45 protein-coding genes (1 of these 45 only partly in view) are annotated in these 42,661 nt (G+C 68.1%); 19 read left to right on the top strand and 26 right to left on the bottom strand.

Going from position 1 to position 42,661, the window contains the following annotated elements:
- The coding region (locus ON43_RS47380; RefSeq protein ID WP_245568679.1) for a hypothetical protein at nucleotides 1–204 on the top strand (204 nt) is incomplete at its 5' end.
- A 143-nt stretch (nucleotides 205–347) separates the two neighbouring features.
- Nucleotides 348–1,724, top strand: a complete 1,377-nt coding sequence (locus ON43_RS42665) for an NAD(P)/FAD-dependent oxidoreductase (RefSeq protein WP_051178827.1) — start codon at nucleotides 348–350, stop codon at nucleotides 1,722–1,724.
- A 218-nt stretch (nucleotides 1,725–1,942) separates the two neighbouring features.
- Here the strand turns inward: ON43_RS42665 and ON43_RS42660 are convergent, their stop codons facing one another.
- The 4 genes from ON43_RS42660 to ON43_RS20980 form a co-directional block, all read right to left on the bottom strand.
- On the bottom strand, nucleotides 1,943–2,404 hold the full coding sequence (locus ON43_RS42660) for a hypothetical protein (protein WP_051178825.1): 462 nt from the start codon (nucleotides 2,402–2,404) through the stop codon (nucleotides 1,943–1,945).
- A 111-nt stretch (nucleotides 2,405–2,515) separates the two neighbouring features.
- Nucleotides 2,516–3,469 (bottom strand): aldo/keto reductase, encoded by a 954-nt coding sequence (locus ON43_RS20990; RefSeq protein WP_167333448.1) that lies wholly within the window; start codon nucleotides 3,467–3,469, stop codon nucleotides 2,516–2,518.
- A gap of 92 nt (nucleotides 3,470–3,561) precedes the next feature.
- Nucleotides 3,562–5,010 carry a carboxylesterase/lipase family protein gene (locus tag ON43_RS20985; protein WP_040809953.1) on the bottom strand — a complete coding sequence of 483 codons (1,449 nt, stop codon included), beginning with the start codon at nucleotides 5,008–5,010 and terminating at the stop codon, nucleotides 3,562–3,564.
- 138 nt (nucleotides 5,011–5,148) lie between these two features.
- Nucleotides 5,149–5,955, bottom strand: coding sequence for an alpha/beta fold hydrolase (locus tag ON43_RS20980; protein ID WP_040809951.1), 807 nt, complete (start codon nucleotides 5,953–5,955; stop codon nucleotides 5,149–5,151).
- Between the two features lie 94 nt (nucleotides 5,956–6,049).
- Between ON43_RS20980 and ON43_RS20975 the strand changes: the two genes are divergently transcribed.
- Entirely contained in the window at nucleotides 6,050–6,472 is a 423-nt protein-coding gene (locus ON43_RS20975; protein WP_040809949.1) for a MarR family winged helix-turn-helix transcriptional regulator, read from the top strand.
- A 47-nt stretch (nucleotides 6,473–6,519) separates the two neighbouring features.
- Here the strand turns inward: ON43_RS20975 and ON43_RS20970 are convergent, their stop codons facing one another.
- On the bottom strand, nucleotides 6,520–7,578 hold the full coding sequence (locus ON43_RS20970; RefSeq protein ID WP_040809947.1) for a zinc-dependent dehydrogenase: 1,059 nt from the start codon (nucleotides 7,576–7,578) through the stop codon (nucleotides 6,520–6,522).
- Between the two features lie 208 nt (nucleotides 7,579–7,786).
- Here ON43_RS20970 and ON43_RS20965 point away from each other — a divergent pair, with 208 nt between their 5' ends.
- Nucleotides 7,787–9,742 (top strand): PTS mannitol transporter subunit IICBA, encoded by a 1,956-nt coding sequence (locus ON43_RS20965; protein WP_040809946.1) that lies wholly within the window; start codon nucleotides 7,787–7,789, stop codon nucleotides 9,740–9,742.
- 61 nt (nucleotides 9,743–9,803) lie between these two features.
- Entirely contained in the window at nucleotides 9,804–10,571 is a 768-nt protein-coding gene (locus tag ON43_RS20960; protein ID WP_040809944.1) for a DeoR/GlpR family DNA-binding transcription regulator, read from the top strand.
- 9 nt (nucleotides 10,572–10,580) lie between these two features.
- Here ON43_RS20960 and ON43_RS20955 read toward each other — a convergent pair whose 3' ends face one another.
- The 3 genes from ON43_RS20955 to ON43_RS20945 form a co-directional block, all read right to left on the bottom strand.
- Nucleotides 10,581–11,006: a response regulator transcription factor gene (locus ON43_RS20955; protein WP_083913576.1), complete on the bottom strand. Its 426-nt coding sequence runs from the start codon at nucleotides 11,004–11,006 to the stop codon at nucleotides 10,581–10,583.
- 250 nt (nucleotides 11,007–11,256) lie between these two features.
- Complete coding sequence (locus tag ON43_RS20950; RefSeq protein WP_040809942.1) at nucleotides 11,257–11,877, bottom strand: VOC family protein; 621 nt, start codon at nucleotides 11,875–11,877, stop codon at nucleotides 11,257–11,259.
- A 44-nt stretch (nucleotides 11,878–11,921) separates the two neighbouring features.
- A complete protein-coding gene (locus tag ON43_RS20945; RefSeq protein WP_040809940.1) occupies nucleotides 11,922–12,791 on the bottom strand; it encodes a helix-turn-helix transcriptional regulator in 870 nt (289 codons plus the stop codon).
- A gap of 73 nt (nucleotides 12,792–12,864) precedes the next feature.
- On the opposite strand from ON43_RS20945, the gene ON43_RS20940 reads away from it, so the two are divergent.
- On the top strand, nucleotides 12,865–13,461 hold the full coding sequence (locus ON43_RS20940; protein WP_040809938.1) for a class I SAM-dependent methyltransferase: 597 nt from the start codon (nucleotides 12,865–12,867) through the stop codon (nucleotides 13,459–13,461).
- A gap of 24 nt (nucleotides 13,462–13,485) precedes the next feature.
- Here ON43_RS20940 and ON43_RS20935 read toward each other — a convergent pair whose 3' ends face one another.
- The gene (locus tag ON43_RS20935; RefSeq protein ID WP_051178819.1) at nucleotides 13,486–13,686 is read right to left on the bottom strand and encodes a hypothetical protein; all 201 of its coding nucleotides are present in this window, start codon (nucleotides 13,684–13,686) and stop codon (nucleotides 13,486–13,488) included.
- 38 nt (nucleotides 13,687–13,724) lie between these two features.
- Nucleotides 13,725–14,087, bottom strand: coding sequence for a hypothetical protein (locus ON43_RS20930; RefSeq protein ID WP_040809936.1), 363 nt, complete (start codon nucleotides 14,085–14,087; stop codon nucleotides 13,725–13,727).
- A gap of 149 nt (nucleotides 14,088–14,236) precedes the next feature.
- On the opposite strand from ON43_RS20930, the gene ON43_RS20925 reads away from it, so the two are divergent.
- From ON43_RS20925 to ON43_RS20915, 3 genes are all read left to right on the top strand, one after another.
- The gene (locus ON43_RS20925) at nucleotides 14,237–15,766 is read left to right on the top strand and encodes an acyl-CoA synthetase (protein WP_040809934.1); all 1,530 of its coding nucleotides are present in this window, start codon (nucleotides 14,237–14,239) and stop codon (nucleotides 15,764–15,766) included.
- Nucleotides 15,767–15,800: 34 nt separating this feature from the next.
- The gene (locus ON43_RS20920; protein ID WP_040810009.1) at nucleotides 15,801–16,382 is read left to right on the top strand and encodes a TerD family protein; all 582 of its coding nucleotides are present in this window, start codon (nucleotides 15,801–15,803) and stop codon (nucleotides 16,380–16,382) included.
- A gap of 65 nt (nucleotides 16,383–16,447) precedes the next feature.
- Nucleotides 16,448–16,732 carry a hypothetical protein gene (locus tag ON43_RS20915; protein WP_040809932.1) on the top strand — a complete coding sequence of 95 codons (285 nt, stop codon included), beginning with the start codon at nucleotides 16,448–16,450 and terminating at the stop codon, nucleotides 16,730–16,732.
- Between the two features lie 111 nt (nucleotides 16,733–16,843).
- Here the strand turns inward: ON43_RS20915 and ON43_RS20910 are convergent, their stop codons facing one another.
- The 3 genes from ON43_RS20910 to ON43_RS20900 form a co-directional block, all read right to left on the bottom strand.
- Entirely contained in the window at nucleotides 16,844–17,269 is a 426-nt protein-coding gene (locus ON43_RS20910) for a low affinity iron permease family protein (RefSeq protein ID WP_083913575.1), read from the bottom strand.
- Nucleotides 17,270–17,284: 15 nt separating this feature from the next.
- Nucleotides 17,285–17,848, bottom strand: a complete 564-nt coding sequence (locus ON43_RS20905; protein ID WP_040809930.1) for a TerD family protein — start codon at nucleotides 17,846–17,848, stop codon at nucleotides 17,285–17,287.
- Nucleotides 17,849–17,920: 72 nt separating this feature from the next.
- Nucleotides 17,921–18,997: a YihY/virulence factor BrkB family protein gene (locus ON43_RS20900; RefSeq protein ID WP_083913574.1), complete on the bottom strand. Its 1,077-nt coding sequence runs from the start codon at nucleotides 18,995–18,997 to the stop codon at nucleotides 17,921–17,923.
- Nucleotides 18,998–19,101: 104 nt separating this feature from the next.
- Here ON43_RS20900 and ON43_RS20895 point away from each other — a divergent pair, with 104 nt between their 5' ends.
- A complete protein-coding gene (locus ON43_RS20895) occupies nucleotides 19,102–20,829 on the top strand; it encodes a DEAD/DEAH box helicase (protein ID WP_051178829.1) in 1,728 nt (575 codons plus the stop codon).
- A gap of 20 nt (nucleotides 20,830–20,849) precedes the next feature.
- Here ON43_RS20895 and ON43_RS20890 read toward each other — a convergent pair whose 3' ends face one another.
- Together ON43_RS20890 and ON43_RS20885 are read right to left on the bottom strand one after the other, a co-directional pair.
- Complete coding sequence (locus ON43_RS20890; RefSeq protein ID WP_040809927.1) at nucleotides 20,850–21,149, bottom strand: DUF1905 domain-containing protein; 300 nt, start codon at nucleotides 21,147–21,149, stop codon at nucleotides 20,850–20,852.
- A 31-nt stretch (nucleotides 21,150–21,180) separates the two neighbouring features.
- The gene (locus ON43_RS20885; protein ID WP_218003317.1) at nucleotides 21,181–22,011 is read right to left on the bottom strand and encodes an AraC family transcriptional regulator; all 831 of its coding nucleotides are present in this window, start codon (nucleotides 22,009–22,011) and stop codon (nucleotides 21,181–21,183) included.
- Nucleotides 22,012–22,066: 55 nt separating this feature from the next.
- On the opposite strand from ON43_RS20885, the gene ON43_RS20880 reads away from it, so the two are divergent.
- Nucleotides 22,067–22,630 (top strand): class I SAM-dependent methyltransferase, encoded by a 564-nt coding sequence (locus ON43_RS20880; protein WP_083913572.1) that lies wholly within the window; start codon nucleotides 22,067–22,069, stop codon nucleotides 22,628–22,630.
- Nucleotides 22,631–22,742: 112 nt separating this feature from the next.
- Here ON43_RS20880 and ON43_RS20875 read toward each other — a convergent pair whose 3' ends face one another.
- The 5 genes from ON43_RS20875 to ON43_RS20855 form a co-directional block, all read right to left on the bottom strand.
- The gene (locus ON43_RS20875; RefSeq protein WP_040809925.1) at nucleotides 22,743–23,291 is read right to left on the bottom strand and encodes an SWIM zinc finger family protein; all 549 of its coding nucleotides are present in this window, start codon (nucleotides 23,289–23,291) and stop codon (nucleotides 22,743–22,745) included.
- 1 nt (nucleotide 23,292) lies between these two features.
- The gene (locus ON43_RS20870) at nucleotides 23,293–25,026 is read right to left on the bottom strand and encodes a DEAD/DEAH box helicase (protein WP_040809923.1); all 1,734 of its coding nucleotides are present in this window, start codon (nucleotides 25,024–25,026) and stop codon (nucleotides 23,293–23,295) included.
- A 298-nt stretch (nucleotides 25,027–25,324) separates the two neighbouring features.
- Nucleotides 25,325–25,519, bottom strand: coding sequence for a DUF7455 domain-containing protein (locus tag ON43_RS46295; RefSeq protein ID WP_040809921.1), 195 nt, complete (start codon nucleotides 25,517–25,519; stop codon nucleotides 25,325–25,327).
- A gap of 485 nt (nucleotides 25,520–26,004) precedes the next feature.
- Nucleotides 26,005–27,828 (bottom strand): acyl-CoA dehydrogenase, encoded by a 1,824-nt coding sequence (locus ON43_RS20860; RefSeq protein WP_040809919.1) that lies wholly within the window; start codon nucleotides 27,826–27,828, stop codon nucleotides 26,005–26,007.
- A gap of 74 nt (nucleotides 27,829–27,902) precedes the next feature.
- A complete protein-coding gene (locus tag ON43_RS20855) occupies nucleotides 27,903–28,940 on the bottom strand; it encodes an AraC family transcriptional regulator (RefSeq protein ID WP_040809917.1) in 1,038 nt (345 codons plus the stop codon).
- A 136-nt stretch (nucleotides 28,941–29,076) separates the two neighbouring features.
- Between ON43_RS20855 and ON43_RS20850 the strand changes: the two genes are divergently transcribed.
- The gene (locus tag ON43_RS20850; RefSeq protein WP_051178812.1) at nucleotides 29,077–30,402 is read left to right on the top strand and encodes an aldehyde dehydrogenase family protein; all 1,326 of its coding nucleotides are present in this window, start codon (nucleotides 29,077–29,079) and stop codon (nucleotides 30,400–30,402) included.
- A 27-nt stretch (nucleotides 30,403–30,429) separates the two neighbouring features.
- Here the strand turns inward: ON43_RS20850 and ON43_RS20845 are convergent, their stop codons facing one another.
- Nucleotides 30,430–30,840 (bottom strand): Ig-like domain-containing protein, encoded by a 411-nt coding sequence (locus ON43_RS20845; protein WP_051178811.1) that lies wholly within the window; start codon nucleotides 30,838–30,840, stop codon nucleotides 30,430–30,432.
- Nucleotides 30,841–31,010: 170 nt separating this feature from the next.
- Between ON43_RS20845 and ON43_RS20840 the strand changes: the two genes are divergently transcribed.
- From ON43_RS20840 to ON43_RS20830, 3 genes are all read left to right on the top strand, one after another.
- Entirely contained in the window at nucleotides 31,011–31,367 is a 357-nt protein-coding gene (locus tag ON43_RS20840; RefSeq protein WP_040809997.1) for a DUF952 domain-containing protein, read from the top strand.
- A gap of 79 nt (nucleotides 31,368–31,446) precedes the next feature.
- On the top strand, nucleotides 31,447–31,929 hold the full coding sequence (locus ON43_RS20835) for a cation:proton antiporter regulatory subunit (RefSeq protein WP_040809996.1): 483 nt from the start codon (nucleotides 31,447–31,449) through the stop codon (nucleotides 31,927–31,929).
- 4 nt (nucleotides 31,930–31,933) lie between these two features.
- Nucleotides 31,934–33,121, top strand: a complete 1,188-nt coding sequence (locus tag ON43_RS20830) for a cation:proton antiporter (protein ID WP_040809913.1) — start codon at nucleotides 31,934–31,936, stop codon at nucleotides 33,119–33,121.
- Here ON43_RS20830 and ON43_RS20825 read toward each other — a convergent pair.
- Nucleotides 33,020–33,904, bottom strand: a complete 885-nt coding sequence (locus ON43_RS20825) for a rhomboid-like protein (RefSeq protein WP_040809911.1) — start codon at nucleotides 33,902–33,904, stop codon at nucleotides 33,020–33,022. The two genes, ON43_RS20830 and ON43_RS20825, sit on opposite strands and share 102 nt — an antisense overlap.
- 92 nt (nucleotides 33,905–33,996) lie before the next feature.
- Between ON43_RS20825 and ON43_RS20820 the strand changes: the two genes are divergently transcribed.
- The 3 genes from ON43_RS20820 to ON43_RS20805 all read left to right on the top strand — a co-directional run bounded on the left by ON43_RS20820 (nucleotide 33,997) and on the right by ON43_RS20805 (nucleotide 37,478).
- Entirely contained in the window at nucleotides 33,997–35,409 is a 1,413-nt protein-coding gene (locus ON43_RS20820) for an ethanolamine ammonia-lyase subunit EutB (protein WP_040809909.1), read from the top strand.
- Between the two features lie 259 nt (nucleotides 35,410–35,668).
- Nucleotides 35,669–36,736, top strand: a complete 1,068-nt coding sequence (locus ON43_RS47180) for an ethanolamine ammonia-lyase subunit EutC (RefSeq protein ID WP_373283467.1) — start codon at nucleotides 35,669–35,671, stop codon at nucleotides 36,734–36,736.
- A gap of 253 nt (nucleotides 36,737–36,989) precedes the next feature.
- Nucleotides 36,990–37,478 (top strand): YdcF family protein, encoded by a 489-nt coding sequence (locus tag ON43_RS20805; RefSeq protein ID WP_157514127.1) that lies wholly within the window; start codon nucleotides 36,990–36,992, stop codon nucleotides 37,476–37,478.
- Between the two features lie 47 nt (nucleotides 37,479–37,525).
- Here ON43_RS20805 and ON43_RS20800 read toward each other — a convergent pair whose 3' ends face one another.
- The 4 genes from ON43_RS20800 to ON43_RS20785 all read right to left on the bottom strand — a co-directional run bounded on the left by ON43_RS20800 (nucleotide 37,526) and on the right by ON43_RS20785 (nucleotide 42,353).
- The gene (locus ON43_RS20800) at nucleotides 37,526–39,109 is read right to left on the bottom strand and encodes a Na+/H+ antiporter (protein WP_040809905.1); all 1,584 of its coding nucleotides are present in this window, start codon (nucleotides 39,107–39,109) and stop codon (nucleotides 37,526–37,528) included.
- 101 nt (nucleotides 39,110–39,210) lie between these two features.
- A complete protein-coding gene (locus tag ON43_RS44360; RefSeq protein ID WP_063712586.1) occupies nucleotides 39,211–40,293 on the bottom strand; it encodes an MHYT domain-containing protein in 1,083 nt (360 codons plus the stop codon).
- Nucleotides 40,294–40,543: 250 nt separating this feature from the next.
- Nucleotides 40,544–41,833, bottom strand: coding sequence for an FAD-dependent oxidoreductase (locus ON43_RS20790; RefSeq protein WP_040809903.1), 1,290 nt, complete (start codon nucleotides 41,831–41,833; stop codon nucleotides 40,544–40,546).
- 34 nt (nucleotides 41,834–41,867) lie between these two features.
- Entirely contained in the window at nucleotides 41,868–42,353 is a 486-nt protein-coding gene (locus ON43_RS20785) for a MarR family winged helix-turn-helix transcriptional regulator (protein ID WP_083913570.1), read from the bottom strand.
- 125 nt (nucleotides 42,354–42,478) lie between these two features.
- Between ON43_RS20785 and ON43_RS20780 the strand changes: the two genes are divergently transcribed.
- Nucleotides 42,479–42,661: the beginning of an alpha/beta fold hydrolase gene (locus ON43_RS20780; RefSeq protein ID WP_040809901.1), read on the top strand. Its footprint extends 681 nt past the window's final position; only the first 183 of its 864 coding nucleotides appear in the window; its start codon is at nucleotides 42,479–42,481; the stop codon falls past the right edge of the window.

The raw sequence follows: 42,661 nt of genomic DNA, 5'->3' as shown, positions 1-42,661 counted from the left end.
CAGAACGCCGAGTTCTTCGCAGGCTTCGACGAAATCACACCCGAAGGCGGTCGGGCCCCGGTTGGGCTTGCGGCCGATTCCCATTGCGGGATAGCTGATTTCGGTTTGGCTGAAATGACTCAGGCCCGGATATCGCACCCCTCGGCGTGCGAAGGCGACGAGGTTGTCGAGATCGCCTTGCGGGGCCTGCCCGGTCGTGGATAGATGTAACTATTAGTTACACCTTTATGGGCCGAGGTGTTGTGCATCGCAAAAGTATGTGTAACGCTTCGTAACAGATTGCTGGTCGGCGCTGACCTGGAGTTGTGCTTCCCGGGCGCGCCCTGCACCCCCGAGGAGCTGGTGTCATGGCGGGGTCGGAATTCGATGTGGTGATCGTGGGCGGGCGTTGCGCGGGCGCGACGTTGGGCACGATGCTTGCCCAGCAGGGCGTGAAGGTCTGTGTCGTGGACAAGGCCGGGTTTCCCAGCGAGACGCTGTCGACGTGTGTGTTCCAGTCCAACGGTGTCGATGTGCTGCGCCGGATCGGGGTATTCGAGGAGATTCTCGCAGCCGGGGCGAGTGTCATCCGCGGGGCGACGGTGACCAGTACGCACCAGAAGTTCACCGTCGACCTCGACCCCGATTCCTACGGCACGCTGCTCGGGATGCGCCGGACCACGATGGACGCGATCCTGATCGGCCACGCCGCCCGGGCCGGCGCGGAGGTCCGCACGCAGTGCCCGGTCGAGGACGTGATCTTCGAAGACGGGCGAGCCCGCGGGGTGCGCACCCGCGCCGGGGAGATTCGGGCGCGGGTGGTGATCGGCGCGGACGGCCGATCCTCGACGGTGGCCCGGTCGGTCGGGGCGCAGGAGTACTGCACACGTCCCGGTGGCAGGGTGCCGACCTGGTCGTTCTATGAAGGGGTCGACCCCGGCCAGGGTCTGTTCTTCGGCGCCGTCGGCGGTACACGCGGTGGTTCGACGGCGTTTCTCGGGTTGCCTCTCGATGGCCAGTTCCTGGCCACGGTCGCGGTGCCGACCGCGGAGGCCGAGGGGTATCTGGGCGACCGCTATACCCGGTTCGATGCCCGGTTGCGGCTGTTTCCGGAGTTGGCGGCCGCGGTCGAGGGCGCTGCCAGGGTTGGGCCGATCCGGGTTTTGCAGAAGTGGCACAGCTACTTTCGTGAATCGGCGGGCTCGGGGTGGGCGTTGGTCGGGGACGCGGGCAACTTCAAGGACTATTCCCTTGGCCAGGGGCAGTCCGATGCTTTCCGGCAAGCCGAATATCTGGCCGGACGGCTCGTCGAGGGGCTGGCCCCCGGAGCAGATCTCGACAGCGAGCTAGCGGATTGGTGGCGGTGGCGCGACCGTGACGCGTGGCAGCTGTACTGGGCCAACTGTCTACTCGGTGAGCCGTACCTGCCCGACGCCCTCGCCGACGGCCTGTTCGGCCTGGCAGCCGCCGACGATGCCGTCGCCTTGGACTTCGCCCGCATTTTCAACAAGAGCGTGACCGCGCTGCGTGCCGCGGCCACGCCCGCACGACTGGCCAGGATCGCCCCGCGCGTGGTCGGCTCCCAGCTCACCACACCCGGCGGGGGCCTGCTCGGCAATGCCCGCGCCACAGCCGAACTGGCGGGGTTCACCGCGAAACTACTGGCCCGACACCCGCGCTCCCCGTGGAACCCACGACACACGCTGCGCGCCGAGGACAACCGCCGCGCAACGGCGTTGTCATGAACGCGATCCTCATGCCGGCCGTCGTGATCGGAACGCTGCTGGTGTTGCTGTTTCTCCTCGGTCCCGACCTCGATCTGGATCTGAGGGGCCGCGAAATTTCCGAAGCGTACGCACAACGCCGACGGCGAGACCGCCCAACACGCGCACACCGGTGCTGTCGGCGTCACCGCGGCTTTCGGTGAACGTCGACCTACCGCTGCCGGTCTTGTACAAGCGGGTCAGCCGACGGTGATGGTGCCCGAGCCGGGCAGGTGCGGCATGGTCGTCTCGATGGTGAATTCGATTCGGCCCGAGCCGGTTTTGGGGGTGAGCGGCACCCACAATGGCGCCGGGGTGCCGGGGCCGCCGCTGGCGAGGGGGACGTTGTTGCCGGTCGGGAAGCGGCCGGTGGCGCCGGTGTCGAGGTTGCGCCAGGTGAGCCAGGCGTCGGCGCCGCACCAGCCCGCGCTGCCGGTGGGCAGGAAGTTCATGGAGGCGCGGACCCAGATGGTGGGATCGTCGCCGTAGAAGCGGTTTTCGGGGTCGTAGAACGCGTCGATGGTGCCGAAGCACGGAAATGCGTTGTAGCCCAGCGTTTGTGCGGGGGAGAAGGTGGTTACCGGCGCGGCCGACGCCGCGGGGGTCACGAGCACGGCGCACAGGGCGGCGATCGGGGCGATGAGCGAGCGGGGTCCGATCATGTTGTCTCCTTGTCCGGTGAGGTCGGTGTGGCGGGACGAGATTCCATGATCGTGTCACGGCGTCCGGAACGTGGCGAGCAAACGCTCACCGGCGCAGGGCGCCGGTTCTGTTCAGGCCCAGGGGAGTTCGGCGCGGGTGCGCCAGAAGGACTCGGCGGGTTCGGCGAGGGCGGCGAGTTCGGTGAGGTCGTCGGGGGTGAGGTGGAGGTCGGCGGCGGCGAGGTTGGAGGCGAGTTGGGGCACGGTGGCGGCGCCGGAGAGGACGATGTCGGCCCAGGGTTGGGCGGCGGCCGCGGCCAGGGCCAGGGCGTCGCGGGTGACGCCGAGGCGGTCGGAGACCGCGCGCAGCGTGGCGGTGTCGGGCCCGGTGGCATTGCGGTCGGCGAGGCGGCCATTGGCCATGGCCTCCTTCACCACGACCAGCCAGCCCGCCGAATGCGCCTCGGCCAGGGCCGATCCCGCCGACGGGTCGAGCAGGTTCCAGATGGACTGGACCGCGCTGAACAGCGGTCGGCCGTCGACGGTGAGTTCCAGCGCCGCACGCACGGCCCGCGATTGCGCGGGCCCGCTGGTCGAGAGTCCGATGCGGACGCCTTCCGAGGCGAGGGCCGCGAGCCGTGCGTGCAGCTCGGGATCGGTCAGGGCCGGGCTGTCGGGAGTGACCGAGTGGATCAGGTAGACGTCCAGGTGCTCGCCCAATCGCGCTCGGGTTTCCCGGATCTGGCGGTCGAACACGGCGACGGCGTGTTCCTTGACCTCGTGCACGGGGATGCCCGAGGTCTGCCATTCCGCGGTGTAGGTGTAGCCCCATTTGCTGCCGACCGTCACCTCGGCGGCGGCCTCGGGCCGGGCCGTGAGCCATTCGCCCACGAACTCCTCCGCGCGGCCGTAGGAGCGGGCGGTGTCGAAGTACCGCACTCCGGCCGCCCATGCGGCGTCGAGCAGGGCGTGGGTCCGGGCGCGCAGGGCCGCCACCGTCCGGTCGGCGGGCAGGTCGAGGTCGCGGCCGAGCGTGATGTAGCCGGGCCGCCCGACCGCGGCCGTACCCAGGCCGAAGCGGGACATCGTCGAATCGCTGGCAGGTCCGGGAACACGGGAGGCGGCGGGCATGACAACGAGCTTTTCACGACGACCGGTTCCGGTGCGCGGCGCGTTCGTTATCGGAAGGGCACGGGGTCACCGCTCACGCCGGACTTGGTGTCGAAGCGCATGATCGTCCGGTCCGGCAGGGTGCTCGGTGTCCAGTCGGGCAGGTGGGGATCGCCGGTGCGGATGAAATTGATCCACGCCGAGTGCATGGTGTCGGCGAGGTCGCCGAATTCCACGCCCGCCAGGAACGGGGAGTTCGACCAGTTCCCGGGGTTGTCGAAGGTGAAGGGCAGGTCGAGGCAGTGGGGTGTGCCGAGCCTGCCGTCGTGGGCGGGAGTGCGGTAGTCGAATTGGTATGCCCACACGGGGCGGCCGCGACCAGCTCGTACGTCGGCCAGATTCACAGCGGGGACGCGGAACAGATCGTCCCCGATGAGTTGGATCAGCAAGTCCGCGGGCCGGGCGTCCGGGCGGGCCGCCGCGTAGGCGGTGTAGGCGTCCTCGGCCCGCTCGCCGAAGGTCTCGGTGAAACGGGTCAGGGCCTGCTCTTCGGTGATGGCCGCGTACATCGGGTGGAAGGCGAATCCGAAGGTCGCCTCGTCGGCCGTCCATCCGATCAGGATGTCCTTGTCGGTGACGTCGGCCAGCGCCTCGGCGGGGTGCCTGCGCACGGTGGCGTCGTCGAGCACCGGTAGATACGGCGTGGGCCAGTGTCCGAAACGCATGAAGGGACCGGCCATTTCGGGCAGGGAGGCGATCAGGCGTTCCGGCGGGAGCTCGCGCAGCTCGTCGATGCTGTCGACCCCGGCGGCCCGCAGTTGCTGTTCGGTGCGGGCGAGGGCGCCGGCGCGGTCGGGCAGTTCCAGGCCGAATGGCGGGCTCTGCAGGATCATTCGGCGAAACAGCGGGGCGGCCTCGGGATGGCAGGCGAGCGCGGCGGTGGAGAACGCGCCGCCGGACTGGCCCGCGACCGTCACCTGGCCGGGATCGCCGCCGAACGCGGCGATATTCTCGTGCACCCACCGCAGGGCCATCAACTGGTCGGTGAACCAGTAGTTGCCGGTTTCCGCACCGGTGTACAGATACCCGAGCGCACCGAGCCGGTAGTTGATGGTGACGACCACGAAATCGCCGTCACGGGCGAAGGTGTCGCCCGCGTAGTAGGGCAGTGACCCGGATCCGCTCAGGAATCCGCCGCCGTGGATCCAGACCAGGACCGGTCGTTTCCCCTCCAGCCCGGGGGTCCAGACATTGAGGGTGAGGCAGTCCTCGGAGAACGGCGGCTCGCCGTGTCGGCCGAGGACCGGGTCCGGGGCCGGGGCATACGGTTGCGGCGCGCTGGGGCCGAAATGCTCGGCGTCCCTGACGGTCCCGGCCCAGCCGGGGTGGGGCCGGGCCGGTTGCCAGCGCAGTTCCCCGACGGGCGGGGCGGCATAGGGGATCCCGCGGAACACCGCGAGCCCCTGCTCCCGGATGCCGCGCACCGCGTTGCCTCCCGGTTCGGCGATCGGCCTCATCGCTTGTGCCCCTTCATGAGTCGGTATCCCTTCCTCGATCGTGCTCATGCCCGGCGGTATCCCTCGAGCGTCGCGCCCCCATGACCCTGGAGAATCCGTACGCCGAATAGGGGAGCGTTGGCCAGTGCAGCGCCACCACTAATTGGGCAGGTCGAGGCCGGGGATTGCGGTGAGTAGTTGGTTGGGGGTTTCCAGTTGGGGGAGGTGGCCGGTGTGGGGGAGGAGGGTGAAGGTTGCGCCGGGGATGGCTGCGGCGTAGGCCTTTCCGTAGTCGGGGGCGACCATGCGATCGCTCTCGCCCCAGATGACGTGGATGGGTAGATCGATGGTGGATAGGCGGGTGGCCAGGGTCGGGTCGGTCATTGCCGGGCCGGTATAGCCGATCAGCGCGGCCACATCCGGGCTGGGGCCGGGGCCGCCGTCGGGTGGGGTGGGGGCCTTGTTCGGGTCGTGCCAGGAGAGGGCGCGGATTTCGGCGGTCGACTTGCCGCGGACGTCGGCCATCGGGTGGCCCTCGACTTCGATGCCGATGCCGTCGATGATTACCGCGCCGCTCACTCGGGGGCTGGACTGGAGGGCGATTTCGGCGGCGAGCCAGCCGCCGAAGGAGTTGCCGATCACGGTGACGTTGGTGAGGTCTAGTCGATCCAGTAGTGCGACATACGTTTTGGCGAGGGTTGTGACGTCGGTTAGTCCGGATGCCTTTGGGGTGCCGCCGAATCCGGGATGGGTGGGGACCAGTACCTGCGAGTGTGTGCGCTCGGCGAGCAGGTCGGCGAACGGGGTCATGGTGTCGACACCGCCGCCGCCGTGGAGTAGCAGGAAGGTTCGGGCGCGGTCGTAGGCGGCGACGGTGATCTTGACGGGTTCGGTGGAATCTGTTGCAAAAGTGTGGATTTCAGTAATGGCGGGCCGGAGGGTGGCGGCCGGGGCGGAAGAGCTCATGGAAGCGTCCTCTGTGCGATCGAATCTATGTAAGGAACCTTATATCAGGAAGCTTATATAAACAAGCTTCCTTCGAACGGATAGGATGACTGTCATGAGCTATCGCCCGGCCGAGGTGGGCCTGTCCGTCAAGCGGCTGCAGCACCGCCACCACCGCGCAATGAACAAAGCCCTGGCGCCGCTGGGGCTCTCGATCGTGCAGTGGGATACGTTGCGCCACTTGCATCGCAACCCCGAAGCGTCGCTGCACGACCTGGCCGTGCTGACCTTTCAGACCGATCAATCCTTCGGCTCGCTGGCCACCCGCATGGCCGATCGCGGCCTCATCGAACGCGTCCAGGGCCCGGGTCGCGCCGTGCGTCATCGCCTCACCGAGGAGGGCGAACGCCTTCGCGTCGAGGGTCAGGCGATCGCCGATGCGATCCTGAAGCAGTCCTTCCACGGCCTCTCGCAATCCGAACTCGACGCGCTCGGAGCGCTGCTGGAGAAGGTGCTCGCCACCGAGCTGGGTTGGTGATTCGCCGAAAGCATTGTGGCTCAACGGAATCGGTATGGACGCGATGGTCAGGGTTCGATGGTGACCTTGATGGCCTCGCCGCGCTCCACGATGCCGAAGGCGTCCAGGGCCTCGGCCAGCGGCAGGCGGTGGGTGATGAGGTCCTTGACCGGTACCCGGCCGGTGGCGATGTAGTCGAGTGCGCGCCGATTGTGTTCGGGCGCTGAGCCGTTGGCGCCGTGGATGTGGAGCTGGCGGTAGTGCACCACGTTGGAGTCGCAGGTGATGGTGGGATCGGTTTTGGGCAGGCCGCCGAAGAAGGAGATGCGGCCGTTGCGGGCGGCCATGGCGATGGCCTGCTCCTGGGTGATGTTGGCGGCGGTCGCGGTGATGATGACGTCGGCGCCGCGACCGCCGGTCAGCTCCAGGACTCGCTGCACGACATCGACTTCGGCGGCATTGATCACCTCGTCGGGCTGGACGGCGTGGGCCGACAGCTTCAGTCGATCGGCATTGACGTCGATGAGATAGACCGGGCCGCAGCGGTGCACGCCGCGCGCGATGCGGGTGTGCATGCAGCCGATAGGGCCCGCGCCGAAGATCACGACGGTGTCGCCCGGCTCGATCCCCAGCAATTCCTGGGCATTGATCGCGCACGCGAACGGTTCGGCGGCCGAGGCCTCGTCGTAGCCGACATTGTCGGGAATCCGGTTGAGGCCGTTCACCTTCAGCACCTGGCTGGGCACGATCATGTACTCGGCGAAGCCGCCGTCGTACTGGTAGCCGACCGAGGTCTGATTGCGGCACACCGCCATCCAGCCCTTGCCGCACTCGTGGCATTCCCCGCACGGCACCGCGGCGATCACCTGCGCGCGGTCGCCGACGCGCCAGTCGGCGCCGTAGCGTTCGTTCACCGCGGCGCCGACTTCCACGATCTCCCCGGCGATCTCGTGCCCGAGGGTGCGCGGCGGGGTGAGGTTCTGATGCCCGTTGTGGCGGATCTTCACATCGGTGCCGCAGGTCGAACAGTTGCGCACCCGCAGTTTGATCTCGTCCGGTGCGCAGTCCGGTTCGGCGATCTCCTCGAGCCGGATGTCCTCGGGTGCGTAGTAGCGCAACGCCTTCATGATCTTCCTTCCGCATTCCTGGCCGTGCCTCTTCTGGCCGGAGCCGTGCCTCTGCCTCACGGTAGCGCCAATCGGGCGTGAAGCCACATGTTTTCGCGCCCATTTATGCCCGATTGCTTGCGATCGTGCCCGAATCTGCGGTCTACTACTTCAGGAGATGTGGCCCGAGTCACATAGTCTTCGATATTGCTCAGAGGAAGTCAGCAAGATGTCTATCTCCCCACCGGAGTCCCGCGTCGGCGCACGGGTGCGCGTGCAGCGGGTCGGTTCATTCCTGTCGAACATGGTCATGCCGAATATCGGCGCGTTCATCGCCTGGGGCCTGCTCACGGCACTGTTCATCGAGAAGGGCTGGATCACCTCCCTCACCGGCGACCTGTTCGGCAAGCACAGCTGGGTCGCGCACATCGGCGGCTGGGGCGACTACGCGCACGGCGGCATCGTCGGCCCGACCATCACCTATCTCCTGCCCATCCTGATCGGATACACCGGCGGCAGAATCGTTTACGACACCCGCGGCGCCGTGGTCGGCGCGATCGCCACCATGGGCGTCATCGCCGGCACCGATGTGCCGATGTTCCTGGGCGCGATGATCATGGGACCGCTCGCCGGCTGGGTGATCAAGCGGCTGGATGGGTTGTGGGAGGGCCGGATTCGCCCCGGCTTCGAGATGCTGGTCAACAACTTCTCGGCGGGCATCGCGGGCGCGGTCCTGGCCACCGGCGGATTCTTCGGTGTGGGACCGGTGGTTTCGGCGTTCAGCCGGGCCGCGAGCAATGTGGTGAACTTCCTGGTCGACCACGGGCTGCTGCCCTTCACCTCGATCTTCATCGAGCCCGCCAAGGTGCTGTTCCTCAACAACGCGGTCAACCACGGTGTGCTGACCCCGCTGGGCACCACCCAGGCCGCCGAGAAGGGCAAGTCGATTCTGTTTCTGCTGGAGGCGAATCCGGGCCCGGGTCTGGGTCTGCTGATCGCGTTCTGGATGTTCGGCAAGGGCATGGCCAAGAGTTCGGCGCCCGGCGCGGCCATCATCCACTTCATCGGCGGCATCCACGAGGTCTACTTCCCGTATGTGCTGATGAAGCCGAAGCTGATCCTGGCCGCCATCGCGGGCGGCATGGTCGGCGTGTTCATCAATGTGGTGTTCGGCTCGGGTCTGCGCGCGCCCGCCGCGCCCGGGTCGATCATCTCGGTCTACGCGCAGACGGCCAGCGGCAGCTATGTGGGAGTCACGCTTTCGGTGCTGTGCGCCGCCGGAGTGTCGTTCCTGGTCGCCGCCGTGCTGTTGAAGACCGACAAGTCCTCCGGCGAAACGGATCTGGTGCAGGCCACCGCCAGCATGGAGGCCATGAAGGGCAAGCGGTCGGTCGCCGCCGCGGCATTGCTGGGCGCATCCGACGGGGCCGCCGCACCGGCCATCCGCAGCATCGTCTTCGCCTGCGACGCCGGCATGGGTTCCTCGGCCATGGGGGCGTCGGTGCTGCGCAAGAAGATTCGCGATGCGGGCTTCGGCGAGGTCAGCGTGGTCAACAAGGCCATCTCGAACCTCACCGATACCTATGACCTGGTGGTCAGCCACCGGGATCTGACCGACCGGGCGCGCACGAAAACCCCTTCGGCCCTGCATGTCTCGGTCGACGACTTCATGAACAGCCCGCGATACGCCGAGATCGTGGCGCTGCTGAGCGGCGCCGACGTCCCGGAACCCGTTGCGGCGGAACAGGAATCGAGCACCGACGTGCTGCCGCTGGACTCGATCGTGCTCGCGGGCGCGGCGGACACCAGCGCCGACGCCATCACCGAGGCCGGTGAACTGCTGCTGGCCGCGGGCGCGGTGGACCGGTCCTATATTCCGGCCATGCACGAGCGGGAGCGCCTGACCACCACCTATATGGGCAATGGACTCGCCGTCCCGCACGGCACCAATGAGGCCAAGGCCAGCATCCACCGGGTGGGGCTGTCACTGGTGCGCTATGCCCGGCCGATCGACTGGAACGGCAATCCCGTCGAATTCGTCATCGGCATCGCCGGGACGGGGGATGACCATCTCGTGTTGCTGAATCGGATCGCGCAGGTGTTCATCGACGAGGAGCAGGTGCAGCGCCTGCAGGCGGCGAGCACGCCCGCCGAGATCAAACAGGTGCTGGACGCCCGCGCCTGATCGGGGAGAAATATGGTCAGACACAAAACATCGTGAGCAAACATCGGTTTGGAGGATCAGCATGTACGCCGAGGAGCGGCAGCAGGCGATCGCCACCCTGGTCGGGCAGCTCGGCCGGGTGTCGGTCACCGACCTGGCCGAGCGCTACGACGTCACCAACGAAACCGTGCGCCGCGACCTGGCGACGCTCGACCGCATGGGCCTGGTGCGCCGGGTGCACGGCGGCGCGGTGCCCGCCGCCGCGCTGACCGCCCTGGAACTGGGCACCGCCGAACGCGAGCAGAGCCGCTCCCCGGAGAAGGATCGAATCGCCAAGGCGGCCTTGGAGTTCCTGCCACCTTCGGGCGGGAGCGTGCTGTTCGACGCGGGCACCACCACCGGGCGGGTGGCCGCGTTGCTGCCCGCCGACCGGGAACTGGTCACGGTGACCAACTCACTGCCCATCGCGACCCGGCTGTCCGGGCACCCCGGGGTGCAGGTCCACCTGCTCGGCGGGCGGGTGCGCGGATTGACCCAGGCGGCCGTCGGGCCGCAGACGCTGCGCGCACTCGGCGAGCTGCGAGTGGACGTCGCCTTCATCGGCACCAATGCCCTGACCGCCGGTCACGGACTGTCCACGCCCGACACCGACGAGGGCGCGGTGAAGCACGCCATGATCGTCACCGCGCACCGGGTGGTGGTGGTCACCGACTCCAGCAAACTCGGGCGCGAGGACTTCGTCCGCTTCGCCGGTCTCGACGATATCGACGTGCTGGTCACCGACCGCGAAGTGCCCGCACCACTGCGAAACGAGCTGGAACAGTTCGGAATCGACGTGGTGATCGCCTGATCGCGACGGTCATCGACCGAGGCGGGCTCCGATGCGGGTGATCAGTTCGGCGGTGCGGAAGGGTTTGGGGATGTAATCGCAGGCGCCCGCGGTCAACGCCAGATCGATGATCGCGGGCTCGGTTTCGGTGGAGACGATCATGACCGGTGCCGCGGAGGTCTGGCGCAGACGCAGGCAGACGTCGATGCCGGACAGGTCGGGCAGCAGGATTTCGAGCAGGATGAGATCGGGATGCCACTGCGGTGTGAGGTCCAGGGCCTGGGTGCCCGAGCCCGCGTGCAGGGCCTCGTATCCGGCGGCGGTCAGCACCAGCAGCGCCATCTCGGCGGTGGTGGCGTGCTGCTCGACGACGAGCACCCTGGATATCGGCTCGGGCCGGGACGGTGGGATCGGCCGGTGCGGGGCACGCGTGATCGAAAGCTGGTGAGTGTTCATGGGTTGCCCCCTGTCGACCGGATCCCCCGACCCGCTGTGTCGTCCCGTTCTCACCACAGTCCCGCTGGTCAATCAAACGACCGTCTGGTCTGTATAGGTCCCGGGTCTCGACGCTAAACCCAACAGCAATCGCTTGGCAACCCAAATGATGGAGTTGTCCGGCGTGCGTCAGGCTCTGTTCACCGGCCCGTGACTCCGCCGAGACCTTCGCCGCCCATCGTGATCCCACCGCAATCCGGACGGGTTGAGTTCAGAGCAAGGTGATGGGGTTGTCCGGGGTGCCGAGGGTGGCGATGAGGGCAGGGCGGTTGCCGGCTCGGACAGGCAGTTTGATGTCGAGGGCTTGAAGGCGGTGCGTCACCTGGTCAGGGTTGGGGTGGACCGCTTCGAAGGACTGCAGGGGTACGACCGGGAGTTCGTTGGCGGGGTGGTCGGTGGTGCCCCAGTCGATGAGTGCCGGGACCACCTGGGTGGGGACGGAACTGTCGGGGAAGGTCAAGCGCCAGCGCAGGATTCGGCCGTCGGGGGTGGAACGGGACAGGTCCGAGGCGTCGCCGGGGTCGTATCCGGCGCTGCGTGCCGCGGCGATCGCGGCGTCGATGTCGGTGACGCGCACCAGCCAGGCCGCCAGGCGGGCCTCGGTCAGGGTGTCGATGCCGAACGGGCGCGGCTGCTCCGGCTCGGGTTGCTCCGGATCCGGGCCGATGATCTCGAGGTATCCACCGTCTCCCAGTCCGAGCAGGTAGTTGCGCGTCCCGCGGCCGGGATGGATGCCCCCGGGCACGGGCTCGACGCCCACCAGCCGCGAAACCCCGGCAACCGTCCCCGCGAGGTCCGGCGTCGCCAGGACCAGATGATCAAGTTCGCTCACACCACGACGCTAACGAGCCGGGCCCGTTCGAAACACCATTGGACTCAGGCCGAGCGGGACAGGCCGCCGTTGCGCCATTGGCGCGGGGCGATTCCGTTGTGGTGGCGGAAAATTCTGGTGAAGTAGCCGGGGTCGGAGAGGCCGATGCGGCGGGCGATCTCGGCGATGGGGAGGTCGGTGTCGGCGAGGAGGCGGCGAGCCTCGGTCATGCGGCGCTCGGTGATCCAGTCCTGGACGGTGCGGCCGGTGCGGCGGCGCACGACGGTGGTGAGGTGGCCCGGGGTCAGGCCCACCGCCGCCGCGACGTCCCGGAGGGAGAGGGGCTCGGTGTGGCGCTGGTCGATCACCTCGAAGACCTTGGCCAGCAGGGGTTCTCCGCTGCGGCGCAGGTCGCCGACCACGTCGGCGGCGAGGCGGGTCACGTCGATCAGCAACAGGGTGAGGTGGGCCAGGGCGGCTTGCCGGTAGCCGTCGGCGCGCCGGGTGAGTTCGGCTTCGATGGACTCGATCGTGCTGTCCCAGAACGCTTGTCGGGACTCGGGGAGGTCCAGGCGCAGCAGGCCGCCGGCATTCCCGTGGACGAAGGGGAACAGCAGCGGGTGCGCGCGCCAAGCGGGCCACGGCGCGCGGCCGTCGGGCCCCAGTGCGGCAGGATCGAAGTACACCCCGACGCCGTCCTGAATCCCGTGCAGGGCAGGCGATTCGACGGCTTGCCCCGGCGCGACCAGATACACGACGCGGGAGTCGGGGGCATACATCAGGACCGGGAACGCGTGAATGTGTGGCCGGTCGCCGCCGGGCCGCTCGTGACCGGCGGTGTGCAATACCGCGACCGGCGACGAGCCGAGGCCGGTCCGGTACTCGTACACCGGAACCCCGTGCTCGTGTCGCACCAGTCGCGCCGCATGGCTCATGAAACCGAAGATAGTCCCGATATCGCGAACTATCACCCAATTACCGTGGCAGCAGGACATTCACCATGGACCTATGACCAAACTTAGTCCTCAAACCCTCAGCCGCCGATTGGGAAATCGGCACGACTACATCCCGGCCGCCGGATTCGACTTCCTGTTGCCGAGCTACGACCTCCTGACCCGCCTGCTCGGCGCACCGGCGGTGCATGCCGAGCTGGTCGCAGGGGCCGAGCTCGCCGATGGTCAGCGGGTGCTCGACATCGGTTGTGGCACCGGGAATCTCACCCTTCGTGCCAAGCGATCCCAGCCGGGAGCCGAGGTGACCGGTTGCGATCCCGACACGTTGGCGCTCACCCGGGCACAGCGAAAGGCGCACGGCGATATCCGATTCGAGCGCGGCTACGCCCAGGATCTGCCCTATCCGGACGCGACCTTCGACCGGGTGCTGTCGGCGCTGATGCTGCATCACCTCGACCCCGGCACGAAGGCCGCGGCCATCGGGGAAATGCGTCGTGTCCTGCGCCCCGGCGGCCAACTCCACCTCGCCGACGTCGGCGCCGATCAGCTCCCGCGGTTGCTTCGCGACGCCGGTCTGTCTTGCGAAACGATCGTCACGGCGCGGCACGGCGGCCTCGGTCGGGTCACCTACCTCCGTGCCCGACCGGCGTGAGACCCGGCCCGACGACCCGGCGAGTCAGTCCGGAAGATTCGGTGCCGCGTTCTGATGCTGCGTGGCACCGTTCTCGTCGCCGGAGTGGGATCGGCCGACCATGACCTCCCCGTCCCTCGTGACGAGCTGACTCTCCGATTCCCGCATGGATTCCGACCAGCCGGTGTCGGTGAGGGACACCGGCTGACCGTCCACCTCGACGGTGCCGGTGAGATACCTGGTCACCCCGGATTCGTCGCCCTGGTGCCGGCCGGAGGGGGCGATCAGCAGGTGGTCGTGCTTCCGATCGCGCCCGCCGTGCAGACGAGCACGTAGCCGGCCGCCATGACGAGGATTCCGGCGGTGGTCAGAATGAGTGTGGGCCAGCCGATTCTGCGATGATTCGCCCACAGCCAGATCATCAGTGCCAGTCCGACCGCGAGCATGGCTGTCGCGCCGGTGATCTGGATATTGTCGACGATCGCGTAATCCCGGTCGCGGCGCGCGGCACTGCCGTGTACCGCGACGTCGCAGTAGTCGCCGTTGGCGGGGGTGATCAGGTATCCGCCGAGGTAGATCGCCGGACCGAGGAAGACTGACCCGAGAATGTAGAGCACCGAGAACAACACGGGCCGGTTCTTGATCATGCCGTCGAGGTTAGCCATCGACCGTGGGGATTCCGTGGTTGTCGGGTGGAGATCAAAGCTCCATAAGAACTGATGTCATATGCCCTCGCTCGTGGCGCCCGACCCGTTAGCGTGGTTCACGAACAGAGTTCGGCGAACAGGAGTTCTGGATGTATCCCGGTGCGTATGTCTCCCGGTTCCCGGATAAGCCCGCCGCCGTCCTCGCCGGTACCGGTGAGGCGCTGAGCTATCGGGAGTTGGAGGAGAATTCCGCGCGGCTGGCGCGGTATCTGTACGAGGCCGGGCTGCGACGGGGCGATCACCTGGCGCTGTTGGCCGACAATCACCCGCGGGTATTCGAGATCTATTGGGCCGCACTGCGCTCCGGGCTGTACATCACGGCGGTGAATTGGCACCTCGCGCCCGCCGAAGTCGCCTACATCGTCGAGGATTGCGGGGCCGAGGCGCTGATCGTGGCCGCGTCGCTCGGGAAGACCGCCGAGCAGATCTCCGACGCCACGCCCGGTGTTCGGATCCGGCTGTCCTATCACGGGCAGGTGCCCGGGCATGAATCCTATGAACGGGCTTTGGATTCGGTGTCGTCGGAACCGTTGCCGAGCCAGCCGCGCGGGGCCGACATGCTGTATTCCTCGGGAACCACGGGGCGGCCCAAGGGAATCAAGCCGCCGCTGCCGGAGTTCGCGGTGCACGAGCCGGGGGACACGTACACCGCGGTATTCGGTCCGATGTACGGATTCGGAACGGACACCGTGTATCTGTCGCCCGCGCCGATCTATCACGCGGCCCCGCTACGGTTCGCCGGAGTGGTGCAGGCGCTGGGTGGGACCGTGGTGCTGTTGGACCGCTTCGACGCCGAGCGGGCCCTCGCAGCCATCGAACGCCATCGGGTGACGCACAGCCAGTGGGTGCCGACCATGTTCGTGCGAATGCTCAAGCTGGACAAGAAGACTCGTGAGCGCCATGACCTGTCCAGCCTGCGGGTCGCGATCCATGCCGCCGCGCCCTGCCCGGCCGAGGTGAAGCGGGCGATGATCGACTGGTGGGGACCGGTGCTGTACGAGTACTACTCGTCCACCGAGGGCAATGGCGCGACCTTCATCTCCAGTGCGGAATGGCTGCGCAAACCCGGTTCGGTGGGCCGGGCCGGGGTGGGCGCGATTCACATCTGCGCCGACGACGGCACCGAATTGGAGACCGGCGCAACCGGACTCATCTATTTCGAACGCCCGGACACGCGGTTCGAATACCACAACGACCCGGTGAAGACCGCCGAGACACGGCATCCGGCCCACGAGGACTGGTCCACCACCGGCGATATCGGCTATGTGGACGAGGACGGCTACCTGTTCCTGACCGACCGCAAGGCCTTCGTGATCATCTCGGGCGGAGTGAACATCTACCCGCAGGAGATCGAGAACTGCCTGATCCCGCATCCGAAGGTGTTGGACGCGGCGGTGATCGGCATTCCGGACGAGGAGATGGGCGAGTCGGTCCTGGCCGTCATCCAGCCCCTGGACGCGGCCGACGCCGGCCCCGAACTCGCCGCCGAACTGCGCGAGCATCTCCGCGACCGGATCGCCGGATACAAGATCCCGCGCCGCTTCGAATTCCTCGACGACCTGCCCCGCACACCGACCGGCAAGCTCGTCAAAGCCGCACTGCGCGAACGCTTCCGGTGACCCGCGAACGCGCCGGATCGGTAGGGTGGAAATCGTGATTACGCTCAAGAAAGAAGACGGGGCCGCGGATCTCGCGGGGATCACCAAGATGAGTGTGGGGGTCAGCTGGGATCCGTCCGCCGGAACCAGCGGCGGGCTGCTCGGCATCGCGCGCCGCAAGAAGGGTGTCGATCTCGACCTGATCGCCGTTCTCATGCAGGGTTCGGATCCGGTGCGTTTCGCCGGGCTGGATTCCCTCGATCCGCTCGGCAACGGGTCGGTCGCGCACACCGGTGACGAGCAGACGGGCGCGGCCTCCGGCGATGACGAGACCGTGCATGTCACCTTCGCGAACGTGCCCACCGCCATCACTTCGATCATCTTCGTGGCGGCCGCCTTCAAGAAGGGCAGCTCCTTCGAGAAGGCCAACAACATCTCCTTCAAGATCTACGACGCCAGCGGCGGCAGCACCCAGCAGGTCGCCGACATCTGGCCGTCACTGCTGGGCGCCGACAACGCCAACGCCATCTGCCGAGCCTTCCGTAACGGCGCGAACTGGCAACTGGAAGTGCTCGACCGCAAGGGCAAGGTCAAGCAGGGCGACATGCAGGCCCTGCTGCAATTCGCCATGCAGTGACGCCGATCCGGAGTATCTGGGAGATGATGAGGAGGACTGATCCGATTCCCTGGAGGGCTGGCACGATGACGGCGGCGCGTGAGGTTCCCGATCCGTGGTCGGGATCGCGTGCGGCCACGCACTGGGTGCCCGCACGCGGTTTGGCCAATGGGTTGAATGCCCGGGCGTGGGGTGTGCTGGCGGATCTGCCTGAATCTCAGGTCTACCGAGTGCTTTTCGCGCTCATCGACGCCGGGATCGCCGGTTATGTGCTGCCGGTGCGCGCGACCGTGCTGGAGCCGGGCGATCCGGAACTCGTCTGGCGGCTACGGGTCGACATCTCGCGATTCCGCGCGCGGAGGATCTGCTGATGGAACTGATGCGTTACGCCCGGCCGCGCCGCTCGCAGCCTCCGGCCCGGAAGCGTCGCCGCCGTCGGCGCGTGCCCCTGGTTCGCGAGTCGTCGTAAGGGATCCGGCGATTCAACTGCTGCCCTCCCGGTCCTCCAGCCCGACCGCGTCGGTGAGTTCGCGGCGGTGCTTTTCCAGTTCGGGGTATTCGGCGCTGAGTTCGCCCATGAAGTCGGCCAGGGCGTCGCTGATGGCGTTGAGTTTGGCCTGAATGGCGGCGTCGCTGCGGCTTTGAGTGTTCTGCAGCAGCGCCACCAGCAGGAAGGTGATGATGGTGGTGGCGGTGTTGATCACCAGCTGCCAGGTGTCCACGCTGCGGACCACCACGATGGACGGTATCCAGATCAGCACCAGCGCCACACAGAACACGAAGAATCCCGCGCGCGAGGCCCGTATTGCCGTGGCGGTGGCGAACCGGTCGAACACCGTCAGGCGCGGGAAATTCTCGGGTGTCCGTGGTTGCCCGCCGCGTTGGTCATCGCTGTCGACATGCCTCATGTCGCCACCTCCTGATCAGGGTAGATAGGGCGAGAGATAGGGGACGGTCTCGGCGACGTGGGTCGCGGCGACGCCCGCGCCGATGCCGGCGAAAAACCACATGTCCGGGGTGCGGGTGAGTTTGCCGACGACATAGGCGGTGTAGGGGCCGCCGGTGAGGGCGTAGCGGGCGACCTCGAGGCGGGACGCCGCGTCGGTCACATGACAGTAGGCATTCGGAATATCGGTGAACGGCCTTGCGGTGTAGGAACTTACGACGAACATGACGGCGGAGACCGAGGGCGCGATGCGGGGGATGTCGATGATGATCGTCTCGTTGTCGCCGAGACCTTCACCGGTGAGATCGTCGCCGGAATGGCGCACCGAGCCGTCCGCGGAGGCCAGGTGATCGTAGAAGACGACATCCACGAGCTGATCCGAGCTGAACAACAGCGCCGCGAGATTCAGATCGAACCGGTTCGTCACGGCGGTGCGCTGGTCCAGTCCGAGGTCGACCGACGGCAGCGAAGGCTCCCAACCGAGCCCCACGGCGAGGCATTCGAGTGGCGCGCCCTCGGCGCTGCACAGCGGAACCGACATCAGCCTTCCCTTTCCAGGACCGGATGGCTGTTTCCGGCGTGCCCGTTCGCGGGCCGGTGAAACGTGCTGCGGCTAGCCCGGGTTGATCTGCACGGGCTGGGAGGTGGGGGTGGCGGGCGGCGGGGGCGGATCCTCCGGCACGGTCGCTGTGTCGGCGACGGGCGGAAGGACTCGACGGTGCTTGCGTGAATTCCACCAAGCGCGAACCTGCGACAGGCGGGTGGCTCGGGCGGGCCAGAACTCTTGGACGCTGGCATTGAATTCGGCGCCCAGAATGATGGCGAAGGCCAGGAAGAACGTGAACAGCAGGAACGCGATGGGGGCGGCCAAGGCGCCGTAGGAGATTCCGGTCTTGGTGATCCAGGCCAGGTAGCGGCGCAGGCCCTCGCTGGCGGCCATGAAGAACACGCCCGCGACCAGAGCGCCGCCGAAGAGCCGGTGCCAGGGGAGGGTGCGGTGCAGGGCCATCTTGTAGAGGAAGGTCAGGCCGACGATCAGGAGCAGGCCGGTGGCGGGGTAGTAGAACGTGTCGATCAGCCGCAGGCCGGGTTCGCGCCAGGCGTGGGGGAGGACGCGGCCGATGATGGTCGGCCCCAGGGCGATCAGGGGCAGGATCAGGACGGCGATCAGCAGGAAGCCGACGTAGAGCAGCAGCGCGAAGATGCGCTGCCAGACGGGGTGGCGGGCGGTGGCCTGGCCGTGCGCGGCGGTGATGGCGTCGACGAAGGTGGCCATGGCCGAGGAACCGGCCCACAGGGACAGCACGAATCCGACCGAGACGACACCGCCGTGGCCGCTGTGCAGGACGTCGTTGACCGTCGGCTGGACCAGGCTGTCGACCACGCTGGGGCTGAACGCCTTCCGCGCGAAGCTGACGATCTTGGACTGCACGATGCTCACCGTGTCCGGACCGAACCAGTGGCCGACATAGCCGAGGCTGCCCAGCAGTCCGAGCAGCAGCGGGGCCAGCGACAGGGTCTGCCAGAAGGCGGCCGCGGCGGATTTGTTGAAGATCGAATCGTCCCAGGCCTTCACCGCGACGTGCACGACGAGTTGCCGGATGCGACCCCAACGGGTGGCGGCGAGCACGACGGGCGTTGCGGGCGCGGGCGCGTCGGCGTGTTGCGGAGAGTCGTCGGGCGCGTTCATCGTGGCCTAAGCATCGCCTACCAGCGGTTCGAATGGGAGCGGACCCGCAATGTGTCGTGGCGCACTCGAAGGGGCTGTGTCGGATTGGAAAGCTGTCGGGTTCGATCGCTACTCTCTACCGAGTGACTTCGGGTGGTGGCGGTTCGTTACGTGCATGGCAGCGCAGGGCACTAACCAAGTATCTGACGACCAAGCCACGCGATTTTCTTGCCGTTGCGACTCCGGGCGCCGGTAAGACAACCTTCGCGTTGCGGGTGGCTGCCGAATTGTTGAACGACCGCACGGTCGATCAGGTGACGGTGGTCGCGCCCACCGAGCACCTCAAACACCAGTGGGCGGCCTCGGCCGCGCGCAACGGGATTCAGCTGGACTCGAACTTCTCGAACTCCACCGGCTCCACCTCCTCGGACTATCACGGTGTCGTGGTGACGTACGCGCAGATCGCGTCGCACCCGTTCAAGCACCGGGTGCGGACCGAGAACCGCAAGACGCTGGTGATCATGGACGAGATCCACCACGCCGGTGACGCCAAGAGCTGGGGCGAGGCCGTCGAGGAGGCGTTCAGCGACGCCACCCGCCGCCTGCACCTGACGGGTACCCCGTTCCGCAGCGATGATTCGAAGATCCCGTTCATCACCTACGAGGTCGACGAGTCCGGTTTCGAGAAGTCGCGCGCCGACCACACCTACGGCTACTCCGAGGCGCTCGCCGACGGCGTCGTCAGACCGGTCGTGTTCCTCGCCTACTCCGGTGAGGCGCACTGGCGCGACAGCGCGGGCGAGGAGTACTCGGCCCGCCTCGGCGAACCCCTCAACGCGGAACAGACCGCGCGCGCCTGGCGCACCGCCCTCGATCCCGCCGGTGACTGGATGTCGAAGGTGCTGCAGGCCGCCGACACCCGCCTGCGGCAGCTGCGCGCCACCGGCATGCCCGACGCGGGCGGCCTGGTGATCGCCACCGACCAGGACAAGGCGCGCGACTACGCCGAACTGCTGGAACACATCTCGGGCACCAAACCGACCATCGTGCTCTCCGACGATCCGGACTCCTCCGGGCGGATCAGCGAGTTCAGCGCGAACACCGATCCGTGGATGGTCGCGGTGCGCATGGTGTCCGAAGGCGTCGACGTGCCGCGTCTGGCCGTCGGTGTCTACGCGACCAGCGCCTCGACGCCGCTGTACTTCGCGCAGGCCATCGGCCGCTTCGTGCGTGCCCGTAAGGCCGGTGAGACCGCCAGCGTCTTCCTGCCCTCGGTGCCGGTGCTGCTGGATCTGGCCGCGCAGCTGGAATTGCAGCGCGACCACGTCATCGGCAAGCCGCACCGCGAGGCCAACGCGCTCGAGGACGAACTGCTCATCGACGCCAACAAGCAGAAGGACGAACCGGGCGAGGAGGAGAAGAAGTTCATCGCCCTGGCCGCCGACGCCGAACTCGACCAGGTCATCTACGACGGCGACTCCTTCGGCACCGCCACCTTCTCCGGCAGCGACGAGGAAGCCGACTACCTCGGCATCCCCGGCCTGCTCGACGCCGACCAGATGCGTGCCCTGCTCCGCGAACGCCAATCCCGCCAACTCCAGGAACGCAGCGCCATCGCCGCCGCCCCGGCCGGCCCCGCGGTCGAGGCCGCCGCCGAACGCGCCGCCACCTCCGACCGCCTCTCGGAATTGCGTCGCGAACTCAATTCCCTGGTAGCCATGCACCACCACCGCACCGGCAAACCCCACGGCGTGATCCACGGCGACCTACGCCGCGAATGCGGCGGCCCCCCAACCGCTCTCGCCACCGCCGACCAGCTGACGGAGCGCATAGCCGCCCTCCGCCGCCTCTGATCCACCGAGCGGCGCGGGAATCACACGATTTCCAGCTCCACCTCGACCGGATCGCCGACGGTCAGTCCCTCGGCGGTCCGGACAGCCTTCTTCATCGGCAGCACATAGGTCCCGCGCTTGCCGTCGGGAAAGATCGAAGTCGACCAGCGACTGCTACCCACGGTCACCTTGACCTTGATCGACCCGAATCCCGCTGCGGTATGCCCGAACCGCTCCTCGATTTCGTCGGCGACGGCCTCGGGCAGGCTCACGAAGAACCAGGACGCCTGCGCCTCCCACTCCCAGAGCTCAGCCGTAAACGAGTACTCGCGGTTCGCCATACCGCCGACCGTATCGCTCACGACCGACAGATCAGCGAGTGAAATAGCGGGCGGGGGAGACGCCGACCTCGCGATGGAAGGCGGCGACGTAGGCGCTGGGGGTTGCGTAGCCGACGCGTTCGGCGATCCGGGCGACAGGTAGGCCGGAGGCCAGGAGGGGCAGGGAAGCGGCCAGTCGGAGCTGGGTTCGCCACTGGCCGAAAGTGATTCCGGTCTCGGCCAGGAAGCCGCGGGCCAGCGTGCGCGGGCTGGTGGCGACCGCCTTGGCCAATTGGGCGAGGGTCCGCTGATCGCCGGGGTTGGCGCGCAGCAGTTCCACGACACCGCGAATGCGCGGATCCTCCGGTGCGGGCGCGCCGATGGGGATGACATCGACCGGATCGAGCAGGTCGAAGATCACCGCTTCGGCCCGTTCCCGCTGGTCGGGGGAGGTGGCGTCCGACGTCAGATGCAAGAACAGTTCATGCATGAGCCTGCCCACCCGCAGCATGGTCGGAACGAGATAGGCCACTGGCGAGCGCTCCGGCGTCAGAAAGATGCCGTGCATGATCGCGCCTTCGAGGGTGCCGGTGCGATGCCGTGTGCCGCCCGGAATCCACAGCGCGCGTGTCGGCGGCAGCACCCAGTGCCCGCCCGCCGTCTCCACCGTGAGCACTCCCCGTGCCGCCCAGGCGATTTGATGCTGCGGATGCTCATGCTCGTCGAACCAGTGCCCGGCGGGCAGTGTCCCAGCCCCGAACACCATGGCGGTCGGGCCGGACGGCGCGCTGAGCACCTGCGTCGGACCCTCGGGTACGTGTGATGGGCCCCCGGACAGCGGCGCTCGACCGGCGAGCACCGACCCCTGACCGTTTCGCGACATGATTTGTCATCGTAGTCTGTGGTGGTCATGTCAGCGGCTGCATAGCGTTTCGGCTATGGCAATGAACTACTTCCACCAGGTGCTCTGCCGCTCGAGCGTGTGGGAGCGCGCCAGCGCCACCCGCATCATCCCCTGGGCGCTGAACGGCCTCGATCTCGGCGATCAGGCGCTCGAAGTCGGCCCCGGCTATGGCGCGAACATCAGTACCCTCCGTGCCCGCGTCCCCGAACTCACCGGCTTGGAAATCGACCCGGCCCTCGTCGCCCGCCTCCGTACCCGCCGCTCCGACCTGCGCGTCATCGAGGGCGACGGCACCGCGATGCCCTTGCCGGACAAGGAATTCAGCTCGGTCGTCTGCTTCACGATGCTCCACCACGTCCCGTCCCCGGCTCAGCAGGACGATCTCTTCGCCGAAGCCTTCCGTGTCCTCCGCCCCGGCGGCGTCTTCGCCGGTAGCGACGGCCTGGACCGCTTGGCTTTCCGCCTCATGCACATCGGCGACACTTGCGTCCCGGTCCCGCCCGCCACCCTCACGGACCGCCTGACCCGCACCGGTTTCGCCGATGTCGAGATCGACACCGGCGCAACCATGTTCCGCTTCCGAGCCCGCCGCCCCTGACCGGCCCACGGCACCCACGGCCAGGCCGTGTCGATCACGACCGGGCGCGTCGATGGCCGCGGTCAGATGCCGACGTTGGCCTTCTGACCGGGATCCGGGAAGTCTGTGGCCCTCAGCCGAAGTAGACGGCCGGATCCAGTGCGTCGATGGGTGTCCAGCGGGGAACTGAGGCCGGGGCTTCGTCGGCCGTCTCGGGTGGGGCGCTGCGGTAGCCCTGGAGATCCAAGGCGAGCCACGGGGTTTCGTCGATGAGGCGGATTACCGCGTAGCAGGTGGCGAGCATGTGGAGGCAGCGGGCATTGCGGGCTCGGCAGGAGCAGTCGGTGCCTGCGAGGATCGGGGCCACTGAGATCCCGGCTGCGACCACTGCGGCGTGGAGTTCGTCGCTGAGGGTGATGGTGTCGGCGGGGATCACGGTGGCGAGGGCGTCGATGGTGGTGCGGGGCAGCGTTGTCAGTTCCAGGTGGGTGACCGATGCCTCGGAGCCGCGGTGGATGCGGGCACGGACCACATTGCCTTCGATGTCGATTTGGACGCCGTTGTTGCGGGCGATGCTGCGGGCGCGGGGGAGGAGGGGCTCGGGTTTGGTGAGGTTGAGGGGTTCGGCGAGGCGGACCCAGTCCTTGCCCCAGGCGGTGTATCCGAATTCGTTGTCGGCCATGTCAGTTTCCCCGCTTCCGGCGCAGCAGTTCCATGAGTCGTTCGTCGTCGAGGCGGGCGAGTTCGGCGACGCCGGCGGCGTCGGTGAGGTCGGTGAGGGCGGATTTGCGGTCGTGCATGCCCGCGATGTGTTCCTCGATGGTGGTGCCCGAGGTCAGGGTGGTGACGGTGACGGTGCGGGTCTGGCCGATGCGGTGGGCGCGATCGGAGGCTTGCGCCTCGACGGCAGGGTTCCACCAGCGGTCGAAGTGGACGACGTCGGCGGCGCGGGTCAGGGTCAGACCGGTGCCCGCGGCCCGCAGGCTGAGCACCAGGACCGGTGGGCCGTCGGGTGATTGGAAGTTCGCCACGATCTCGCCGCGCTGTTGCTGGTCCAGCCCGCCGTGGAAGAACGGCACCGTCACCCCGAACTCCTCGGCGCAGTGCCGGACCAGCAGCTCACCGGTCCTGCGGTACTGGGTGAAGATCAAGGTGGGCGCGTCGTTGTCGAGGTTGCTGGCCAGGATGTCGGAGCAGACATCGAATTTCCCGGAGCGCCCGAGCAATTCGTCCAGCTCCCCGGTGATCAGCCCCGGGTGATTGCACACCTGCTTGAGCTCGGTCAGCACCGCCAGCACCCGCGTGTGCCGCTGCGCACCCGAGCCGAAGCCCGCCGCCTCGGCCTGGTCGAGCAACCGGTCGTAGAGCTCCTCCTGCTCCGCGCTCAGGTCGCACACCAGATCGGTGTGGATCTTGGCGGGCAGCGCGGCCGCCACCTGGGACTTGCGGCGGCCCAGCACAACCGGCTCCAGCGCGTCGCGCAACCGCAGCACCGCGTTCGCCGACCCCTCGGTGATCGGCCGCACGAACCGCCGCCGGAACTGCGCCTTGTGTGTGAACTCCTGCGGCACCACCAGATTCAGCAGCGCCCACAGCTCGTCGAGATGGTTCTCCACCGGCGTGCCGGTCAACGCGATCCGCGCGTCCGCCGGAATATCCCGCGCCGCCTTCGCCACCTGGGTGCGCGGATTCTTCAGCACCTGCGCCTCGTCGAAAACCACACTCGCCCAGCGTTGCCCGGCCAGCGCCTCCCCGTGCCCGCGCAGCGTCGGATACCCGGTCACCACGATGGTCCCCGCCTCCGCCTGCGGCGCGTCCCCGCCCCGCCAGGCCACCGCCCGCAGTCCGGGCGCGAACCGTTCGATCTCGTGCGCCCAGTTGCCCACCAGCGAGGTCGGGCACACCACGAGTTGCGGTCCGTCCCCGGCCTTCCCGAGCAGATACCCGATGGCCTGCACGGTCTTGCCCAGGCCCATCTCATCGGCGAGCACCGCACCGCCGTGCGCCGCGGTGGCCTCCCGCAGCCAGGTGATGCCCCGTGCCTGGTACGGCCGCAACTCGGCCTTCAGGCCGGACCGCAGTTCAGCGGCGAGCGCGACGGTCTCCCGCAGCGCCCGCAGCGCGCGTCCCGCCGACACGACGGCGGTCCGGGTCGCGTTCGGCACGGCATGCGCGGCCGCGGGCAGCAGCCGCGTCTCGACGTCCGTCTCGAGCGCCTGACGTAGTAGATGTATCGATTCCCCCGGATTTTCGATAGCGATAGCACATAACCGTTCCGGTTCCACGAGAGCGCATTCCACGTCCGTGACGCCGATTCCGTCACGGCCCGGAACGGCCAGGGCGAGGGTCTCCACCTCGCCCACGCCCTTCGGCGCGCGCCCGGTGGCGTGGCCCGTCCACGTCCAGAGCGCGATCATATGTCGATCCTGCAGGTAGGTAGCTTGCGAGGTCTGCGGCACCCATCCGTTGTACTAGCCCGATCCGGCCGTGTGCACATGACGCTTCTCGCGTTGCGCACAGCCGGTTTCGCGTGTCTTCGGTCACGGATGTGGCAGACCGCACAATGAGACGGTCATCGCTATGACCGAATCCACCCCTGGCACAGCAACAGCGGGCGACCTGCTGGTCGCCCGCTGCCGGGTTTTCTGTTGGGAAGATTCAATTGTCGAGCGGGCTCCCCGGAGTACGTGCCGTCCCTCCGGGTTGGAGGAGCTGTTAAAGCGCCGGTGCCGACTCCGTGTCGATCACGGCCTCGAGCGCACGAAGTCGGTCCATGTGCTCATTGGCGTGATGCTGGCAGAAGAGCAACTCTCCACCTGCGGGCAAGGTCGCGCGCACTCGCGCGGCTGCACCGCAGCGGTCGCAACGGTCGACCGCGGTCAGTGGGGTGCTTGTCAGGGTTCCTGGCATGACTCCTCCGTCCTGGCTCCTGGTGCTCGCACACCATTCGCCTGGTGTGGGGGCCCGCGGACCATTCCGCGAACCTCGCTACCGCTACTTCCCAGCAGTGGCTGATGACTACTCTGTCAGACGTTCGGGGAGAGGTCTTTGTTCCCGTTGAGTTTCCCGTGTGTTTTCTGTAACACGACCTGGGATTTCGCTGAAAGCGAACAGGTCCTGGGAATCGGTCCCCAGCTCTGACCTAAAACGACAGGGAGCGCGACATCTCCTGTTCGAACACGCTGATCGAGTTGTCTACCGGGAGACTACCCGCGCCCGCCGACACTCACACTCCGATTGGTTCTTGTGGCCGGGAGGCCAGCAAACCGTAATCAAGGCGGCTGGATCAGAGACCTGGCCGCGACGTACTTGACCTCGCCACACGTACCGGCGTGCATACGGTACCGGGGTAGGCGGGTCGGCGGCTGTTCGCCGAACGCGAACAGCCGCGAACCTCAGAACCAGGACTCGTCGAGCTCGGTCAGGGTGCGATCGCCGGAATCGAGCAGGTCGAAATGCGGTGTGGTGCGGGGGAGTTCCCAGCGGAAGAAGTACCGAGCGGCCAGTCTCTTGCCTTGCAGGAATGCCGCGCGATCCCGGTGCCGGCCGTCGCTCGCGGGCAGCCGGTGCGCGGTCACGGCCTGCTCCAGCCAGATCCAGGCCAGCACCACATGGCCGAACGCCTCGAGGTAGACCGCCGAATTGGTCAGCGCCGCCTCGGGATTGCCGTCGCGCCACAGGCCCGCCGTGGTGGTCGCCAGGCGGGTCGCGGCCGCCTCCAGGGCGTCCGCGTACCCGCCGAGCTCGGCGTCGCCGGTGGCGCGGGCCTGCGCGATGCTCGCGGTCATGGTCTCGAGCAGGGCGGCCAGGGCCGCGCCATTGTCCAGGGTGACCTGGCGGCCCAGCAGATCCAGGCTCTGAATCCCGTGGGTGCCTTCGTGAATCGGATTGAGCCGATTGTCGCGGTAGTGCTGTTCCACGTCGTAGTCACGCGTGTAGCCCGCCCCGCCGTGGATCTGGATGGCCAGGTCGTTCGCGGTCAGGCACCACTGGCTCGGCCAGGACTTGGCGATGGGGGTGAGAATGCGCAGCAGGGTGCCCGCCCGGGCCCGCTCGGATTCGGTTGCCGCGGTGCGCTGTTCGTCGACCAGCCGGCCGCAATACAGCTGCAGCGCCAAAGCGCCTTCGGCATAGGACTTCTGGGCCAGCAGCATGCGGCGGACATCCGGGTGCTCGATGATCGGCACCTGCGCGCCGCCGCGCGCGGAGACCGGGCGGCCCTGCGGGCGGCTGCGCGCGTACTCGAGGGACTTCAGGTAGCCGGTGTAGCCCAGGGCCGTGGAGGCCAGGCCGACGCCGATGCGGGCCTCGTTCATCATCGTGAACATCTGCGCCAGACCGTGATTGGGCTCGCCCACCAGGTACCCGATCGCGCCGGGCTCCCCGCCGGGGGTGAAATTGCCGTCACCGAAGACGGGCGCGGTATTGACCGTGCCGCGCCAGCCCATCTTGTGATTGATGCCCGAGAGCGCGACATCGTTGCGCACGGTGGGCTTTCCGTCCGCGTCGGGCAGGAACTTCGGGACGATGAACAGCGAGATGCCGCGGGTGCCCTCCGGCGCGCCCGGAATGCGGGCCAGCACCAGATGCACGATGTTCTCCGAGAGGTCGTGATCGCCGCCGGAGATCCACATCTTGTGACCGAACAATCGGTACGAGCCGTCGGCGGCCGGGACCGCGCGGGTGGTGATATCGGCCAGGCTGGATCCCGCCTGCGGCTCCGACAGTGCCATGGTGCCGAAGTTGCGCCCGTCCAGCATGGGCCGGACGTAGGCGTCGATCTGCTCCGGGCTGCCGTGCGCGGCAAGCAGATTCGCATTGCCGGTGGTGAGCAGCACGTACGCGGCCGTGCCCACGTTCGCGGCGTGGAACCACGACATGCATGCCGTATACACCGAATGCGGCAGCTGCATCCCGCCGATCTCGTAATCCATTGCCGCGCCGATCATCCCGGCCTCGGCGAACGCCTTCAGCGCCTTGCCGACCGCCGGGATGATGGTCACCCGCTCGCCGTCGAAGGTCGGCTCGTGCAGATCGTTCTCGCGATTGTGCGGCGCGAAGTAGGTGGTCGCCAGATCCTGGCACAGCCGCAGCACCTGATCGAAGGTCTCGCGGGAATGATCGGCGAACCGCTCCCGCCCGGTCAGCGCCGTCACGTCCAGCCAGTCGTACAGCAGGAACTCGAGATCGCGGGCGGACATGATGCTGGACGGGTTCATGCTTCCTCAGACGGTCGGCGGGCGGGATTACACCTGCCGTCCTACCAGACGTCCAGTCTCGAGGGTGTGAAGGGCTAGCGGGTGCGGACCGGGGCGCGGCCGCGGTGGGCGCGGCCGAAGTGGCCGGGGGATTGGCCCTTCCAGGTGCGGAAGGCGGAGGCGAAGGCGGAGACGCTGGAGTAGCCGAGGCGGTCGGCGGCCTGTTCGACGGTGAGGCCGGCGATGAGGAGTTCCTCGGCGAGCATGCCGACGGTTTCCAGGCTCAGCTCGCGGAAGGTGGTGCCCTCCTCGGCGAGGCGGCGGCGCAGGGTGCGGACGCTGACGTCCAGGTCGGAGGCGATGCGGGTCTGGTCGGCGGAGCCACCGTGGCGGATGAGCAGCTGGCGCACCCGGCCGCTGAGGCCGGAGCGGCTGTGGCGGGATTCCATGAGGTCGGCGCACTGCTGCTCATAGAACCGGGCGGTCGACACATTCGCCTGGGGTAGCGGGGTTTCCAGCGTGGTGGCCTGAAACGCCATGCGGGACTGGGGCGCCGAGAAGGTGACCTCCTCGACGCCGAACACCGCGCCGAACATCTCGTAGATGGGGTGGGCCTCCACGTAGAGCTCGACCCGCACCGCGGGAATCCGCGTCGGGATGAGGTCCTGCTGGATGGTGGCGATGGCGGCCAGATCGCGTTCCAGGGCGAAACGCCGGATCTCCTCTGGCAGCGCGCTGTCGTCGCGCAGCACCCACACCTCGTTGCCGCGATTCTCGGTGTAATGCCGGGCGGCGGTGAACGACAGATCCGCGTAGCGCAGCGCAATGTCCATGGCGTGCCGCAGATTCGAGCTGCTCATGAGCGCGAAACCGAGCACCCCCATGGACGGCGGATGGCACAGCAACCCCGCGAGCAACCCCATCCCGGGCTCGTCGTCGGTGGCCGCCACGACATTGCGCAGCACGCAGAACTCTTGGGCCATGGTGATTTCGGCCGAGGGATCGCGCAGGTTGGCTTCCCTGATGCCGGTGTCCCGCAGCACCGTCTCCATCGGAATGCCTCGGCCCAGCGCGAAGTCGGCCACCAGCGCCGTGCTGAAGATGGAACGCAGGGGCACCAACTCTTCGGTCACTCAGGAAGTCTCGCAAACTTTGGGCTTCCGCATGCCCGTTACCGGCGGGTAAGTTGCCTGGGTACGGCCCATATTCGCCGATTCGTGGCCGATTGGAAGCTGGTCGGCCGAAACCCTCAGCCATACGGTGAGATTCATGCGCACCGCGCAACATTCACAGACCCAGGTGCCGGATGCCGGAAAGGTCCGTCCGCCCATGCTCACCGTGATCGCACCCGCCGACGGCCGGGTGGTCGACACCATCGCCACCGCATCGCCCGTCGAGGTGCGCGCCGCCGTGGCCCGGCTGCGGGAGAGTGCCGCGCTCTGGCACTCGCTCGGGGTGGTCGGTCGGATCCACTGGCTGACCTTGTTCCGAAACTGGTTGCTGGACAACCGCGATGGTCTGGTACGGCTACTGGGGACGGAGACCGGAAAGACCGAGTCGGAGGCCGATGCCGAGTTCGGCCTGGCCCTCGATGCCCTCGACCACTATCGCGCGCACGGCGCGGAATTCCTGGGCGGGCGACACCCGCAGGTCGCCCTGCGCCCGGGCGCGGCCATGCAGCTGGCCGTGACGCATCCGGCGGGCGCGGTGGTCGGGGTGATCGGGCCGTGGACATACCCGTTGGCGCTGGCCGTTTTCGACGCGGTGCCCGCGCTGGTGGCCGGGTCCGCGGTGGTGGTGAAGCCGTCCTCGGAGACGCCGCTGACGCTGCGCGCGATCGCCGACGGCTGGGCAAGCCTCGGGGCCCCTGCGGTTTTCGAGTCCGTGGCCGGCGGCGACGCCGGACCGGCTGTCCTCGATTGCGTGGATTATGTCCGGTTCACCGGAAGTGTGGAGACCGGGAAGGTGGTGGCCTTGCGTGCCGCCGCGCGCTTGATTCCGTGCTGCCTGGACCTCGGCGGCAAGTCCGCGGCGGTCGTTTTGTCCGATGCTGATCTGGACCGGGCCGCCGCCAGCATTGCCCTCGGCGGGCTGGCGAACAACGGGCAAAGCTGCAACAGCGTCGAGCGCATCTACGTCGAGTCCGCCGCCTACGACGCCTTTCTCGACAAACTGGTGGCCGAGGCCGCCGCCTTCGGGCCGATTCTCGGGGACGAGATCGGCACCGGGGTGATGACCTCGGCCGCCCAGGTCGAGCTGGTGCGCGATCAGGTGCGCGACGCCTTGGTCAAGGGCGCGACGCTGCGCTGCGGCGGCACCGGCGCGAACCACGCCTTCGAACCGACCGTGCTCGCCGGGGTCGATCCGAGCATGTCGGTGCTCACCCAGCAGACCCTGGGGCCGGTGCTGCCGGTGGTCCGGGTCGCCGATGCGGGCGAGGCCTTCGACCTCGCCCGCCGCTCCCCAGCGGGACCGTGCGTGAGCCTGTGGACCGGCGACACCGTCGCCGCGGCCCGGGCCGTCGGCCGATTCGCGCCGTTGCGAGTCGGTGTCAACGACATTTCTCCGCATGTGGCCCGGCCGCGGCCCTACTGAGAAGGCCGCGGCCGAAACCGGTGCGGCTTAACCGAACGAGCCGCCGCTGGCCGCGCACCCCGCGCCGCCCGAGCCCGACGAGAACGGGTTGGCGGCCGAGACGGTGACATCGATGGACTTGCTGCTCAGCGGCTGGCTGGCCGTGATCTTGTGCGCCCCAGCGGTCTTCGGGTACCACTTGATGGTCGCCTGGTTGACGCCCACCGCCGGGGCGGCCGAGCCGATGCTGACGCCGTTGTCGGTGAAGTCCACCGGCACCACCACACCGGTGATGTCCACATTCGCCGTGATGACATCCGCGCATCCGACGATCGGATTGTTGGACGCAAGCTGGACGTTGATGACGAATGCGCTCGCTTGCGGCGCCGCCAACACCGCGGCGGTGGCCATTGCGCCGATCGCGCCGGCGCCGAAGCCGACCCGCTGGATCTTGCCCATTTGATATACCTCTCGCATGTACTTCGCACCGGCGCAGCAGCCAATGCGATGTGAAATATAAGCACTTCACTTAGGTGTGTGTGAGAGTTTCGGGAACTTTCCCTCATTGATCGTTTCGGTCAGGAATTCGGTCAGGAATTAGGCTGGTCCGGGTGGGAACCGAACAGGACATGACGCCCTCGACACTGCTGCACATCTGCACCCGGGAGGAATGGGAAAACGCCCGCGCTGCAGGCGAATACCGCGCCGACTCGCTGGCCGAGGCCGGATTCATCCACCTCTCCGCCCCCTACCAGGCCCATCTGCCCGCCAACCGGCTCTTCGCCGGACGCACCGATCTCGTACTGCTGCACCTGGATCCGGCCAACCTCGACGCCCCGGTCAAGTGGGAGCCCGGCGTTCCCACCGATCCCTCCTCGATGCGCTTCCCGCATCTCTACGGACCGCTCCCGCTCGCCGCGGTCACCGAGGTGACCGAATTCCGCCCCGGCCCGGACGGCAGTTTCGCCCCGCTCGAGGTGAACTGATCGATCTCCGCCGTAGCGCGGGTCGGGCGGTGGACGGTGGCTCCCCGGGATTCGCGCGGCTTGTCCTAATGTGGACAGCGTGAACGTCGATGTGACAGCGCTGCCCGGGATCGGTGTGCGGAAGGACTTCGAGGTCCGATCGGGGCGGCGGATCGGGGTGGTGGCGCACCGCGACGGTGGGATCGACCTGATCGTGTCGCAGCGCGACGATCCGGACGCCTGCCTGGCGCAGGTGCCGTTGACCCCGGACGAGGCCGCGGTGATGGCGAATCTGCTGGGCGCGCCCCAACTGGTGCAGCAGCTGCGGGAAGAGCACTCGGACCTACCCGGGATCACCACCAGACAGCTGAGCGTCAGCGGGAGCTCGCCGTATCGGGGCCGCAGGCTGGGCGAGACCGGCATGCGCACGCGCACCAAGGCCTCCATCGTGGCGATCATGCGGGCGGGGCAGGTGCAGCCCTCGCCGGGACCGGATCAGGTGCTCGACTCGGGGGACATCCTCGTGGTCGTCGGCACCCCGCACGGGCTGGACGCGGCCGCCCGCATCCTGGCCGACGGCTGAAGGTATGGATTCGACCGGTCTAGCCCTGTTCGAACTCGGCGCGATCTTGTTCGCGCTCGGCATGCTGGGGCGGCTGGCCGCCCGCTTCGGCATGTCGCCGATTCCGCTCTATCTGCTCGGCGGTCTGGCCTTCGGTGACGGCGGCATCGTGCATATGCGGGCCGCCACCGAATTCGGCCATCTCGCCGGTGAGATCGGCGTGGTGCTGCTGCTCCTGCTGCTCGGATTGGAGTACACCGCCGCCGAATTGATGACCGGATTGCGCCGGGACTGGCTGGCGGGCCTGCTCGACATCGTGCTCAATGCCACCCCGGGCGTGGTGGTGGCGCTGGTGCTGGGCTGGGGGCCGGTCGGCGCGGTCACCATGGCCGGGGTCACCTATATCTCCTCCTCCGGCATCGTCGCCAAGGTGCTCAACGATCTGGGCCGGTTGGGTAACCGCGAGACGCCGGTGGTGCTGTCGATCCTGGTGTTCGAGGATCTGGCCATGGCGGTCTACCTGCCGATTCTCACCATGATGCTGGCCGGGCTGAGCTTCCTCAGCGGGCTGCGGTCACTGGCCATCGCGCTGGTGGCGATCACCGTGGTGCTGGTCGTGGCGCTGAAATACGGCCGCTACGTCTCGGCGATCGTGGACAGCGAGGACCGGGAGCAGTTCCTGCTCAAGCTGCTCGGCGCGGCGCTGCTGGTGGCCGGTGCGGCCTCGGCGCTGAACGTGTCGGCGGCGGTGGGCGCGTTCCTGCTGGGCATCGCCATCTCCGGATCCACCGCGCAGGAGGCGGCGAAACTCCTCGAACCTTTGCGAGATCTGTTCGCGGCCATATTCTTCGTGGCCTTCGGGCTCAGCACCGATCCCCGGGCGATCCCGCCGGTGCTGGGCTGGGCGGTGCTGCTGGCGGTGGTGACCGCGCTGACCAAGATCGCCACCGGCTGGTGGGCGGCGTCGCGGCAGGGGATCCGCCGCATGGGCCGGGCGCGTGCGGGCGCGGCGCTGGTGGCGCGCGGCGAATTCTCCATCGTCATTGCCGGACTGGCGGTTTCGCTGGGCGGCGTGGACGGGCAGCTGGCCGCGCTGGCCTCGGCCTACGTGCTAATGATGGCCGTGCTCGGCCCGATCGTGGCGCGCGTCGTCGAGCCCGCGGTCCGGTTCGTCCAGCGGGATCGGCGACGCAACGACCCCGTCCCCGGCTGAGTTCGGTATGGCCCCGGCTGAATCCGGCTGGGCCGGGCCGAGGTTGCGGGCGGCCTTGCGCTGCTGCAGCGCGACCAGGCGGTGCGAGATCGCCACCGCGATCGCGCCCACCGTGAATCCGATGAGCAGCGCGAAGAAATGGCCGTAATCGGTGAACGTGCGTCCGTCATAGACGCCGTAGGCGTACCAGACCAGCATGCATACCGCCCACCCCCAACGCGCGCGGCCGCGCAGCCGGAAGGTCAGCACCGCCAGCATGGCCGAGATCCCGTAGCTCGGGCCGACATCCGAGGCGAACGCGACCCGGGTCGGGATCAACTGCTTGTCGATCTTGTGCGCGATGCCGAGCACCGTGATCAGCGTCGCCCCGACATGGCCGATGGCCACCACCAGAATCCAGCGCAGCGAACCCAGCCAGCGCTCGGCCAGGGCCATCAGCGTGATCAGGATGAGGATGTCGCCCCACGGGAAGCCGCCGTCGGTCCAGAACGCCGAGGCGACCAGGACCTGGATCGGATCCTTTTGCATATTGCGCAGATTGGTCGACGCCGAGAAGATCAGCCGCCGACCGACGATATCGCTGGCCCCGCGCAGCGTCCACCAGGTGATGAACAGGGTGAAGGCGTAGGCGATGCAGGCCGGGGTGACCGCCAGCAGATCGCGATAGGCCTGCACGGCGCGGCGCAGCCGGTGCGGGCGCTCCCACCAGTCGCGGAGCGCGTGCACCTCGTCGCCGAGGTCGATGGTGCGCAGCCAGGGCGGCTGGTAGGTGCCCAATCCCATTTCGCCATGGTATCCGGCACGCGTAACGCGGATTAATGCCCGGGGAAAACGGTGGTTACGTCGCAGCAACATAGGCCCGGACCATCGGAGAAGTGATCTATCACCAGCGCCTGGGCGGCACCACCCACACCTTCGACGGTCTGGTCGATCTGCTGGCCAAGGCCACGCCACGGCGCAGCGGCGACGAACTCGCCGGGTGCGCGGCGCATTCCGACGCCGAGCGGGCGGCCGCGCAGTGGGCGCTGGCCGAGGTGCCGCTGACCACGTTCCTCGAGGATATGGTCGTGCCGTACGAGACCGACGAGGTCACCCGGTTGATCATCGACGGCCACGATCGCGCTGCGTTCCAGGCGATTTCGCATCTGACCGTGGGCGGGCTACGGGACTGGCTGCTGGCCGTGGCCGCCACGCCCGGCGCCGCGGCCACCCTCGCGGCGGTCGCGCCCGGGCTCACGCCCGAAATGGTCGCGGCCGTCAGCAAACTCATGCGGAATCAGGATCTGATCGCGGTGGCGCACGCGGTGGAAGTGCGGGCCGGGTTCCGCACCAGCATCGGCGTGCCGGGCACGCTGGCCACCCGGTTGCAGCCGAATCACCCCACCGATGACCCGCGCGGCATCGCCGCGGCCGTGCTGGACGGGCTGCTGCTGGGTTGCGGTGACGCGGTCATCGGCATAAATCCGGCCACCGACTCGCCGCAGGCCACGGCGGACCTGCTGCATCTGCTCGACGAGGTGCGCCAGCGGTTCGACATCCCTACGCAGTCGTGTGTGCTGTCGCATGTCACCACCACGCTCGGGCTGATCGAGGCCGGTGCGCCGGTGGATCTGGTGTTCCAGTCCATCGCCGGTACCGAGGGCGCGAATTCCGGCTTCGGCGTGAATATCTCGCTGCTGCGCGAGGCCAACGAGGCGGGCCGGTCGCTGCGCCGCGGCACCGTCGGCGACAACGTCATGTACCTCGAAACCGGTCAGGGCTCGGCCCTTTCGGCCGGCGCTCACCTCGGCACCGGCGGCAAACCCGTCGACCAGCAGACCCTCGAAACCCGCGCCTACGCCGTCGCCCGCGACCTCGACCCGCTGCTGATCAACACCGTCGTCGGCTTCATCGGCCCCGAATACCTCTACGACGGAAAGCAAATCATCCGAGCCGGCCTCGAAGACCACTTCTGCGGCAAACTCCTCGGCCTCCCCATGGGCGTCGACGTCTGCTACACCAACCACGCCGAAGCCGACCAGGACGACATGGACACCCTCCTCACCCTCCTCGGCGTGGCAGGCTGCCCCTTCGTCATAGCCGTCCCCGGCGCCGACGACGTCATGCTCGGCTACCAATCCCTCGCCTACCACGACGCCCTCTACGCCCGAAAAGTCCTGAACCTCCGCCCCGCCCCCGAATTCGCCGCCTGGCTCGACAACCTCGGCATGCTCGACCCCACCGGCCGCATCCTCCCGACCAGCCCCCATGCCTCCCCGCTGCGCGCCCTCACCAGGGGTGCGGCATGACCCGATCCCCGTTGAGTGGCACACCAGCTCGGCCGAATCGGGCAAATCCCCGCACTGGTGTGCCACTCAGCGAGGACGGCGGCATCCAGACGGCGCGCGGAATCGGCCGACGAATCGGTGGGAACTGCCGCGCGAGCGCCGTGCCGAAATTCAGGGCTCGGGATGCGTGGCCGACGGAGGAGCGAAGTGCGTGGCCGACCGAGGTGCGGATGGCGTGGCAGACGAAGGCTCGGGGTGTGGTGGACATGGAGAGGGAGCTATGACTTCGAAGGAATCGTCGGGCATTGCGCGACGCGCGGATGACCCTGCTACCCAGGCATTCTGGGATGGATTGCGCCGAACCACCCAGGCGCGAATCGGCCTCGGTCGCGCTGGCGACGCGTTGCCGACCGCCGACGTACTGGAGTTCCGCGCGGCACACGCGGCAGCTCGCGACGCGGTACACAATCCGCTCGACGTCGCGGCCTTGGCCGTCGAAGTCTCGGCGCTGGGGTTGGGCGAGCCGGTCCACGTGCGCAGCCTCGCCGGTAACCGATCCGAATACCTGCGGCGACCGGACCTGGGCCGACTGCCGGGAGGCGTCGCCCCCGCCGGCCCTCTCGGAGCCGGAGCTGCGAATTCCACTGCAGGCCATACGATCTGGTCCGGAGCCGGACCCGACGGGGCCGGAGCCCGTGGCGATGGCGACGCGAGCAAGGGCGGCGGCGCGGTTGCGGGTGCCGATATCCACGCGGGTGGTGCGGGGTTCGCCGGTGTGGGTCCTTCGGGACCGTTGTCGGCGGTGCCGTACAGCGGGGCCGATGTGGGATTCGTTCTGGCCGACGGGCTTTCGCCGCTGGCGCTCGCCGAGCACGGTGTGCCGATGTTGGCGGCGCTGGCCGAGGCGCTGGGGGAGCGGTACACGCTCGCTCCTCCGGTGATCGCGACCCAGGCGCGGGTGGCGTTGGGTGACCATATCGGCGCGGCGCTCGGCGTCACCACGGTGCTGGTGTTGATCGGGGAGCGCCCAGGCCTGTCGGTGGCCGACAGCCTCGGCATCTACCTCACCCACTACCCGCGCCCGGGCCGCGCCGACTCCGAACGCAACTGCATCTCCAACATCCACCCGCCCGAAGGCCTCACCTACGCCCGAGCCGCCCAGGTCACCACCGGCCTCGTCGACGGCGCCCGCCGCCTCGGCCGCTCCGGCGTCGACCTCAAGGACACGTCCACGACCTCGGCATTGACGCCCGCGTCGGCGGAACCGCTACTCCTCGACGCGCGCACTGTCGAGACAGACGTCCCGATCACATCCGGGCCGCTACTCCTGGACGCCGATTCCGCCTGAAATCCAGTCGGATTCCAGCCTCTGCTCCGGCGCGCCTGCCCGCTCCCAGGGGGAGCTGATCCGAGCCGCTACCGTCGATGTGGTGTCGCGGCGTCGAACGGCGCTGGAGTGGGCTGTCGAGGAGGTGCGGTGGCGGGGCGGTTGTGGGGAGCGGGGCTTTCGGTGGTGGGGGGCGCGCTGTTGGCGTCCTTGGGCGGGTTTGTCGGGTACACCGTGACGCGGGCTCGGCGGGATCCGCTGCCGGGGGGCGGAGGTGGTGGTTGTGCTGGGGTGTCGGCTGCGGCACAACCGGGTTGGGCCGATGTTGCAGCGGCGGTTGGATCGGGCGGTCCAAGTGGTTCGGGGGGAGTGGCGGCGGGGTGGGATGCCGCTGGTGGTGGTGTCCGGTGGGCAGGGGAGCGGGGAGTCGGTCGCCGAGGCGGATGCGATGGCGGATTATCTGGAGTCGCAGGGGATTTCGGGGGAGGTCATCGTTCGGGAGGGGCGGTCTCGGAATACCGAGGAGAATTTGCGGTTCACGGCACGGGAGCTGCGGGGGCGAGGGATCGATCCCGAGGTGGTGCGAATCACGGTGGTTACCAGTGACTTTCATGTGTTGCGGACGGCCGGGCTGGCGCGGCGGCAGGGGTTGCGGGTGCAGGTGACCGGGGCTCGAACGGCGCGGTTGCTGGTGCGCAAGTCGTTCCTGCGCGAATTCGTGGCAGTGTTGGTGACTCCGGCGGGGTGGCGCGGCCCTCGATAGCGGCGGATCGGTTGCCGCGCAGACCCTTCGGGTGAAGTTCGGGCCCGTCAGTTGCCGCGCAGGTCGAGGCGGCGCATGACGCGGTCGACGACGTCGGGTGGGATGCCTGGTTCGCGGCGGGCCGCGAGGGCTTCGGCGCGACCGGCCTCCAGGACGTCGTTGGTGATGCCGCGCATTTTCTTGGTGAAGGCCAGGGTGCGGTCGGTGTTCATGCGGGCGTTGTCGTCGGCCGCCTCCGGATCCGCTTGGGCCAGACGGCGTTCGAAGTTGGTGCGCAGGCGGTCGTAGACCTCGTCGGGCAGCTGCTCGTCCTGGGAGATCTCCTTGAGCCGGGCGAGTTCGGCCTGGAGTACGCGCGTCCACAGTTGGCGTTCCATGGCGCGTTCGGTACCGGTGTCGGCGTGCACGCCGGTCGCGCGCACCACCGCGGGCAGGGTCGGGCCTTGCAGCAGCAGCGTGAAGAGCACGACCGCGAAGGCGGTGAACAGGATTTCGGTGCGTCCGGGGAACGGCTTCCCGTCGTCGGTGGTGAACGGGATGGCCAGCGCCAGCGCCACCGTCGCCACACCGCGCATGCCCGCCCACCACGTCACTATCGTCTCGCGCCAGGTGTAGGGCTCGTCCTTGTCCCGGGTGCGCCACCAGCCCTGGAAGACCGCGGTGGTGCCGAGCAGCCAGATCAGCCGCAGCCCCACCACCACCGCGATGACCACCGCCGCGCCGCCGATGAACTTGGGCCAGTCGGGCCCGGCATCATGCAGCACCGTGCTCAATTCCAGCCCGATCAGCCCGAACGCGAAACCGGTGACCAGCATCTCGGTGATCTCCCAGAACGAGTCGCCGATCAGCCGGTAGTCGCTGTCGCTGAAATCCGTTGCGGCATCGATGAGATACAGCGAGCACACCAGCACCGCCAGCACCGCCGACCCGCCCCGCGCCTCCGAGACCCCGTACGCCGCGAACGGCAGCAGCAATCCCAGCGCGACCCGGCAAGGCGCATCGTCGATCCACACCATGAGCTTGTTTCCGGCCCAGCCGAGCACCAGCCCGACCAGCACGCCGACCAGCGCCGAGATCAGGAACTCCTCGAATGCGCCCCAGGCCGAGAACTTTCCGGTGGTCACCGCCGTGACCGCGGCGGTGTACAGCACGATCGCGGTGACGTCGTTGAACAGCCCCTCGCCCTCGAGCACCGCGACCAGACGCCGCGGCAGGCCCAATTTTCCTGCCAGCGCCGACACCGCCACCGGATCCGGCGGCGCCACCAGCGCCCCGAGCGCGATCGCCGCACTGATCGGAACGGCCGGATACCAGAGGTGAAAAGCCCAGGCCACCGCCGCGGTGGTGACGATGACCAGCACCACGGCCCGCATGGTGATGGCGCCCCAGTTCTCCGCGAAGCTGCGCCAGGAGGTGCGCCGCGCGGCCGCGTACAGCAGCGGCGGCAGCACCAACGGCAGGATGAGCTTGGGATCGATATGGATCTCGGGCACCTGCGGGATGAGCGCGAGCACCACGCCGAACGCGGTCATGAGCACGGCCGGAGCCTGGCCCAGCCGCCGTCCCAGCGGTTGCGCCAGGATGGTCGCGAACAGGACCGCGAAGATCAACTCCAGTTGGTGGTGCGCCACGGCAGCCAGTTTGCTGCCGATATGCCCGAAAGTCGATCAACCGGTCCGTATTCTCAGCGAACCGCCACGGCAATCCTCAGCTGGCCGGCGGGCGGCTCGGTTCAGGAGAAGCGACGCGTGCGCGGGCGGGTGGTATTCCGGTCCCGGCCCGCGGGAGCCGCGCCGACCGGCTCGTACTGCCCGGGACGCGGGTAGTCGGGCGCGGCGGCGTGCCGACCCGGCACCGGATAGTCGGAGGCGGGCGGGTAGAGGCCGGCCGTTCGATAGTCCGTCGGGCCGGGGTGGTCCTGGCCGGATCCGAAGGCGTCCACGTGAGCCGCGGTGAATCCCGAGCCCGCTGCCCCGGCCGCCGTCGGCGCGGCCCCGGCGACCATCGCCGTTGCACCGGGCGCCGCCGAGGCGGACCGCAGCGACCAGGCCGCGCGCGAGTCCGGTTGCGGCCGTACGGGTTCAGGCATCATCGAGCGTTCGTCCACCTCGGTGAGACCGACGTGGATGAGCAGCACCAGCGTCACCATGCTGACGCTGATCATGAGCGGCGCCAGCAATTCCATGGCACCCGCGCCGCCCGGCCGTACCGCATTGTCGATGCGATGCGCGCTCATCGACGCCATGCCGGTGTAGTGCATGCCGCACACCGCGACACCCATGATCAGCGCCGCGCCGATGGTGGCCCAGATACCCCTGATGACCAGCGTGAACCACAGCGCCACGGTGGCCGCGACCACCGCGATGATCAGGGACACGGTCACGATGCCCGGGTTGTAATCGATCATGGCGTCGGACTTCATGGCGTACATGCCCGAGTAGTGCATGGCCCCCACACCCAGCCCCGTGACCGCGCCACCCGCGAACAGCGACAGCCGCCCGAACGGCTCACGCGCCACCACGAACAGCCCGAGCCACACCACCACGATCGAGATCACCGCGCTGAGCAGCGTGAGCGGCACGTTGTAGCGGATCACCGCCCCGTGAATGCTGAAGCCCAGCATGGCGATGAAGTGCATGACCCAGATGCCGGTGCCGCCGATGGCGATGGCCGCCGAGACCAGCCAGCCGGTGCGTCCGTCCCCGGTCCGGGCCCGCGCGGTACAACGCAGGCCGAGCAGGGATCCGGTGACGGACATGATGTACGCCAGCACGGGGGTGACCCACCCATAACTGAAGTGGTGAATTTCCAGCACTCGAACTCCATTGCCAGAACAGGGGTTTCGCTATCGCCAACTGCGACGGGGGCACACTACCGGGCAGGATTCGGATTGGGAAATTGAAAGGGAATGTTTCATGTAAATTACTTCCGGCTGGGAGATTTCCGATCGGTCAGCAACCCTCCGGTAGACAGAATGTTCTGTGCGCGTGGGGGTTTCGAGTCTCGCGCTCCCGTCACGCAGACGTTGTGAAATCAGAGCGGAGACGCACCGACTGTGTCGGCAGTCACTCGGCGCCCATGTCCGCGAACATCTTTCGCTTCATGGCCGGAATGGCATTGGCGGTGCGGAAGACGAGTTTGCCCGCGCCCCGGGCGAACCGGCTGTCGGACACCGACTGATTGGCCGCGGTCAACGAGGTGCGCACGGCCGCGAAACCGTAGTCGATCATGTCCGCCTCGTAGGCGTGCAGGCCCTCGATCAGCCCGTGTTCGCGGCGTTCGGCGGCGACCAGCGCGCGGTACAGCCCGAGCGCGTCCCGCAGCGCGGTGTTCGCGCCGATGCCCGCGAACGGGGTCATGCTGTGCAGCGCGTCGCCGAGCAGCGTGACATTCGTGGTCTCCCAGGCCGGGATCGGCACCGAGGTCTTGATCGGCAGCAGGGTGGCGGTCTCGGGATCGGATTCGGTGACCAGCGTGCGCAGTTCGGGCGCCCAGCCCGCGGTCATGCGCACCGCCAGCGCGTGCAGTTGCGCGGCCGACAGGGTTTCGAGGTCGGCGCCGTAGCGTTCCCGCTTGGCGGCGAAGGCCCAGAACACGTACGGCTGGGTGTTGTCGTGCAGCAGGCCCGGTGGCAGTCCGGCCTGGTTGCCCGCGATGTGTTCGGCGCCCTCGGGGATGTCGAATTCGTGCGGGGCCAGGAACATTCCGCAGCCGCTGGGCGGGATGACGCTGAGCGGATTGCGCAACAGCCTCGTGTCCAGGCGGGCACGGGATTCCGGGGTCAGCCCGTATTTCCCGGCGATGGTGACGATTCCGGTGTCCACGCGCTCGGCGTGCGGCAGATATTGCGCCCGGACGCGGGAGGTTCCGCCGTCCGCGCCGACGAGGACGTCGCCGGTTTCCGAGGTGCCGTCGGCGAAGTGGGCACGTACGCGCCCGTCCGGGAGTCGCTCATAGCGATCGAACATGCTGCCGTAGTGCACGACTCCGTCCAGGTCGGCCAGCAGCAACTGCCGCAGGGTGATGCGGCTGATGCCGTAATGCCCGCTCGCGTCTTCGCTCGGATCGATCTGCAGCAGTTCACGCAGCTGCTCGGTGACGAAGCCGAACCCGTTGCCGCCCCGGCCCGCACACGCCACGAAGGTCGAATACAGCTCGGGGGAGAGCAGTTCGGCCAGGGCGTCGCTGCCGTGCGGGTTGATGTGGATGCGAAAACCTTGCAAGCGGTCGGTGCGCTGGGTCTCGCGTTCGTGAACGCTGACGCTCACTCCGGCGCGGCGCAGTCCATTGGCGAGCGCGAGCCCGCCGATGCCGCCGCCGGCGATGATGACGTGCAGGGGTGTGTTGGTGGCCATGACATTTCCTCTCGTGTGCCGGCCTCTGTCGTGCTCAGATCCGGCTCCAGCCGAACCTGCCCGGGCGCTTACGATTCGCCCGTTGCTGCTGATGTGCTCCCGCCGTGGCCCAGGCCTCGATCATGCGATCCAGCAGCCTGGTCAGGGTCTCGACGTCCTCGGCCGACCAGTCGGCGATCACCGCGCCGAACACCTGATCGCCGATCTCCAGGAACTGCGCCAGCTCCGCCCGCCCGGCCTCGGTGGCCTCGACGAGCACGGCCCGCCGGTCCGCCGGATCGGGGGAGGTGGCGACCAGGCCCGAATCGATCAAGGCCTGCACGTGCCGGGTGATGGAAGACGGCAGCGCGTCGAGGCGTTCGGCGATCTCCCCGGCGCGCAGCGGGCCGGATTCGGCCGCGCACTGCAGCACACCCACCCGGACCGGGTCGTAGGCGCGAGAAGTGCCCTGCCGCATGGCTTCCGCGAACCGGGAGGTGGCCCGGGCGAGCTTCGAAACCTGGTCCTTATTTGCTTCCATGAATCAACTATAAAATTTGATTGCGTGAAACAAAATAGTCTGGCGGGAAATGGACATGGGCCGGGCCAGTTAGGGGGATAGAGTCCTGGCTGAGGCTGGATCGGTCAGAAAGTCCAGGGGGACAGGTGAATACGAGACTGACGACGTTTTCCAACGACGGCTGGACCTTCGATGTCGTCGACGAGGGTCCGCTCGACGGAACGCCGATCGTGCTGCTGCACGGCTGGCCGCAGACGGCCGCCCAGTGGTCGCGGCTGGCTCCTCACCTGCATGAACACGGCTATCGGACGATCGCTCCCACGCAGCGT

It is taken from the genome of Nocardia concava NBRC 100430 (genome assembly GCF_000308815.1).
Lineage (GTDB): Bacteria > Actinomycetota > Actinomycetes > Mycobacteriales > Mycobacteriaceae > Nocardia > Nocardia concava.
The sequence above is the reverse complement of the archived record's forward strand: the minus strand, read 5'-3'. Positions and strand labels throughout refer to the sequence as shown.

Excerpts from the sequence above, each read along its gene's own strand:
- ON43_RS20840 (WP_040809997.1), top strand. The coding sequence starts at position 31,011 with ATGACGCCCTCGACACTGCTGCACATCTGCACCCGGGAGGAATGGGAA.
- ON43_RS20980 (WP_040809951.1), bottom strand. The coding sequence starts at position 5,955 with ATGAGCTCTTCCGCCCCGGCCGCCACCCTCCGGCCCGCCATTACTGAA.
- ON43_RS46295 (WP_040809921.1), bottom strand. The coding sequence starts at position 25,519 with ATGCCAGGAACCCTGACAAGCACCCCACTGACCGCGGTCGACCGTTGC.
- ON43_RS20845 (WP_051178811.1), bottom strand. The coding sequence starts at position 30,840 with ATGGGCAAGATCCAGCGGGTCGGCTTCGGCGCCGGCGCGATCGGCGCA.
- ON43_RS20955 (WP_083913576.1), bottom strand. The coding sequence starts at position 11,006 with ATGAACACTCACCAGCTTTCGATCACGCGTGCCCCGCACCGGCCGATC.
- ON43_RS20880 (WP_083913572.1), top strand. The coding sequence starts at position 22,067 with ATGGCAATGAACTACTTCCACCAGGTGCTCTGCCGCTCGAGCGTGTGG.
- ON43_RS20965 (WP_040809946.1), top strand. The coding sequence starts at position 7,787 with ATGTCTATCTCCCCACCGGAGTCCCGCGTCGGCGCACGGGTGCGCGTG.
- ON43_RS20850 (WP_051178812.1), top strand. The coding sequence starts at position 29,077 with ATGCGCACCGCGCAACATTCACAGACCCAGGTGCCGGATGCCGGAAAG.
- ON43_RS20860 (WP_040809919.1), bottom strand. The coding sequence starts at position 27,828 with ATGAACCCGTCCAGCATCATGTCCGCCCGCGATCTCGAGTTCCTGCTG.
- ON43_RS42665 (WP_051178827.1), top strand. The coding sequence starts at position 348 with ATGGCGGGGTCGGAATTCGATGTGGTGATCGTGGGCGGGCGTTGCGCG.
- ON43_RS20790 (WP_040809903.1), bottom strand. The coding sequence starts at position 41,833 with ATGGCCACCAACACACCCCTGCACGTCATCATCGCCGGCGGCGGCATC.
- ON43_RS20890 (WP_040809927.1), bottom strand. The coding sequence starts at position 21,149 with ATGGCGAACCGCGAGTACTCGTTTACGGCTGAGCTCTGGGAGTGGGAG.
- ON43_RS20940 (WP_040809938.1), top strand. The coding sequence starts at position 12,865 with ATGACCAAACTTAGTCCTCAAACCCTCAGCCGCCGATTGGGAAATCGG.
- ON43_RS20825 (WP_040809911.1), bottom strand. The coding sequence starts at position 33,904 with ATGGGATTGGGCACCTACCAGCCGCCCTGGCTGCGCACCATCGACCTC.
- ON43_RS20960 (WP_040809944.1), top strand. The coding sequence starts at position 9,804 with ATGTACGCCGAGGAGCGGCAGCAGGCGATCGCCACCCTGGTCGGGCAG.
- ON43_RS20975 (WP_040809949.1), top strand. The coding sequence starts at position 6,050 with ATGAGCTATCGCCCGGCCGAGGTGGGCCTGTCCGTCAAGCGGCTGCAG.
- ON43_RS20945 (WP_040809940.1), bottom strand. The coding sequence starts at position 12,791 with ATGAGCCATGCGGCGCGACTGGTGCGACACGAGCACGGGGTTCCGGTG.
- ON43_RS20785 (WP_083913570.1), bottom strand. The coding sequence starts at position 42,353 with ATGGAAGCAAATAAGGACCAGGTTTCGAAGCTCGCCCGGGCCACCTCC.
- ON43_RS20915 (WP_040809932.1), top strand. The coding sequence starts at position 16,448 with ATGACGGCGGCGCGTGAGGTTCCCGATCCGTGGTCGGGATCGCGTGCG.
- ON43_RS20830 (WP_040809913.1), top strand. The coding sequence starts at position 31,934 with ATGGATTCGACCGGTCTAGCCCTGTTCGAACTCGGCGCGATCTTGTTC.
- ON43_RS20875 (WP_040809925.1), bottom strand. The coding sequence starts at position 23,291 with ATGGCCGACAACGAATTCGGATACACCGCCTGGGGCAAGGACTGGGTC.
- ON43_RS42660 (WP_051178825.1), bottom strand. The coding sequence starts at position 2,404 with ATGATCGGACCCCGCTCGCTCATCGCCCCGATCGCCGCCCTGTGCGCC.
- ON43_RS20870 (WP_040809923.1), bottom strand. The coding sequence starts at position 25,026 with ATGATCGCGCTCTGGACGTGGACGGGCCACGCCACCGGGCGCGCGCCG.
- ON43_RS20930 (WP_040809936.1), bottom strand. The coding sequence starts at position 14,087 with ATGATCAAGAACCGGCCCGTGTTGTTCTCGGTGCTCTACATTCTCGGG.
- ON43_RS20990 (WP_167333448.1), bottom strand. The coding sequence starts at position 3,469 with ATGTCCCGCTTCGGCCTGGGTACGGCCGCGGTCGGGCGGCCCGGCTAC.
- ON43_RS47180 (WP_373283467.1), top strand. The coding sequence starts at position 35,669 with ATGACTTCGAAGGAATCGTCGGGCATTGCGCGACGCGCGGATGACCCT.
- ON43_RS20905 (WP_040809930.1), bottom strand. The coding sequence starts at position 17,848 with ATGTCGGTTCCGCTGTGCAGCGCCGAGGGCGCGCCACTCGAATGCCTC.
- ON43_RS20885 (WP_218003317.1), bottom strand. The coding sequence starts at position 22,011 with ATGTCGCGAAACGGTCAGGGGTCGGTGCTCGCCGGTCGAGCGCCGCTG.
- ON43_RS20925 (WP_040809934.1), top strand. The coding sequence starts at position 14,237 with ATGTATCCCGGTGCGTATGTCTCCCGGTTCCCGGATAAGCCCGCCGCC.
- ON43_RS20900 (WP_083913574.1), bottom strand. The coding sequence starts at position 18,997 with ATGAACGCGCCCGACGACTCTCCGCAACACGCCGACGCGCCCGCGCCC.
- ON43_RS20910 (WP_083913575.1), bottom strand. The coding sequence starts at position 17,269 with ATGAGGCATGTCGACAGCGATGACCAACGCGGCGGGCAACCACGGACA.
- ON43_RS20985 (WP_040809953.1), bottom strand. The coding sequence starts at position 5,010 with ATGAGGCCGATCGCCGAACCGGGAGGCAACGCGGTGCGCGGCATCCGG.
- ON43_RS20970 (WP_040809947.1), bottom strand. The coding sequence starts at position 7,578 with ATGAAGGCGTTGCGCTACTACGCACCCGAGGACATCCGGCTCGAGGAG.